We start from the raw sequence: 47,628 nt of genomic DNA, 5'->3' as shown, positions 1-47,628 counted from the left end.
TTGCGGCCGAGCTTGCCACAAGAATCGACATCGACAGGAGCAAGAAAGATTTTCGGAACGAAAATCATCATTACTAGGCGGAATAGTAGGCACGACTTGGAGCCGCAGGACGGCAATTAAACTACTGCTTTTGAACCAAGTCGTTTAATACTAGTTATTGAAGTAATTTTGATCCTTTCAACCTTTAGATAGGGTATTTAAAGATGTTGCTTTATGATTGGAACTCAATCATAGTGCAAAATCTTTTTTATAGACAAGCGTTTATTTATTGTAATGATTCGTTATATTTGTAAACGTTTTACATGTTATATGGTAAAGTGTAACTAGAGAAGTAGAAAAAGAAGTAGAAAAAATAAAAAGTGAGTGTTTAATAACGATGTACAAAACGGATTTGTTAGAGAAAAATCAACAAAATTTATTTAAAATCCTAGAAATTCTTTATTTAGACGGAAATCCAGTGACCAAGCAATCGTTGACCAAAAAATTAAAAATTTCACCTGCAACGTTGAAACGTTATTTAGAAGATTTAAATGAGGATGTTCAACCTTTAGTTGATGAAAACAAGGTAGAAATCAAAATCGAAGCCAATACGGCGAGTTTCAAAATACTCAAAAACTTTGCACTTGATGATTGGCTGTTTGATCGTTATTTAAAAAAATCACCCAAGTTTCAACTTGTGATGCTTTTTTATAATCATGGAAGTCTTACGACATATACCCTTCAAGAAAAATTAAATCTTAGTGAGGCTTCTTTGTAGCGCACTATTAAACAGCTTAATACCGTTTTGAGTGAATTCAATTTGAGTATTCACAATGGGAATATTATTGGGGATGAATTACAAATTCGCTTCTTTTTTTACAACCTTTTTCAAGTCATTAATTATTCGCCTAAAGTGCGAGATTTTAATTTGGATCAGTTTGTGAATGAAGTGCAGACCGAATTACATTTCTACTTTCACTCTGAAGCAATTCATAGGGTGCGTTTGTGGTTGACAATTTCTCAGCATCGGTTGGTTGTCCAGTCCAAGTTACAAACGAGAATACCAGAATCGGTTCGTGAATTATACGAAAACAATGAGCTTTATTTTCATATAAAAAAAGTATTTCAGCGCGTCTTTCATGTTCGTTCACAAACAAAATCGGAGTTTGAATCTGAGGCGTTTTGTGTCATGTTAATTAGTATGTCTGTATTTAATAGCAAGACAAATGTGGCTCAACGTTTTTACGATATTTATAATTCTCAACACACACGGTTGTCTCAGGTAGTGGATCAAACGAATCATTTGATCCAAAAAACGCTCGAAATTAAGGATAGCCAGTGGCCCTTTGAATTAATGAAGTTAGTTTTTGATATTTGTGCACGACCGTTTTGTTTTTCGGGTAATTTGGAATATATGGATGAAATTTATGCGGACTACTATGTCTCGCATTTTTTCTCACATCAGGCACGCCAGGTTGTTAAAGAAATAATGCGAGTGTTAACTCAATCCAAGTATGGAGAAGTGAGCAAATTAATTGAACAAAATTGGATCTATTTTCAGCGGCGGTTACTATTTGCGGTCCGTGATTTTAGATACCAACAGATTAAGGATATCAATATTGGCGTAGATACTACTTTTGATTATTATATTAGCCAGTTGATTATTGATCTTATCCGCCAGATGTTTAAAAGAGATTTGCGAGTTAATGTAAACTATTATCAGCCCGGGAATGCCTATGATTTGGTGCTAACGAATTATCACGACGAGCCTTACGATGACACGGATTATACATATTGGCTAACTAATCTAGGGACCACTCGTGATTTAGTAGCGATTAAAAAAATCGTTGAAACTCATTTTTATGAAAAGACTCCGGTGCATCAGTTAATGTTTAAAAAATAGTAGAGAAAAAGAATGGGAAAAATAGGCTTTAGCTGGGTCTCGTGCTATTTCCCAAATACTATTCCTAAAATGTAGAAAAGAGTCAGATTCTGAGTAGTCTAGATTATACTCAGAATTTAACTCTTTTTTTTTGCATTTTTTTGAATGGAAATATGATTAAACATTAGAAAATGAGAGCTCTAACGCACACAAAAATATGAATTCTTGCAATTTTTTTGAGTTAACTATAAAAAATGAAATCGCTATCAGTTAAAACTTGCTATGATTAACTTGTAAAAAGGAAGCGGTTAGTTTTGAGGAGAGGTGATGATTGTGAAAAGATTTCTAAAGTCGTTACTAGTGTTTGTCACTTTAGCCAGTATTTTCGGATTGTATAGTCATCAACAAACTTATGCAGATGATGCAGAACCGAATTTTAACCTTGTCATCTCGCAAAACTCTGTTCATGTGGGGGACGCGGTTGAAATTAAAGTAAATCAATTGAAAACGGTGGAAGAGAGTTCAATTGATTTTAGTATGATTATTCCAACCGGGGTGATAATTGATAAAACGGCACTTAGCCAAGCAGCTACTAATGATGGATTTAAGTATCAATTGGAGAGCGATAAGTTGAACTTAACTTTAACTCCAAAAACCTCGAAAAATTTTGTCATTAAGTTAATTGCACAATCTGCAGGTGAATTTTCAATAAGTATTTTGGATAGTAAGCAGGCACTGACTAGTAATGTAGTCCAGATAGGAGCCCAAGCTGAGGCTTCCTCAGCAGAAAGTACGAGTAGTTCATCGAGTTTGCCAAGTACAGCAGATGAAAGCAAAAACAGTGTATCGAGTTCATCAGTCGAAAAAGTGGAAAGTTCAAGTTCACAAGCAATCAGTTCAGCAGAAGACTCAAGCTCACAAGTAAGTAGTTCAGCAGAAAGCTCAAGTACAGAAGCAAGTTCAAATGCGAAAACTACTTCAGGTAAATCGGCGCGAACGATTGTTAATGCGAACATTAAACTTGATCAGGCTGTCAATAATATCAATATTTCATATATATATCGTTATGCAAGTGATACAGATCAAGCCCTTACAGGTTATATTCAAGATCCAGACAAAGAAAAGATTACCGTTACCTATACCCTAACAAAGTTATCCGGAAATGGTGCTACCCCACCTCAAAACGGTGTAGTGCAAACGTTAGGAACGTTTACAACTGATGGCGCAAATGCTAAAACGGCATTCAGTTATTCACTTCTGGCTAATAAGTTTGCGTCGTGGACGACAAACTCAGTGGGATCGGTGTATGTACTGAGAGTAATGTTTGCAGGTACAGGTGGGCAAAAGAGTTTTAATATTCGGATTGTCTAGACAGACGGGTTACTCAGTCTGACTGCTCCTTCAAATATTGATTTTGGAAGTGATTTGAATGCTGAATTCACTGGAAACCCAATCTATATGGGAAAGGTTGCTACTGGCAGTCAGGCACTTGAAGTTACTGATACCCGTAAAATTCCAACTGGATATCCTATAAACGGATGGAATTCGACGGTTGCTTTAAAAAAACAAATGACAGGAGTAACAACTAAAGGTGTTTTGACAAATAGTCTGCATTATATTTACAAAGGGACGGATAACACGCTAAGTTCTGCTTCAAGCCCAGTGATGAGCTTGACCACTGGAACACCAGGGAAAACAACGCCTGTTTCGGCTGTGTGGGATTCTAAAAATGGAATAGCGTTTGAGCCCACAGCCGGACAACCAGTTGCTGGTGAACAATATACAGGTGCGGTTACTTGGACGTTGCAGGATGCACCGGTTAATCAGTAGGGAGATGATGCCATGTGAAAAGAGGATTAATACTTGTGATACTGAGTGTTGCGTCGATGTGTTTGTTTAATTCACCGATCCGTGGTGATACCCACGTTTCCGAAAGTTATGTGGGATTTACGAAGGCAGCACCTGCAACGCCGCAACCTAATGTGCCGGACAAACCCATTTATTCAAAGGTAGAAACGGCATCACAAGGTAAACAACAATATTTGCCGCAAACAGATGAACAGTCAGAAATTTTATTGAGTGTCATTGGATTATCAGGAATGATTGTAGTTCTTGGATATGGGATTCAGAGAAGAAGGATGTTTATAGCAGCCAAATAAGTAAAAGGATAAACCAAAAAAACGAATAGGAGCCACTCCGACTTATTGCTATAGCAATTAGGGAGGATGGACATCCGTATGAGAATAAGATTTTACGAAAGTAAAATAAATCTAAAAAACGAATAGGAGCCACTCCGACTTATTGCTATAGCAATTAGAGAGGATGGACATCCGTATGAGAATAAGATTTTACGAAAGTAAAATAAACCTAAAAAACGAATAGGAGCGATTGTCATGAAAAAAACAACTTTAATCTCACTAATTAGTATGAGCGGTCTTGTTTTAGGAGCTATTGCACCAGTTACTGCAATGGCAGCAGAAAACCGTACTGAAGACACAACCGCATCCGTTACATTTAAAGAAAACACGACTCACCCAGTTGATCCGGTCGACCCCACAGATCCAGATGAACCAGGTGATGGAAGTGGAACTGGCGAAGTTGGACCTTTAAGTATTGATTATGTTTCTAATTTTAATTTTGGAATTCATAATGTGCCAACCGAAGATGCGGTTTATACAGCAGAAGATGATGAAGGGGCTAGCAAAACATTTCCAAACTATGTCCAAGTTTCAGATCAACGAGCTGGGGACCCTAAAGGCTGGAGCCTAACCGTTAGTCAAAAAGGCAACTTCAAAGATAGCAAGGCAAATACTTTAACAGGTGCGCAAATTCTTTTAGGCTCGGCAATTGTTAAAACAACCACGAATAGTTACCCTAGCTCAAATCATACAGTAACTTCTTCTACTAATGGTGCGGCATTACAACCTGGAGGTGCTACTGTGAATGTGATGGCTGCAAAAGCTGGTGGTGGTTCCGGAACATGGGTTGATGTTTTTGGACAAGCAAATAACTCAACAGTAAAATTAGAAGTTCCAGCTGCAGCACATCCAAATGCGGATAGCTATAGTACAACGCTCACTTGGAGTTTAGCAGACACACCAGTTAATTCTTAAAATAATTAGGTAAAGGAGGTTGTCACTGTGAAACGAAAAACTTTTATCTTGATACTAATGACTTTGGTACTAAGCATTCTCACAATCTTGCCGGTTTCGGCAAATCAGCTAACCTTTGGAGTTCAAGCAAACCTTCCTGAAAATCAAGTTGACAATAAGGTTACCTATTTTGATTTGAAACTAAACTCGGGTGCTAGCCAAACTGTAACGGTCACGGTAACAAACGGGACTAAAAAACAAGTCAAGATAAAACCGGAAGTAAATACAGCGACAACCAATCTAAATGGTGTAGTCGAATATCAGAAAGTATCAGCTAAGAACTTTGATTCATCCCTGAAGTATCCTTTGTCTAAATATGTAACGCCAGTCGAAAAAACGATTGTCTTAAATGCAAAACAGTCTAAGAAAATCCATTTCAAAATCAAAATGCCTAAAGGTAAGTTTAATGGTGTAATGGCTGGTGGCATTCGTCTTCAAGATGAAAATGCCGAGATTAGTAAAGATGCTAAGAAGAAAAAAGGAACAACTGTCCAAAATGAATATGCGTATTTAGTGGGAATAGTCTTACAACAAACTGCAAAAAAGGTTACACCTGATATGAAATTGGCAAGTGTCAAGCCAAGTCAAAACAACCTTCGAAATGTAATCAATTCCCGTTTACGAAATGTTAAGGCAACTTATTTAAATAAATTGTCAGTAAATGCAAAAGTTTCCAAAGCTGGTAGTTCAAAGATTTTGTATCACCAGAAGACTTCTAATATGCAAATGGCACCTAACTCAGTTTTCAATTATGCATTGAATTTAAATGGACAAAAATTGAAGGCTGGGACATATGTCATGGATATCACAGCTAAATCTAAAAAGCAGACTTGGCATTTTAAAAAGCAGTTTACGATTACTCGTAAAAAAGCGGCTGTGTTAAATGCAAAGGATGTCTCAATTAAAAAGAATTATAGCTGGATTTATATCTCGGTAGGAGTCCTCATCTTGTTAATCATGATCGCAATTGCATTCTGGCTGATCCGTAGAAAACTAAAAGCTAAAGAAGCTGAAAACGAAGCATTACGCGCCCAACTTGAAAAACACTCCTCAGACAACTAATTGTTTAATGACCCCCTTTGCAAATAAGACTGGAAATTTCCAGTCTTATTTGTTTATTGTTTCAATAAGTAATACTAAGCTGGTAAACTTAAAGAAAAGTCGAAAGAGGATTTAGCTATGTGGACTCAATTTAAAGAAACAAATTTTTTTAAATTTATCACAATCTTTTTGCGCCGATTTAAAAGTGGAAATGTGTCGAACAATGGAATTGTTTTTGCGTATTATACTTTGCTCTCATTCTTTCCGTTACTTCTGTTAATTGGAAACCTGTTACCATTACTGAATTTGCCGATAAAAACCGTTCTAGAATATGTGCAACAGGTCATGCCAGAAAATATTTATGAAATTTTGAGTCCTTTAATTCGTCAGTTATTGACAACTAATAGTGGCGGCATTTTTTCGATAGGAGTTGTGGTGGCAATTTGGTCGGCAAGTCGCGGCATTTCGGCATTTCAAAAATCGTTGGATGCGACCTATGAAATGGAGAATTCTGCAAATGCTATTCTGAGTCGGCTGTTGTCTTTTGTGATTGTCCTTATTTTTATGTTGGCCTTGGTTGTGGTCGTCCTGTTCTTCACATTAAGTTCGGCTGTTTTGACTTATTTGACCCCAATCCTTCATCTACCTCAAAACTTGGTGGGCATCGTGAGCACAGTTAAATGGCCGATTACCATTATTGCGGCTGTCATTATTTTGGCTGTTTTGTATGTCATTGTGCCAACCGCAAAGGTCTATTGGCGGTTTGTCTGGGTTGGTGCGGCGTTTTCGATGGTTGGTTTACTGTTGCTAACGCAGTTCTTTGCGCTATATTTACGTTACTTTGGCGGCGAAATTACCACCTATAGAACAATTGGGACTTTTATTGTGATCATGCTGTGGTTGGATCTTTTTGCGGAGATTCTCTTGATTGGCGGGGTCATCAATGCTTCCTTACAAGAAGGCTGGCAGAAAAAAGCGTTTATCCCCAAGAAACGCCGTTCAAAAAGGCAAAAATCTGATAAACTGGTATAATACAAACATAAATTAATGTACCGGGAATTTTGGTTCTCGGATGCAGCTAAAGGTGTGAAAATTACGAATTTTATTAAAACGCATAAAGCTTTAACGACTGATGTCATTTTGATTTTGGCTGGGATAATCGATTGGTTGATTACGCGCAATGTCATTGTGACTAGCAACCACTTTTTTATGATTGGATTGGCGCTATTACTAATTGGTGTGGCCTTTGTATTAGAACGAGGACATTTACTAACGGGGTGGTTTCGCCGGCCAGCTAAAGGTGAAGAAAAACTGAAGCGAAAAAAGATCGATGTTCACAAAGTCGGGCGGATTAAAAACAGTCCAATTGTGTTTACAAAGCCAGCACGCTATTTTTTACGCATTGGGATTTTTACTGTTGTTGTCAGTATTCTTGTTTCATTTATCTAAAAAACTCTTTACCAAATGATTTTTGAAGTCATTGGTAAAGAGTTTTTGTTTGGAACCTAAGTAGTTAACACAAATTTTTGAATAGCTTTGGCAACGCCGTCTTCTTCGTTTGTGGCAGTTACAAATTTGGCTAATTGTTTGACTTCTGGAATTGCATTACCCATTGCGACGGGAGTTCCAGCAACTTTTAACATAGAAAGATCATTTCCTTGGTCACCAATTGCCATCATATTTTCAGACGTCCATCCTAAACGTTTCGCCAAATCTTTCAGCGCGTTACCTTTGCTGGCCGATTTATTTAAAACTTCTAAAAAGAAAGGCTCACTTTGCACAAAGTAGTATTTCTCTAAAAAGCTTTGTGGAATCTTTTCACGCAGAGCGGTGATCTTTTCTGGTGGGTCAATGAACATCCCCTTTGGAATTCGTAAATTCATTGGCATTTCACCGACATCACGATACCGAATACCCATGCGCACGTAAAAACTTTCTGCAATTGTGTAAGGACTCAGATTCTTATTGGCAGTATAAATATGGTTTTCAGTTTCTACATGAAAATGACTGCGCAATTTCCGACTTAAGGCTTCAAGATCAGTATAGTCATTGTAGTTTAGAGTATGCCGAATAATGGTCCGCCCCTCGATTGTTTGAACCAGCGCGCCATTGTAAGTAATGACAAACTGGTTATCACCAGACAAGCCTAGTTTTTTTAAGTGTTCAGCGACCCCAGTAAGTGGTCGTCCGGAGCATAAAACAATTTTGACACCAACTTGACTGGCCTGCTTGATAACAGAAACGGTTTTGTCGGTAATTTGTTTATTGTCGGTTAAAAGCGTGCCATCAAGGTCAATGGCCACAATTTTGATCGCCATTAGCGTTGACCTCCCTTAGCATCTAGCAAAATTCCGTTTTTAATATACGATTGAAACTCTTTGTAAATTGGGTGGAAGAGTTCACTATCATCTTCAGATAGCATTTTTTTAGGAAAGAAGAAACGTTCATCACCAGAAACCCGTCCCGTGATCGCAGCCACTAAAGCACTCACGGTTGAAAGCTCAACTAAACTACCATCGTGTTGCATAAGCTCAATTTGGGTCCGTGGTTTAGTGGTGCTAGGATCGTAAGCATCATATGGTAAGTCATAGCTATTATTGATAGCTGTGTAGTAGGTACTGTTAAACCCAGCTTTTTCAATGAGGCTTCGCAGCTCAGGTAATAAATATTCTGTTTCGCGCGTAAAGCGTACTGATTTCAGTGGGATACGATTTAAAAATCGATTTGATAAATCATTTAAAACGGGATCTTTATCGTCCTCCCACTGTTGGAAGTAGGTGTTTAAAACGCCATCATCTAAACGTAAATAATCGGCAACTGTTGCATTGTGATTAAAAAACGGCATCAAAAAATAAGGAATAAAATCGCGTTGCTTACTATTATCATTGGTAGCATCGCCATAAATTTCGTTTGCTCGTTGCAAAAGATGACTTAAAATCATTTCCATTGAGCGAGAAACAGGATGAAAGTAAACTTGAAGGTACATTTGGAAACGACTGACGATAAAATCTTCCACGGCATGAATGCCGCTGATTGAAAAGGCAATGCCATCTTTATAAGGACGCATCACGCGCAAAATTCTGGTTAAATCAAAAGTGCCGTAGTTTGTGCCTGTATAATAGGAATCACGAAGCAGATAATCCATTCGATCAGCATCAATTTGGCTAGAGATCATTTGGACAACCTGTGGATTTGGATATTTATGAGAGATCACGCTGGCAACTTCGCTCGGAAACTTTGGTGAAACTCGGCGGAGCACTTGGTTAACCTCGGTTTCTGGGTCCGTAATAATGTGTTCGGTATAGCTTTCATGATCAGTATGAAAAATATGCTCAAATGTATGTGAGTATGCGCCATGACCAATGTCATGCAGTAAGGCAGCACATAAGGTGACGAGACGTTCTGAATTGTCCCATAAACCATCGCCAGGTGTCTTTGAGGGATAGTTACGCTCAAAACTGTCACAAATGCGCCGGGCAACTTCATAACATCCAAGGGAGTGTGAGAAGCGCGTATGTTCAGCACCATGGAACACAAGTGAAGTTGTACCAAGTTGATGAATGCGACGTAAACGTTGAAATTCTTTTGTATTAATTAAGTCTAAGATGACCTGGTTTTGAACATAAACATAGTTATGAACCGGGTCACGAAATACCTTTTCCATTGGCAATAATTTATTACGGTAATCCATGAAAATAGGCTTCCTTCCATCTAAAAGTTATTTGTTAAGCCTAGTATAACAAAGTTTTGTAATTCCGTTTGAATAAAGCCAAATCGCTATGATGAATGAATTTTTGGGTTTATACTAATAAGGAAGTTATTTTTGGGAAAGAAGGGTGCTGACTTTAATGGATGAACTTAATACTGGTGTACCGGTTGCCATTCATTTGGACACTTATATCACACAAGAAGGAGAAGAGTCCCATTTTGCATTTAATGAAGATGGTCAACTTTTTCAAATGGGTGATTCTTTTTATATTCGTTACCAAGAAACGGATGAAGATACCAAAGAACAAATTCCGGTCACTATGAAAATTGATAGTGAAGGAGACGTCTTATTGACGCGTTCCGGTGAAAACAAATTGCGATTACGCTTTAGTAATGGCAAACGAATTCAGGCCCGTTATCGTACACCATACGGAATTTTACCGGTCGATACAGTTACCCCGTTTTTGGAAGTTCGTGTGCGTGATCGACCATTTTCCGGAACTGTGAATGTGGATTACCAGTTATTTGCTGGTGAAAGTTTATTAGGAGACTACAAAATTAGATTGCAATTTACAGCCTAGGTAATGTATCATAGGGAGTAGACTGTTGAAAGGACGTGCACCAGTTTGGATTTGAAAATTTTTGATGGTCAAGACAAAACTGAACTTTCATTAATCGAGGTTGCTCATGCAATTCTTGCTCAGCATGGTGATCCCATGGCATTTGTGGATCTTGCTAATGAAGTTCAACAGTATCTTGGCAAAACCGATGAAGAATTCCGCGATCGTTTGTCACAATTTTATACTGATTTAAATACTGATGGTAGTTTCATTTCTTTGGGCGACAATAGTTGGGGGTTACGTACTTGGTACCCCTTTGAGTCAATTGATGAAGCCATTATTCATGCTGATGAGGATGAAGATGACGATCGTCCAAAACGTAAGAAACGTAAGAAGGTTAATGCTTTCTTAGCTGACGCCGCAGATGATGACGACGTAATTGATTATGATGCCGATGATCCAGAAGATGATGATGTTGTTGCTGATGACGACAATGACTTTGATTCCGATAATAATGATGATTATACTGATAGTTCAAAAGATGATGATAGTGATGATTTACCTGATGATGATTTGCCCGATGGTATCGAAGGACAGTTATCTGAGTTAGATGATGACGATTCGGATGATGATGAATAAGTCAGCTTTTCAAGCTTGACATTAGATTAGTTACCTTGTATTATCTTTATTGGGCGCTTTGCTATGTGCAAAGCCAAACAGTACGGATTTTAAATTGTGCTCCCTATTCCAAATGAATAGGGAGCATTTTTATTATTTCATAAATGTCCCTAAAAAACCTCAAAGGAGTTATAAAATGACTAAATACATTTTTGTCACTGGTGGCGTTGTTTCTTCGCTTGGAAAAGGAATCGTAGCGGCTTCTCTTGGTCGTTTACTCAAGAATCGTGGCCTAAAGGTTACCATTCAGAAGTTTGATCCCTATATTAATGTTGACCCAGGAACGATGAACCCGTATCAACATGGGGAAGTATTTGTTACAGATGATGGCACAGAAACTGATCTTGACTTAGGTCACTATGAGCGGTTTATCGACAATGATCTTAACAAGTATTCCAATGTGACAACTGGGAAAATCTATTCTGAGGTTTTGAAAAAGGAACGTCATGGTGACTACTTAGGTGCCACTGTGCAAGTAATTCCACATATTACGGATACCATCAAAGAAAAAATTATGCGCGCTGGGACAATCACAGATTCTGATATTGTGATTACTGAAATTGGTGGAACAGTTGGTGATATCGAATCTCTTCCATTCTTAGAGGCTTTGCGTCAAATGAAGAGTGAAGTGGGTTCGGAAAATGTGATTTATATTCACACCACTTTGATTCCTTATTTACGTGCAGCTGGAGAAATGAAAACAAAGCCAACTCAACACAGTGTTAAGGAATTGCGTGGGCTTGGAATTCAACCAAATATTTTGGTAGTTCGGACTGAAAAGCCCATTACACAATCCATGCGGAATAAAATTGCGTTGTTCTGTGATGTAGATCCAGAAGCTGTTATTGAATCACGTGATGTGGATAATTTGTATCAAATTCCGTTGAATCTTCAGGCTCAAGGGATGGATCAAATTATTGTGGATCACTTTGGTCTTAAGACACCAAAAGCTGATATGGAAGACTGGCGAAAGATGACAGAACATGTTCGTAATGATTTGGACCATGTCATTAAGATTGCCTTAGTTGGTAAATATGTGGCCTTACAGGATGCTTACATTTCTGTATCTGAAGCTTTGAAACATGCCGGATATCCAGTCAATGCTAAAATTGAAATTAAAAAAGTGGATTCTGAAAAAATCACAACCGATAATGTTTCTGAAATTTTTGGCAACGTAGATGGTTTAATCGTTCCTGGTGGGTTCGGTGATCGTGGAATTGAAGGCATGATTACGGCCATTCAGTATGCTCGTGAAAATGATTTACCATTCTTGGGAATTTGTTTAGGTATGCAAATGGCTTCCGTTGAGTTTGCGCGAAATGTCTTAGGTCTTAAAGATGCTAATTCAACAGAAATGAATGCTGATACACCGCATAACATTATTGACTTAATGGCCGACCAGGAAGACGTTCATGATTTGGGTGGAACACAACGATTAGGCTTGTACCCATGCAAACTTAAAGCAGGTTCTGTGGCTGCTGCAGCATATGACAATCAAGATGTTATTCAAGAGCGTCATCGTCATCGTTTTGAATTTAATAATAAATATCGGGATGCTATGCAAGAACATGGATTAGTATTTTCCGGCACTTCTCCTGATAACCATTTAGTTGAAGTTATTGAATTACCTGAAAAGAAATTCTTTGTGGCTTCTCAATATCATCCAGAATTCTTATCACGGCCACAACGTCCAGAAGGTTTGTTCAAAGCCTTTATTGCAGCTGCTAATAAATAACAGTAAACAAAGTAGTACACGATCGTCAATAAGACATAGTCGTGTACTATTTTTGTGAATAAATTTATAGAAAAATTAGGTCAAATTATAAGTTTTTCGTGAATAACCCTTAGGCGGGTTCGGTTTATTGATTTTTTTTAATTTATGGTTGTTTTTTTGATATAGGTTATTTATGATTAGAATTGACTGTACAATTATTAGCATGTTGATAAGTGAGGAAAGTACACATGAAAAAAATGGTAATCCGTGGCGGACAACAACTTTCCGGTGAAGTGACAATTGGCGGTGCTAAAAACAGCACAGTAGCTTTAATTCCAGCTGCTATATTAGCCGATACTCCTGTCCGCCTAGACTCTGTTCCAGACATCTTAGACGTTCATAATTTAATGATCATTCTTGAATCAATGAATGTTCATTCTACGTTTGAAAATGGTGTTATGGAAATTGATCCAACTAATATAATTGAAAGTGCCTTACCAAGTAAGGCAATTAAAAGTTTGCGTGCTTCCTACTATTTTATGGGGGCATTGCTAGGTAAATTCAAACGCGCAACGGTAAGTTTCCCAGGTGGCGACAATATTGGTCCTCGTCCAATTGACCAACATATCAAAGGATTCAAGGCCTTGGGTGCTACGGTTAACGAACAAAACGATTCGGTTTATATCACGACTGATAACCGTGAATTACACGGTGCCCATATTTTCTTAGATGTCGTTTCTGTTGGAGCAACCATTAATGTCATTTTGGCGGCTGTCAAAGCCAACGGGCAAACAACGATCGAAAATGCGGCTCGTGAACCTGAAATCATTGATCTGGTGACCTTCCTAAATAGTATGGGAGCTAGGATTCGTGGGGCAGGAACAGATGTCATTCGTATTGATGGTGTGGATAGTTTGAGTAGTAATGCTACTCACACAATTATTCCAGATCGCATTGAGGCGGGAACCTATTTGTCATTGGCTGCTTCAGTGGGCAACGGTATCCAAATTAATAACATCATTCCAGAACATTTGGAATCTTTTAACTCAAAGCTTCTGGAGCTTGGAGTTGATTTAGATGTTGGTGAGGATAGTATTTATGTTCCTGAATCGCGTAATTTACATGCCATTGAAATAAAAACAAATCCGTTTCCCGGCTTTGCAACGGACCTTCAACAGCCCATCACACCCGCTTTAATGAAGGCTCAGGGAAGTAGTGTCATTGTGGATACTATTTACCCCAAACGTGTTAAACACATCTCACAGCTGCAAAAAATGGGTGCTAACATTAGAGTTGAAAATGATATTATTATTGTGGCACATACAGAACAATTACATGGCGCCGAGGTTGAGGCTGGTGAAATTCGTGCCGGTGCGGCCTTGATGATTGCTGGCTTGATGGCTTCGGGAACAACGATTATAACTAAAGCTGAGAACATTTTGCGCGGGTATGATCGCATTGTTTATAAGCTGAAGCAACTGGGTGCCAACATTGAAATTGTGAGCGATGCAGAAGAAAAAGTTAAATAGAGGTAAAGAATGAGCGATTTTTTAACAATGGCGGAATTACAAAAAATGACGCTCAAACAGATCTATGGTTTTGCGCGTCAATTTAAGATTCCGTATTATGGTCAGATGAACAAACCAGAATTAGCTTTAGCTATCATTCGGGCTCAAGCTAAGGAACAAGACTTTGTCGAAATGGAAGGCGTTTTAGATATCGTCTCCCAGGAAGGCTTTGGTTTTTTACGGCCAATCAATTATGGGCCTTCTCAAGAAGATATTTATATTTCGGCTTCACAGATTACTCGGTTTGGATTGCGAAATGGTGATCTTGTCACAGGAAAAGCTCGACACCCCAAACCATCTGAGCGTTATTATGGCTTGATGCACGTTGATCGAGTAAACGGAAAAAATCCCGAAGAAGCTAAACAACGACCTCATTTTCCGGCATTAACACCTATTTATCCCAAACAACAAATTAAATTAGAAACAACCTCGGAAACCTTGTCTACCCGCTTAATTGATATTTTCACACCAATCGGTTTTGGTCAACGAGGGCTGATTGTGGCCCCACCCAAGGCTGGTAAAACCACTTTGCTAAAATCAATTGCCAATGGCATTGCTAAAAATTATCCCAAGGTTAAACTAATTGTGTTATTGATTGATGAACGTCCTGAAGAAGTGACGGACTTGGAGCGCTCGATTAAAGGTGAAGTGGTATCTTCGACTTTTGATAAAGAGCCGAAAAACCACATTCGAGTTTCGGAACTTGTTTTGGAGCGGGCACTGCGCTTAGTCGAAGACAAAGAAGATGTGGTCATTTTACTGGATTCAATTACGCGTTTAACGCGGGCATACAATTTGGTGATTCCACCCAGTGGTCGAACGTTATCCGGTGGAATTGATCCAGCTGCGTTTTATAAACCCAAGAAATTCTTCGGAGCGGCGCGGAATATTGAAGAAGGCGGCAGTTTAACAATTTTGGGAACCACGTTGGTTGATACGGGAAGTCGCATGGATGATGTTATCTATGAGGAGTTCAAAGGAACAGGGAATTCTGAGTTAACCTTATCACGAGAACTTGCGGAACGCCGTGTTTTTCCTGCGCTTGATATAAAACAATCAGGAACCAGAAAAGAAGAATTGTTATTACCACAGAATGTTTTGGATCAAGTTTGGCGGATTCGCCGTGCTATGGTGGGTGATTCGCTTGAAACAACGGAACAATTGTTACAATTCTTGAAAAATACTAAAGATGATCAAGAATTTTTAGGTGAGATTGAAAATGTGAAGTTTAAATCAGCCGTTCGGAAACGAAAACCACGGTAAAAGTGAGTTGCGTGTAATAGATATTCATGATATTATAGTGGTCGTTGATTAATTTAAGAAAATAACTATGTCTCAGTAAATGACTCATGGCAAAGGAGCGTATTTATAATGAAAAAAGGAATTCATCCAGATTATCACGAAGTCGTATTTCAAGATTCAACAACTGGTTATAAGTTTATTTCCGGTTCAACAAAGACTTCTGCTGAAACAATCACAATGGACAATGGCAAAGAATATCCATTAGTTCGTGTTGAAATTTCTTCTGATTCACACCCATTCTACACAGGTCGTCAGAAGTTCAACCAAGTCGATGGTACTGTCGATCGTTTCAACAAGAAATACGGACTTACAGACGACAACAAGTAATTCTGTACTTAAAAAAGCTCGAACCAACTGTGACGTTGATTCGAGCTTTTTGTTTTGGGTTAATGTTTGCGGTCGGCGTGCGTGTTGATTTGAACCAAAATAAAATTCAAAGCAACTAAGACTGATGTGGAAATAAAGACGGATCCGTAATCAAAGGTTCCAGAAACTGCAGATCCAATTAAGGGACCGGACATGTTTCCTAATGCTTGAAAAGATTGATTCCAACTAATACCCGACCTGTTACTTCGGCAGGCGAGCGTTTTGACAAGATTGCTTGAACGGCAGGCAACATGGCGCCATCCGAAATACCAACCATAAAGCGGAAGAAAGCCAATAGCCAAACTGAACTAACAAATGCCATTGGAATATACATACAAATGGCAAAAATAAAACCAATGGAAAGAATTTTTTCAGTCCGATATGATCTCCTAATTCACCAAGTCTTGGGGCAGAAAAAAGCGTTGCAATTCCAGGAACGGCAGCTACGATTCCAGCCACAAGAGTGATCGGGCCAATTCCTTTCATTAACTGCCGCACGTAAAGGCTTAAAATAGGCGTGATTGAATTATTGGAAGCTTGAATAATCATGGTTGTGATAAACATGCCAAACACAATTTTAGGATTATCTAATTTGCCGATGACTTCTTTAGCGGTTAAAGGTTTTGCGCGTTCTACAGGATGGAAATGTTCATGCACAAAGAAATAGCTCAAAAAGAAAACGAGTAATAAGACGGCCCCGGTAATGAAAAAGGTAATTCGATAAGAGAAAAATTCTGCTAAAATTCCACCAAGTAAGGGGCCAATCAAGTTACCACTGACATACCCGGTTGATAATGTTCCTAGAGCCAAACCACTTTTTCTTTAGGAGTTTCTGTAGCTAACAAAGCGTTAGCATTACTTATGTACCCGGAAAATACACCTTGAACCATCCGTAAAGCAATTAATTGCCAAATTGTTTGAACCAATCCCATTGCGCCAATTACAAATGCCATGCCAAGTGAAGCACGTAAGATCATTAGTTTTCGGCCTTTAGAATCGGCAAGTTTTCCCCAGATTGGTGAAACTAAAGCGGTAACTAAATAGGTTGCAGAATATGTAATCCCACTGTAGAATGTAAGTTGTTGCTTGGAAAAATTGCCAAGTGTGTCGACATATAAGGATAAAAAAGGGCATGACTTCACTAAAAGCCATCCCGGCCATAAAAGTGCCAAACCAAAGGACGACTAAGTTTTGTTCCCAGGGTGCTCGTTTTTTAAATATGGATCTTTTAATTTTAGAAAACAAAGCCATCCTCCTTTCTAAACGAAATTAGGTTAATAAAAACTATATTTATTAGAATACCACTATTTAGGTTACAGGGAGAAGAACATGAAAAAAAAGGGAACCAGGATTAGAAAATGGCTAACCACAATTTTAATTTTAATTTTGTTGCTTATAAGTTTGGCGTTAATTTTCAATGAACAGATCAAAGATTGGTTAGTTGATTCTTATAAACCACAAATTACGCAGCAAACGATTAAAAAGAATAAAAATAAAAAAGCTAGTTACAATTTCAAGAGTGTTAAGTCACTTGATTTTCAAACGGTTGCGAAGGCACGCGCTAATTCTGCTAAGTTGAATGTGGTTGGGGAAATTAGTATTCCAAAAATTAAGTTGAATTTACCAATTGCAGAGGGGGTCACCAATGAAAATTTGGCATTGGCGGCAGCAACTTTGAAGCCTAATATGAAAATGGGTAAAGGTAATTATGTTTTGGCTGGGCATCACATGGTGCGAAAAGACATTTTATTTAGTCCTTTGTATTGGAAGATGAGACCCGGAATGAAGATTTACATCACTGATCTAAAAAGAATATACACGTATAAAGCAACGAAAAGGCAATTTATTGCAGCGACGCGTGTGGATGTGATTAATGATGTGCCAAACAAAAAAATAATTACGTTGATTACTTGTGATGCAACTGGTGCCAAGCGTCTCATGATTCGCGGAAAATACGAGAGTTCAGTTGCATACAAGAAAGCACCAAAGAGTATTCAAAAGAGTTTTTCGAAAAATTTTAATAATAAATAGGCAGGTCATGTGACTAAGTAACCCTTATTCACATACTTGAGCGATTAGAATATATCATCTTAAAAACGACTGGGAAAACTTTCCCGGCCGTTTTTAGATTTAAAATGAAGAGAAATCTAATGTGACTTATTTTTCACTATCGCAGTTGGTTAAGTAGTCAAGCCAATTGTCAATACCAGCGGCGATTTGTTGGTAGGCGGCTTCAAATTTATGCGTGTACCAAGGATCTGGAACATCACTTGCCGGATTTTTAGATGAAACTGACATAAAAAGTCTGAGTTTTCCTCGTGAGTTTACGGGTTTTAATTTTTGCAAATCCTGCATATTTTTATGATCCATTCCGATAATCAGATCAAAGTTTTTAAAGTCAGTCTTTGTGACAGGACGAGAAATTAATTGTTTGGTAGATACCCCATGATTTTGTAAAGTTGCAATTGTTTGGGGATGCGGTGGGTTACCCTCTTCCCAGTCACTGGTACCGGCGGAATCCACACTAAATTGGTGCGTCAATCCAGCTTGAATTATTTTTTGGCGAAAAATCGCTTCGGCCATGGGAGAGCGACAAATATTTCCTAGACAAACAAATAAAATTTTTTGCATAAATACCACCTAATCTTAATTATTTTTGAATTCATTGCCTAACGCTTTATAAACAACCCGCCGTCTGGTATTATCAAGGTATTAAAACGAAGAGGAGAATTAGTATGACAGTAGGAATAATAATTGCAGTAATCGTCGTCATTCTAATCGGATTGTTTATTATATTATATAACAATTTGGTTAAGGCCAGAACTTATACACAGGAATCATGGAGCCAAATTAATGTTCAATTGAAGCGTCGAAACGATCTGATTCCAAATTTAGTTTCTACGGTTCAGGGGTATGCTTCGTATGAAAAAAGTACCTTATCCAAAGTTGTTGAGTTGCGAAACCAATTGGTGTCTGTTACTGACAACCCCCAGGCTAGTGCAACGGATCGTGCACAGACAATGGCTTTATCGGATCAATTAAGTTCTCAATTAAAAAGTGTGTTTGCTTTATCTGAGAGTTATCCTGATTTAAAGGCAAGTGCTGAGTTTACAAAACTTATGGAAGAGCTAACAAACACTGAAAATAAAATTGCTTATTCTCGTCAGCTATATAATTCAAGTGTGGCCAGTTACAACATGAAATTACAAACATTTCCAAGTGATTTGGTTGCTTCGATGACAAGTTTTAAAGAAGCAACTTATCTACAAGTTCCAGAAGAAGAAACTAAAACACCTGATGTTTCTTTTAAAAAGTACGAAGATTTATAAAAATCAGTAAGCAGAGAAGGAGTTGATAAACAGTGCTATTCCAACAAATTGCACGTAATAAACGACGGACTATTTACGTCATGATAGGCTTCAGCTTGCTCGTGCTTCTTATTGGTGGTGCGCTTGGATACTTCTTCTATGATAGTGCCATTTCAGGCATTATCATGGCGGCTGTTGTTGCTGGAATTTATATGATCATGATGATTTCACAGTCAACCTCAGTAGTAATGCGAATGAATCACGCGCATGAAGTTACAGAAGCACAGCAACCTGAGCTTTGGCATATTGTTGAAGATATGGCGTTAGTTGGGAAAGTCCCAATGCCCAAAGTGTTCATTATTGATGATCCAAGTCCAAATGCATTTGCGACGGGAAACGATCCAAAGCACGCAGCCGTTGCCGTCACGAGTGGTATCATGGAGCGACTGAATCGTGAGGAAATGGAAGGCGTTTTAGGCCATGAAATTTCGCATGTCCGTAATTATGATATTAGACTGCAAACGATCGCCCTTGCGCTGTCGGCAGCTATTTCAATGTTGGTTAACATTGGCATGAATTCGTTTTGGTGGGGTGGCGGTCGTCGCCGAAATAACAACGATTCTGAGGGTGGTAACATACAAATAATATTGTTGATATTATCTGTAGTGCTCATTATTTTGGGACCCCTTGCTGCTTCAATTGCACAAATGGCATTGTCGCGAAATCGAGAGTATTTGGCCGATGCATCAAGTGTAGAACTCACACGAAATCCCCAGGGTTTGATCACAGCTTTAGAGAAAATTTCGGATAGCAAACCTATGCAGGCAGCAGATCCGACAAGCACGGCGCTTTATATTTCAGATCCGTTAAAGAAAAAAGGTGGGTTATCTCATTTGTTTGATACCCATCCGCCAATTGAAGACCGAATTGCAAGACTTCAAAAGATGTAAGTTATTTAGCAAAATTTGGCGTACAATAATAAGTTGAACAGATAATTCATTGAAAGTGAGCTATTAAGATTATGCGGGATGATTTCGTATATATCCACTTGGAGCCCATTGCAAACTTGATTTACTCAAGAGGACTAAGTGTCGAAGATTTCCTACGTGGTATTCCCCGAATACCGACGCATATTTTGGTGTTGAATACACCGATTAATGATAATTTAAGTATTGATCCCCATACGCAGTTAAATACAGTGAGTGGGACTTTTAACATTCGAAAATATTTAACTAATCCAAAGGCCATTCATACGAGTTGGCTAGATTATTCGCGTGATGAGGGACTGGATGAACTTCTTCCGGAAGAAATTGCAGAATTGCTATATCTAGGCCATATGCATACCCATTATACGACGCCATTTTCTTATAAACTGCAAAACGATTTTGTTTTTCTTTCTTTGGGAAGTAAACATTTGAAAGTCTACTACCGCCAATTGAAAAATTTTTATCCAGTTTTGAATGGTGCACTTATTCGGCATACAAAGCAGGCTTTTAATGAGCGAAGAATGTTTCGGCGTTACGATGGGTTTCCCGAGATCCCACAGACTATGTTGCGACAGTTAACACCTATTCTAAGTAGTGGAATCATTTTTGCTTTTGATCAAGCATTCGAACAAGAAAAGCAGTACCGAATTCCAATTTTGATTGCTCAAGAAAATGGGCAGTCACCAATTTATCGTAGCCGAACGTCACTTTATAATAAGGCGCAGCAAGTAGCTGTTTTACGGTATAACATGGTGAGCAGTCATTGGCATTTAGTTATTACAAATTCGCGCGCTTTTGAAGATGATCAGTTTTATTAATTAATAACAATGTGAGAACTGACTGGTTCAGTTCTTTTTATTTTGTAAAACGAAGATAAATAGTTAGTGTGGTATAATTTAAGGGTTCTAAATTCGAGATTAGGAGAATGGATAAAATGAAAATGCAGTTGACAGAAATTGCCAATGCGGTTGGAATTGAAGAAGTACCTGAAAATTGGCAGGAAATTACAATTGCAAACGTTGAGTTTGATAGCCGTAAGGTGCAACCAAATTCGTTATTTATTCCATTAAAAGGTCAGCGTGATGGCCATGAATTCGTTGAAAATGCTATGAAAAATGGTGCTGTAGCCACGCTATGGGCAAAAGACCATGAAAATGTACCAACTGGGTATCCAGTCTTGGTAGTGGACGATCCACTTGAAACTTTGCAAAAATTAGCAGTTTACTATCTTGGCAAAATTAATCCAAAAGTGGTGGCAATTACAGGTAGTAACGGGAAAACAACCACTAAAGATATGACGGCTGCTTTACTGGAAACTGAATATAATGTTGTAAAAACAGAAGCTAATTTCAATAATGAAATTGGGGTACCAATCACTTTATTGAATATGAATGCTAACACAGAGGTTGTAGTGGTTGAAATGGGAATGGATCGTCCTGGTCAACTTGATTTTTTAAGTAAAATGGCCCAGCCAGACACAGTGGTAATCACCATGATTGGAGAAGCTCATATTGAGTTCTTTGGTACCCGTGATAAAATTGCGGATGCAAAATTGGAAATTACCCATGGGTTAAAAGAAGACGGTCTATTTATTTATAATGGTGATGAACCTCTCCTAAGAGAACGAAGTAAACAAGTTGAGCAACAACAATACACGTTTGGTAGTAGTGCTGCTGATGATTTGTTTGCTAGCAATGTGCAAAGTGCTCGTGATCATACAAGTTTTGAAATCAATTTAGTACCGGATCAAACTTATGAAATTCCAATGATTGGAAAATATAATGTTATGAATGCTTTAGCCGCTATTGCAGTGGCTAAGGCCTATCATATCGATCCGGCAAAGGTTGGGGATGCGCTAAAAAATTTTCAACTTACACATAATCGAACTGAATGGGTTCGGGGGAGTGCTGGTGAGTTGATCTTGAGTGACGTTTATAATTCAAATCCCACTGCTGCCAAAGAAGTTTTAGCTTCTTTTAGTCAAACAGAGATCAAAGGTAGTCGATTTGCTGTTTTAGGTGATATGTTGGAACTCGGTGAGCAATCTGATTTGATGCATGCTAGCTTGGCCAATTATTTAGATCCAAAACTAATTCAAGATGTTTATTTAGTTGGTACTCATATGAAAGCCTTAGAACAAGCTCTAAAAGCAAAATATGCTGATGATCACATTCATTGGTATACGGTGGAGCAAGAAAATCAATTAGTTGAAGATCTGAAAGAAAAATTAACTAACCAGGATGAAATTGTGATTAAGGGTAGTCATGGCATCCATTTGGAAAAAGTTTTATCAGGTCTACAAAACGCATAGCAAGACATTATTGAGCAAATCGGCCATATTGGTGCGGTTTGCTTATTTGTATGTGCGGGTGTATGATGTTAAGGTTATGTTTATAGCTGTGACTTCTCAGAATTGCAGGATAAAAGGACGGATTTTCTTTTGGATTCTGAAAGAAGCACGATTTCACTAGGAGGAAAATTATTTGAAGTTTACAGATTTCGATTTATCGGATGCGTTGCAAAAGACCATTCAAGAAAGTGGTTATGAAACGCCAACCCCGATCCAGGAACAAACAATTCCCCACGTTTTAGCTGGCAAGGATATCATTGGCCAAGCACAAACAGGAACAGGGAAAACGGCAGCTTTTGGTTTGCCAATCCTGGAACACGTTGATGTTGATAATCCCAACGTGCAAGCATTAGTAGTCTCACCTACACGAGAACTTGCCATTCAAACGCAAGAAGAATTGTATCGTTTAGGAAGAGCAAAGCACGTTAAAGTGCAAGTCGTTTACGGTGGAGCAGATATTCGCCGGCAAATTAAGAACTTAAAGAACCATCCCCAAATTATTGTGGGAACACCAGGACGTTTATTAGATCATATTCGTCGTCATACAATTAAATTAGAAAATGTCCAAACCTTAGTGCTTGATGAAGCAGATGACATGTTGGACATGGGATTTTTGCCTGATATTGAATCTATTATTTCTGAAACACCTGACAGCCGTCAGACATTGTTATTCTCTGCTACAATGCCTCCAGCAATGAGAAAAATTGGTGTGAAGTTTATGACTGATCCAGAACAAGTTATCGTTAAATCAAAAGAATTAACGGCTGACTTGGTTGATCAGTATTATATCAAGTCAAAAGAATTCGAAAAATTTGATATGTTAACCCGTGTTTTAGATGTTCAAAATCCTGCTTTGGCACTGGTATTTGGACGAACAAAGCGTCGTGTGGATGAAGTATCTCGTGGATTAGAAATGCGCGGATACAATGCTGCTGGAATTCATGGTGATTTAACCCAGCAACGTCGTTCTAGTATTTTACAAAAATTTCGAAATGGTGAAATTGACATTTTAGTTGCAACAGATGTTGCGGCTCGTGGATTGGATATTTCTGGAGTTACTCATGTTTATAACTATGATATTCCTCAAGATCCAGATAGTTATGTTCATCGAATTGGCCGTACAGGCCGTGCCGGAGCACATGGTGTTTCAGTTACGTTTGTGACACCTTGGGAAATGGATTACCTCCGTGAAGTTGAGAAATTAACTAAGAAACGGATGTTACCACTTAAACCACCAACAAACGACGAAGCCTTCCAAGGCAGAGTTGCAATTGCTGAAAAGGAAATTGAGGATCTTGTTTCTAAGACTCACGAAGACCAATTTAGTGATCAAACAAAAGAATTATTGGAAAAATACACGCCAGAACAATTGGTTGCTGCCTTATTAAGCAGTAAAACTAAGGCTGATTCTAGCCAAGTTAAGGTTCGTATTACACCAGAACGTCCTTTGCCTAAACATAAGGGCGGTAAAGGCGGAAATTATCATGGTAATGGTCATCGAGGTGGCGGTTATCGTGGTAACAACAAACGTCGTAGCAACAGTAGTAGCAGCTACCGTGGCAACCGTGATAACAATCATGGTAAGTCATCTGATCGTAGCCATGGCAACTACAAGAAAAACAGTGGTAGCAGCAATAACAGCGGAAACCGTCATTCTTCATCCAATAGTAAATTTACAATCAGAGAACATAACTAGTTAGTTCTTCTTGAAGGTGATTTGCGTGATCAAAATAACTCTTCTGAATTTCTGCAAATGTAGATTTTCTGCAGGGTTATTTTTTTGATCTCTAAGTGAATATTGCTCACCTTACTTTGAGAAAGATGAGTTTTACTTATTCAACGCCACGTTTTACACTTAAAAGGTGGATGTGATACTTATTGAAGTATGCTTCGTGAGATTTGTTGATTAAGGCGTATTTATAAAATAGGGATCTGTTAAAATAAAGGTAACTTAAATGTGGAGATGAGCCTATGATTTACGGAACGGGGATCGATTTAACTGATATTGACCGGGTTTTCAAAGTGCAATCAAACCTTCCCAAATTTGCGGAACGGGTTTTAACAGATAAGGAACAGAACCTATATCAAAAATATACGGGAAAACGAGCTAGTGAATTTTTGGCAGGTCGTTTCTCAGCAAAAGAAGCATATAGCAAGGCTTATGGGACAGGATTGGGTGCTGAAGTTGGGTTTCAAGATGTTGAAATTTTGGATAATCCTTCCGGTAAACCAACTGTGACGAAACAACCATTTACAGGAATTGCGCATATTTCCATTTCACATACTGAACATTATGTAATGACACAAGTGATTTTAGAAGAAAGAGGATAAATTGTCTTATGAACACAGGAACTCATCGACCAACGGTTATCAAAGTGGATGCACAAGCAATCCGACAAAATATTAAACAAGAATTGGGACGCTTGCAACCTGGAAATGAGTTATTTGCGGTGATTAAGGCTAATGGTTATGGTCACGGATTAACTCATGTGGCGCGTTTTGCCTCTGAAGCGGGGGCAACTGGTTTTTGCGTGGCAATTTTAGATGAGGCATTGGAGCTGCGGGAAGCTGGTTTTAACCAACCAATTTTGGTATTAGGTATTGTGGAACCAAAATATGCACAAATTTTGGCTGATCAAAAAATCTCCGTTGCCGTTGGTAGTCAGCAGTGGCTAGAGGAAGCAAACAAAGTGTTGTGCGGTGATTCGGTGGTTCGTGTCCATTTTGCATTAGATACTGGTATGGGACGAATTGGGTTTCAAGAACCTGTTGAACTAAAAGCGGCGGTTGCCTACTTAAAAATGCATAGTGATTGTTTTTTGTTTGAAGGTATTTTTACTCACTTCGCGACTGCAGATGAACTGGACGATCACTATTTCAATACACAGGTTGCACGTTTTAAAGCGTTTATGGCTATTTTGACCAAAAAACCGCGCTATGTTCATGTTGCGAATTCGGCTACTAGTTTGTGGCATAAAGCTTGTGAAGGAAATATGATTCGATTTGGAATTGCTTTATACGGTATGAATCCTTCAGGACGCATGATTAAAGAACCCTATGAATTACAGCCCGCATTGGCGCTAACTTCTGCGTTGGTTTTTGTGAAATTATTAAAAAAAGGACGTTCAGTTAGTTACGGTGCCACGTATACGGCGGAGGAAGATGAATGGATTGGGACGGTACCGATTGGTTATGCAGATGGCTATCCCCGCTGTTTGCAAGGATTTCATGTTTTAGTAAATGGTCATTTTTGTGAAATAGTAGGGCGAGTTTGCATGGATCAATTGATGATTCGATTGCCAAAACACTATGAAATCGGAACAGAAGTGGTTTTGATTGGTAAAAGTGGCGATAAGGAGATTTCGATGGTGGATGTTGCGGAAAAATCTGGAACGATTAATTATGAAATTGCTTGTAGATTTTCTTCACGGATTCCACGAAACTACTTAAATGATCATGAATCTTAATAAATTTATTACCATTTAGCACGGAAACGTGATATAGTAATGGTAATTCATGAATAACGACGGGAGTTTTGATCATGGAAAACATTCAACAGAACCAGGCTATAACTAATGACGGAAAAGCGACGATAAGCCGGTTACAGGCGTATTGTGATTTATTTGGCGTTAATCAAGAGACAGTTTCTGAGGATGTTGTAGAGACTTATTTTGCTGATCATCAATTTGACCGCGTTCAAGCCTTGATTGAGGGGTATGAGACAATGGCTAGTTTAAACGAGCAAATTGTCCATGAATTTCAGGCTTGTGATGATGAGTGTTATAACGAGTTTCTAAGAAATTAATAATTAGAGGTGACAATCGCAATGAGTGATGCCAATATTAAACGTGGCGACATTTTTTATGCGGACTTGTCTCCTGTAGTTGGGTCGGAACAGGGTGGTATGCGCCCTGTTTTAATTATCCAAAACAATATTGGTAATCACTACAGTCCTACTGTGATTGTCGCAGCAATTACTGCGAAGATTCAAAAACCAAAAATGCCAACCCACGTTGGAATTACAGCTGCAGAGACAGGGGTTGAACGTAATTCAGTTATTTTGCTCGAACAAATTCGAACGATTGATAAGCAACGACTTAAAGATCGTGTGGGAGAATTGAAATCTGGAAAAATGCTCGAAGTTGATAATGCCTTAAAGGTAAGTATTGGCTTAACTGAAAATATTCAACGTACATAAAGATGTTTGATCTATTACACATAGGACAGACTAAAAGGGCTAGTGCCAAGCAAGTTGGTCACTAGCCTTTTTATTTTGATTTTTTTGGAGGGAAACTATTGGAAATTAAATTAGAGCGTGTGTATACAAAACCAGTTGATGAATCTGGGTATCGAATTTTAGTGGATCGTTTATGGCCGCGAGGCATTTCAAAAGTTAACGCTAAGTTAGATTGGTGGGCAAAAGAAATAGGACCAAGCACCGAATTAAGAAAATGGTTCGGGCATGATCCTGAAAAATTTAGTGAGTTTGCCGAAAAATATCGCTTAGAACTAAAAAAAGCTGAGTTTACAGCAGAATTTATTGAAAAAGTACAGACAAAATTAAAAACACAAGATGTTATTTTTATTTTTGGTGCCAAAGATGAACGCCATAATCAAGCGGTTGTTCTTAAAAAATATGTGGAAACTCAATCAAAAAAATAGGCCATCTGATAGTCCGCAACAAAAATACCATTAAGGAAAAATTCATCTTTCAAAATTCCTTCAATTTTGAATCCGTGTTTTTTATAAAATTGAATGGCTCCGGGATTGGTTCCTAAGGCGCGCAGATGAATTTTGTGGACGCCAGATTCTTTTGCAAAGTGTTTGAAATGTTCCAACAATTGTCCGCCAATTCCCACAGATTGCTGTTGAGGGGAAATGCCAATTCCAAAAGTCCAAGTATATTTTGAAGCTGCCTTAGAGGTAGCCGGGTGAAAATCGATTGCACCCACTGGTAGATCATTGAGGACAGCGACAATGGTGTCCTGACTGGAATGGTCTTCAAGGTAAGCCTGAGCGTCTGGATAGGAGACGTTTGCAGGTGTGTTATTTGAATCCCAAATTTCATTTTCCATTTGGTAGAGTGTTTCGGCATCGGAATCACAAAATGGCCGAATCATTAGTGAATTTTTCATAGGAGCCTCCTGAATTACAGATGATTTTATGATATCATAAAAAGGTTCGTGGTTCGCAATTATCCCACACAAAAAAACTAAGGAGGTATTTCTTATGACCAATCATCGGACGAAATCCTGGATTATTAATGCAATGGTAGCCGCATTGTACATTGTTTTATCATTATTAGTTGGTATTTTAAATTTAGCTTCAGGAGCTATTCAATTTCGGATTTCTGAAGGGCTGAACCACTTGGTCGTCTTTAATAAAAAATATATTTGGGGAATTACGGCGGGCGTATTGTTGTTTAATGCGTTTGGGCCAGGTAATTCGATCCCTAATGTTATTTTTGGGACGGGACAAACATTGTTGGCTTTGCTGGTGGTAGGCTATGTCAGTCCCCGGCTGCCAAAAATGTGGCAGAAGATGGCGTTAAATACGGTTTTATTCACTGTTTCGATGTGTTTAGTGGCATTAGAGTTAAAGTTAACGCTGAATTTACCATTCTGGTGGACATACTTTACAACTGCTGTTTCAGAATTAATTATCATGACCATTACTGCACCAATTATGTATTACTTGGATAAAGTGGTGCACTTCAATCAACGTATTGAAGAAAAGTAAATTAACAGTTATTTTTATATGGTTTAACTGTTTAAATCCACAAACTAAAAACAAGCTGAGATGAAAGTTACTTTTTCTCAGCTTGTTTTTAAATTTTCAATTAAATTCGATCATATGATTGCAAATCTTCAATTTCAGGGACGCGGAATTCTTTACGTTCCAAGTTGTCTACAATTCGATCTAATTTTTTCTTGCCTACCTCTGATGGTAAAGTGAACAATGTACGATGAACCAGCTCACCACCCTGAGCGTCTAGTGACATCACACTAGCGATTGATGTGTATTTTGTAATGATCTTGGCCATAGAAGCTAAGTCGCCACGTTCGCCGCTTGAAACGACTGTTAAGACATAGCTACCAACGTTCACGTTCCAAGATTGTGACAACATGTCCAAAAGACGGGCGTGGGTCAAAATACCATAGAAGTGGTTGTTGTCATCTAAAACGGTGATATAAGGCAAATCCTTAATTGAAAAGAACACATTAAAAAATGCTGCGTTAACTGAAATGAACTTGGTGGCATTTTTTAATAAAGTTGTCACAGGAAGGCTCATATCGCCACCCCGAGACTTATGACGATAAATATGCATTTTGTAAATATTTCCGCGGAATAACTGACCAGTTTCATCTAAAATAGGTACACAACGAAAGCCAGAATCCTCAAGAATTTTTAGTGCTTCTTCCAAAGTAGCGTCTTCACGCACTGTGGTTAAACGTTCCTTTGGTTTAACAAGTGATTTTAAGAGCATATAGCATCCCTCCAACTGAATAAGTAGTCTTCACAAGCTTAATGATAGCATGTTTTCAAAAAGAGTGCGATAGAATAACGAGACTTCTCACTATTTTATCACACTCTTTTAATGTTTGGTTGAGAAGCAACTAGAAAACGATAACTGGTGTTCCCAATGCTACGAGTTTGTAAACCTTTGGCATCACAGATGGTGGCGTATTAATGCATCCATTTGAACCGTGCGTCTTGTACCAAGTACCACCAAACGTTGGTTGCCAGGAAGCATCATGAATTCCAATCCCAGTGTCATCGATTGGCATCCAGTAGCTAACCTTAGTAGCATATTTGGTTCCATCTAATTCTGATCCCTTTAAAGTTGCGTTACGTTTCTTTGCCCAAACGGACCAAACGCCGGTTGTTGTTGTTTGTTTGGGTGGTAAGCCAGTAACGACGTTTGTCTTAAGCTTTAATTTGCCGTTGACATAGATAAACATCTTTTGGTTCTTTTTATCGACTTCAACATACGTATTGCCAATAACTTGTTCCTTCGTATTGTAGCCCGTTCCTTGAACAATTGGTTGCCGTGTAAAATCTTTCCCCTTTAGGATTTCTGCAGTAAGGGCCGCCGTTTCATCATCGACTTTTAAGCTCCATCCATAAAATCCACCACTTACCGTAACAGTTCCACGTAATGTACTCTTGAATGTCTTCTTTTTGCCATAGGTCCGGTACTTGGTATTAATTTTCGAAACGTAAGCTTTAACTAAAGTTGAGTTTAAACTGAGCTGACCATTTTTGTAAGTGAGCCATTTTGCAATTTCACTTTTTGGAATTGCAAATTTATAACCACCGACATTATAGTTTGCTTTTTCATTTATAATGGCATTCGTTTTTTTTGCGATTTTAGCATCTGAACCAGTTGTGACTGACGCATAAACGGCTTTGGTAATCGGGAGAGTAGTTGCACCAGAGGCTAAAGCTTTTTTTAGTTTGGAGGCTAGTTTAGCGGCATAAATTTTGTTTCCTTGCGTTCCATTACTTAATTTGACTTGACCATTTGTAATGGTCAAAGTGCCGTTCTTACCCGCTGTTCGAGTCTTATTTAATTTAGTGACTTCTTGATTGACCAACTTTGTGAATTGTTTTGAATTCTGAGTTGTGGTTAATTTAGTGGTTGAGCTGGCCTGCACAACATGCGCTAAATGAAGTGGCCATGACCAAACTGACTGTTTGTTTAAAGTAGTTTTTAAGGCCGTGGTTGATTTCAACTTCAAACCGACTTGTTTTGTATTGAAGCTTGTTAGAGTTTTACCATTTTGGGTAATGGAGAATTTACGATTGGTCAGCTGATTTGTGATGGTAGTGGATGCTTGTTGCACCGTTTTATTACCCACATTTATTCCCGCCACCTTAGTGTTAGGCAAAAAGCGATTGTTGGTAGCAAAGTAATAACTGCCGATCCCATAAACAACGGCGATAAGCACGATGAAAATGCTAAGTACTCGCCAATTGCTTTTAGATTTGTGTCTCATTTTGTTCCTCCTAAATTGTGTTCATGTATTAATTGTATAATTCAAGATACTGCAAAAGGAAAGAAACTTCAATATAAGAATTATATGATAGGTAAAACTAAGCAAACAAAAAAAACAACAATTCACATCATGGAAATTCGCGAATTGTTGTTTTTCAATTACTCAGAAGTAATTATTACCTTTACTTCTCTAAGTTAGCTAAACCGTCTGTCAAAACTTGTTTTAAAGTTTTTGCAGAAGCAGCCATCTTTTGTTTTTCGTCAGCATTCAATGGTGATTCGATGACACGTACCAAACCTGAACCATTGATAACAGCTGGTGTACCGATGTAAATGTCTTTTAAACCGTCATATTGGCCGTCCATGTAAGCACCAACAGGGAGAACAGCATTTTCATCACGTAAGATTGCTTTAGAAATCCGAGTCAAGGCAGTTGCAACACCATAGAATGTTGCGCCCTTCTTGTTGATGATTTCGTAAGCTTTGTTACGAACGTCATCTTCAATCTTAGCAAGATCATCAGCTGAAACGCCTTCTTCTTTAGCAATTTCAAGTAATGGTTTTGTACCAATTGTAGCTGCTGAATAACCAGCAAATTCTGAATCACCATGTTCGCCCAAGATGTAAGCATCAACAGAAGCAGGTGAAACGTTGAATTTCTTACCAAGTGCCACACGTAAACGAGCAGTATCCAATGAAATTCCTGAACCGATAACCTTTTCCTTAGGGAAACCTGAGAATTTCCATGTTGCGTAAGTCAAAATGTCAACTGGGTTAGCAGCAACTAAGAAGATACCGTTGAAGCCTGAGTCAACAACTGGTTTAACGATTGTTGATAAGATCTTCAAGTTCTTGTTCACGAGGTCTAAACGAGTTTCACCAGGTTTTTGAGGAGCGCCGGCTGTAATAACAACTAAGTCAGCATCCTTGCAATCTGAATATTCACCAGAATAGATCTTCTTTGGTGAAGTAAATGGAGTTGCGTCTTCAAGGTCAAGTGCGTCTCCTTGAGTACGTTCCTTGATAACATCAACAACAACAAATTCCTCAGCAATTCCTTGTTGAGCCATTGCAAATGCAAAACTTGAACCTACAGCGCCATCGCCGACTAAAACAACTTTTTGATGATTTGGTGTATTAGACAAAATATAACATCCTTTCAATTTATGATTTCAGCTACAAGTATAACACGTTACCCATTGGTTTCGCATTCACTAATTAAACTTTTCACAAAATTAAATTTAGTCGGTTTCACTAATTATTTTTTCAGTGTGTTTGAGGTTACAAAACTGCAAGCCATAAGTGAATATGCTACAATTGATTAATCAATCAAACGGAGTGCTGAACGGATTATTTCTGTTCGGCTATTTTGTATTTTTGCCACAAATTGGAAAGAAATTAGGAGAGTTTAGATAAACATGAAAATGATCGTTGGATTAGGGAATATTGGTACACAGTATGACGAAACAAGACATAATACTGGTTTTATGGTTGTGGATCGACTAGCAGGTCTATATCACACAACATTTTCTAAACACCAAATGGAAGCAAGTTTGGCAACCACACAGATTAATGGTGAAAAGGTTTTGTTGGTAAAACCTTCCACCTATATGAATGAATCTGGCCGGGCGGTTCGTCCTTTGATGGATTATTACAAAATTGACATTAAAGATTTGATCGTGGTTTATGACGATATGGATTTACCAGTTGGTAAAATTCGTTTTCGTCAAAAGGGTGCTGCTGGTGGACACAACGGCATAAAAAGTTTAATTGCCCATTTAAAGACTCAAGACTTTGACCGCTTAAAAGTTGGAACAGATCATCCCCAAAAGACAACGGTGGTTAATTACGTATTGAGTAAATTCACGGCCACACAACAACCTTTGTTTGATGAAAGTGTTGACCAAGCTATCAAAGGTCTTGAAGACTGGGTTCACGGAATGACAATTGCAGATTTGATGAATAAGTATAATTAGAAAATCAGAAAGGAGATCCATAATGGAGATTCAGGATTTCTTTGCCCAAAGCGATGGGATTCAACAAGTTTTAAAAGAAGCTCAACCGAAAAAACGGCAATTGGTTACCGGCCTTGTTGGATCTGCAAGAACCCTTTTATTAAGTGAGTTGCTTAAAAAGAAGCAGGTTCCTATTTTAACAGTTTCAGATAATCTTTATCATGCCCAACAACTTAGTGATGATTTACAAAATGTTCTTGATGACACCCAGATCTATCTCTTTCCTGCTGAAGAGACACTTGCGGCTTCAGCTGCCACAAGTTCTCCAATTTATCGAGGTCAACGGACTGAGTTTTTACAAGCACTTTTGAGTAATAAACCAGGAGTGTATGTGACTTCCGTATCCGGGATTCGCCGTTTCTTACCACCAAAAAAAGTGATGAAACAGGCCGTGGTGGATGTGAAGGTTGGGGCGGAATTTGAGCTTACCCAATTGGAAGATCAATTAATTGATATGGGCTATGTGCGCGAAGAAATGGTGGCTCGCCCAGGAGACTTTGCTGTTCGGGGGTCAATTGTTGATATTTATCCGCTTGACACGGAATACCCAGTTCGAATTGACTTTTTTGATACTGAGGTTGACTCGTTAAGATATTTTGATGCTGAGAATCAACGCAGTGTAGAAAATATTGATGAAAGTCTTATTTTGCCGGCCACAGACTTTATTGTGACTAGAGACATGCTACAAAAGGGGATCCAGGTTTTTCAAAAGGCCGTTGAAAAAGAAAAAAAACATTTAAAAAGTGATAATGATTTACAATTATTGACAGAAAAATCCACTGATATTCTTGATCGTTGGCAACAACGGGATGTTCGGCCTGATGATATTGTGTTTACGGATTATTTATATGACAGGAAAAGTACGTTGTTAGATTATATGGCTAATTCTGGTGTACTGGTGATGGATGATTATTCACGGATTCTAGAAGCCGAAAATGATTTGCAAGATGATGAAGCCGAGTGGGTTGCTGATAAACTTAAAACTCATGAAGTAATTTCAACACAAAAGTTTGGTTTTGAGATTCGAACGTTAATTAAAGAAAATGACCAAGCACAAATTTTGTTATCTCTATTTCAAAAGGGACTTGGTCGTCTGAAACTAGATAAATTAACGGATCTTCGTACCCGTGCCATGCAAGAATTCTTTGGTCAAATGCCAGTGCTAAAAACGGAGATGGATCGATGGCACAAACAACAGCAAACCGTTGTTGTTCTGATTCAAAAAAAGGATCGGTTAGACAAAGTTAACGAAACACTGAGAGACTTTGAAATTGACGCAGTGGTTGCTCATGGAAAGACGATTCATGCCCAAACCGTGACCATCATGCAAGGTGAATTAGCAAGCGGTTTTGAATTCCCAGACGCCAGCTTGGTGATTGTAACTGAGCATGAATTGTTTGCAAAAATTCCCAAAAAACGACCTAAACGGCAAAAAATGGAAAATGCGCAACGTCTAAAGAGTTACACCGAACTAAAACCAGGAGATTATGTTGTTCACGTGAATCATGGAATTGGGCGCTATACAGGGATGACCACGCTATTGGTTGATGGGGTGCATCAGGATTACATTACCATCCAGTATTCGGGAAGTGGTAAACTTTTTATTCCTGTGACCCAGTTAAACTTAGTACAAAAGTACGTAGCGTCTGAGGGCAAAAAACCTCACTTAAATAAATTAGGTGGCAGTGACTGGGCGAAAACTAAACGTCGAGTTGCTGCAAAGATTGAAGACATTGCGGATGAGTTGGTAGAACTTTATGCGCAACGAGAGGCAGAAACTGGATATGCGTTTTTACCTGACGATGACTATCAACATCAGTTTGAAGACGATTTTGCCTATACAGAAACACCGGATCAATTGCGCAGTGTAACAGAAATTAAACGTGATATGGAACGCGCGAAACCAATGGATCGGTTGTTAGTAGGAGATGTGGGTTATGGTAAGACGGAAGTAGCCCTACGTGCAGCTTTTAAAGCAATCGAATCAGGAAAACAGGTGGCTTTTTTAGTGCCAACAACAATTTTGGCACAGCAACATTATGAAACAATGATTAACCGGTTTAGTGGTTATCCAATTTCTGCTGGTGTGCTTTCTCGGTTCCGAACCAAAGGCCAAATCAAGGAAACATTGACAGGTTTGAAAAATGGTACGGTTGATATTGTGGTTGGCACACATCGATTACTGTCAAAAGATGTGAAGTTTCAGGATTTAGGCTTGCTAATTATTGATGAAGAGCAACGATTTGGTGTGAAACATAAGGAACGAATTAAACATCTGAAATCAGACGTGGATGTTTTAACGTTGACTGCAACCCCGATTCCTCGGACCTTGAACATGTCTATGATTGGAGTACGTGATCTTTCTGTGATCGAAACACCGCCAACCAATCGGTATCCCATTCAAACCTATGTTATGGAGGAAAACGCCGGTGCGATTCGGGATGGCATTCATCGCGAAATGCAACGGGGTGGTCAAGTCTTTTATTTGCATAATCGGGTTGAAGATATCGAAGAAACGGTAAGTCAGATTGAAGCGCTGGTACCTGAAGCAAGTGTGACTTATATTCATGGCCAGATGTCTGAAAAACAAATGGAAGACGTTTTGTATGATTTTGTGCAGGGCGAATATGATGTATTGGTAACCACCACAATTATTGAAACTGGTGTCGATATCCCTAATGTAAATACGCTATTTGTGGAAAATGCGGATCACATGGGATTGTCGCAGCTATATCAATTACGTGGTCGAATTGGACGCAGTAGTCGAGTGGCCTATGCTTATTTCACTTACAAACCCAATAAAGTTTTGACTGAGGTTAGTGAAAAACGGTTGGAGGCCATTAAGGATTTCACGGAATTAGGTTCAGGATTTAAGATTGCTATGCGAGATTTGTCAATTCGTGGTGCCGGTAATTTATTAGGCAAGCAACAACATGGATTTATTGATTCTGTCGGTTATGATTTATATACGCAGATGTTATCTGATGCGGTCGCCAAAAAGCAGGGTAAATCAGCGAAGGTTAAGACGGACGCAGAGGTTGAGCTTGGCATTGAGGCTTATTTGCCAAGTGATTATATTGAAGATCAACGACAAAAAATTGAGCTTTATAAACGCATTCGCCAAATTGAAAGTCAAGATCAGTTTGTGGAAATTCAAGAGGACTTGATTGACCGGTTTGGAGAATATCCAATTGAAGTAACCAACTTATTGGCGGTTGGTCAGATTAAAATGTTGGCTGATGAAGCCTTGATCGAAAAAATCCAGCGCCAAAAAGACGATATATTTGTGACACTTTCCGCGCGAGCTACGCAAAAACTTCAGCAGGCAGATATCTTTGAGGCTTTGTCGGCCACCCAATTACGAGCTATGGTAAACATTGATAATGGTAAGATGCAGATTAAACTGGTTATTCAGCCTGCAATGAAAGAAAAAGATTGGTTAAAACAATTACAACAGTTTGTAGAAGCTTTAATAAAAAAAGTGGCGTAAATTTAGGAGGGAACTCCCGTGCAAAATAAAAAAATGAAGACTGTTATGCAAGGAGCGTTTATCCTAACGATTGCGTCATTAGTGGCGAAGGTTCTTAGCGCTATTTATCGAATTCCGCTGCAAAACTTAGTTGGCAATACTGGTTTTTATGTCTATCAACAAATTTATCCCATTTACGGAATTGGAATCACCTTTGCATTGAGCGGTTTTCCAGTTTTTATTTCAAAATTGATTGCAGAACAAGATTCAGAAGCTCAGAAAGTTAAAGTGGCTCGCCAATCTTTTTTAATTTTAGGTCTGATTTCCCTTGCCCTTGTGGTATTTTTGTTAATTGGAGCACCTGAGATTGCCCATGGAATGGGAGATTCCGGGTTAACGCCAATTATCAGATGTGTATCGTTCATGTTTGTTTTTATGCCTTTTTTAGCGGTTGGTCGGGGATACTACCAAGGTGTTTTTCAGATGGTACCTACTGCTCGTTCGCAAATTATGGAACAGGTTGTGCGGGTAGCTGTCATTATTGGTGTTGCCTATACAGCGGCACATCAAAATTGGGATGTCTACAAAATGGGCACTTGGGCAATGTCAGGTGCCGTGATTGCGGCAGTTGTTAGTACGCTATACTTTTTAAGACTTTTCCGTGTGAAAATTTTTGTGCCAATACAAGGCTTGTCAAGACAGCCACTTATTTCCGGAAGTTATGGAAAATTGACTAAACGTTTTTTCGTGGAAGGTGGCACGATTTGCCTGTTTGCGGCAATCATCATTTTATTACAGCTGATTGATTCATTTTCTGTAAAAAATGGATTGGTCGCGCAAGGTTTATCTAATGGTGCAGCTAAGTCGTTAAAAGGGGTGTATGATCGAGCTCAACCGCTTGTTCAGCTTGGCTTAGTCATTGCAACCTCGTTTTCAACGACCTTATTACCATCGCTAACCAAGGCGGTGCAAAACCGCAATCAATATGATTTTAAACGGACTGCTCAATCGATGTTTCATATTTGTTTAGCTATTTCTACTGCGGCAACTGTAGGAATGGTGACGTTATTGCCACAAATCAATCAGATTTTGTTCGGCAATACCGAAGGCACAATGGCTATTCAGATTTACGTTGTGGCTGTTATTTTGGCCTCACTAATTGCGACTTATAATAGTGTTTTGCAGAGCCTAAATATTTTTCGGCCTGCCATCTTTGCCTTTACAATTGGCTTGGTTGTCAAACTTGCCTTAAATCAAATTGCAGTCGTGAAGTATGGAATTGACGGTGCTAGTTGGGTTACCGTGTTGAGTTTAGCCGTCATATTGGGATGTATGCAAGTAAGAATTCCCGCCTATTTAAAAGGTAAATTGCATCTTGGATGGCAATTCTTTGGTAAACTGACAGTTGCAAGCCTAGTGATGGTTGTTAGTGTTACGTTAATGCGTTGGGGGTTGTTAAGCCTATTGCCAGATCTCAATCGAATTGGATTGAGTTTAGTGGTTATCGTGATTGTTTTGGTAGGAATTTTGGTGTTCGCGACGATGTCAATTGAATTACGATTGTTCACCATAAGGGAGTGGCTGACGATTCCGTATGGTAAGAAACTGTTAAAGAAATTAATTAAGTAGGTTTATAAATAAAAGAAATGAGGAAAAATAAATGCGATTGGACAAATTTTTAAAGGTGTCAAGAATTATTAAACGTCGCTCTGTTGCAAAGGAAATTGCGGATCAAGGAAGAATCTTGATTAATGATCGTACTGCTAAATCGTCAACTGATGTTTCAGTAAATGATCAAATCGTGATTAAATTTGGTAATAAAACATTAACGATTCGGGTAGACGCTTTGTTAGAAACAACCAAGAAGGATGATGCAGAGCGGATGTACACCATTTTATCTGAAGATTACGCACAAGATTTTCGAAAATAGATTTCTGGTTTTGTTATAACCAAAGGCAGATCAGTACTAGTTTATTTTGGGACTGGCTTTCCACTTTGTGGGAGTTTAGTCCCTTTTTTAGTAGTTAGGAAACCACTTACAAAATTTAATGAATTCTTTCCAACAAATCCATAGACACTGATATAAGAGCTTGTTATAATTGCCTTTAGAGATGTTTAAAATTTGGGGACGGGGGTTGTGTAAATGGCAAGTAACGTGAACGGGTCACAGCGTAATTTAACCAAAACAAACGAAAAAATCAGAAAAATTCGTACAACTCGACTGCACCGTTTTTATATCATTATGGGAATTTTCATTGTATTTGTTGGTATTTTTGGCTTTCAAATTATCCACACTCACTATCAACGAGCGGCTGTGGATCAACAAATTCAGACTAGTAAATCACATTATTCTGCGGCAAAAGCAGAAAATAAGACGCTAGGTTTGCAAGTGAAACAATTAAATGATTCCAATTACTTACAAAAATTGTTGAGAGAAAAATACTATTATAGTAAATCGGGTGAAATAATTTACAGTTTACCTTCGGATCATTCATCCGATGTCAGTCAAAATTAATTGAATTTTTTAGAAGTGGTTATCTTTTTCGAGTGCGTATTCTCACGGAAAAGATGATCACTTTTTGTTTAAAAATTCGTTTAGGATATACTCGCACTTGCATTCATGTGGTGCTATACTTATTACACATAGTCTAAGGAGGAAGTACTTTTTTATGGCAATTGAAGTTGGGTCAAAGGTATCTGGCAAGGTTTCGGGAATTACTAATTTTGGTGCGTTTATTGATTTAGGCGATCACAAAACCGGATTGGTTCACATTAGTGAAGTTTCCAATGGATTTGTGAAAGATATTCATGATGTTTTAAAGGTCGGCGATACAGTCACCGTTAAAGTACTAACAGTTGGCGATGATGGCAAGATTGGTTTGTCAATTCGTAAAGCTGAGGAACAACCAGCTCCAGCGCATCATAATCATAACCAAAGTAGTCATTCAAATCATTTCGAACATGAGGCTAGTTCACATCGTTCTTCAAAGCCAAGTTCTCATTATCAAGGCCATTCAAACAAGCAACATGACGATCCCAAAGATTTTGACTCTTTGTTATCAGGCTTTTTGAAAGATAGTGAAGTCCGGTTAACAACTTTGAAACGTAATACTGAAGGCAAACGCGGAGGTCGCGGAGGTCGTCGAAGTTAATTAAATAAAATAAAGTGAGAAGCCCGTTACAAAACAAACGTTTTGGTCGGGCTTTTCTTCAAATTAGAAGGTGAAATTTAATGGCCATCCAATTACAAAAAGCTTTTGATTTAATCATCAGGCAGTATCATGTAAAGCCAACGGATTCAGTTGTTGTGGGCGTTTCAACTGGGGTTGATTCTATGGTGTTATTAACATTGTTAGAAAAGTTACCGGTGAGCTGCCGACCAAAAATAATTGTGGCCCATGTGAATCATAAATTAAGGGAACAGAGTACAGAAGAACAGATCTTTATTGAAGCCTATGCACGTAAACACAACTTACAATTGAGAATTAAAGTTTGGCCATTAAGTCAACATCCGGACACGGGGATTGAAAACGCGGCTCGAAAGGTGCGTTATGATTTTTTTGCAGAAGTCGCGCAAAACCTGCAAGCTCGTTTTTTGTTCACTGCTCATCAAGCGGACGATCAAGCTGAAACCTTTCTAATGAAATTAGTTCGGGGTGGCGCACTACAGCAATTACAGGGGATTGGTTCGAGAGACTTAACTAAGACAACGAAAATCGTACGGCCACTATTATCTTTTTCAAAAGAAGAAATTCGTGATTTTGCAACGTCTAGACATTTGAAGTGGTATGAAGACCAAACCAATACAGATGAAAGCTTCACGAGAAATCGAATGCGCCATGAGATTGTTCCCCGGCTTAAGCAAGAAAATCCGCAATTTCTGAAACATGTTCAAAGCTATGAATCTCAGTTACAGACGTTAATATTGGCCACACGGCAGTATGAAGAAAAGATTGTCAAGAATCTACTAATTGATGAAGGGTACAAAGTTCCAGAGTTTTTATTATTAAGTGTGGAATGGCAGAGCTTAGCTTTAGAGTTCATTAGTAATAAAGAAGTGGGCAAAGGATTAGTTTCTAAAAAACAACAGACAGAAATTCTACAACTTCTTGGTAATTTGAAAAAACCATCGGGGAAAATTCAAATTAATTCACAGATGTGGTTTGTGAAAGCATACGACAAATTTAGTTTTCAATTGATTTCAAAAATCCATAAAAAGACGCTGATAACGCGGAATTCTATGTTAATATTGAATCAATGGCATTTGATTGAAAGCTTTGGTCAGGTTGCTGTATTTGAAGCTGACAAATACTCAGGTAAGGTGACTGATTTGCAACAAACAATGCAGCTTAGTCAAAACCAATTTAGCATGCCACTTTCTGTGCGCCCGGCTAATAGGCAAGATCAGTTAAGATTGAAAACTGGTGGTCATAAAAAGGTACAACGTGTTTTAATGGATGCCAAGGTTTCTAATTGGCAAAGAAAAGGGTGGCCATTGCTGGTAGACGGGAATGGGAAACCAATTTGGTTATTAGGCCTTCGTAAAAGTTGGCTTGAGAAAACGTTTAAGGTAGAAGAATCTAAGTATTTCATAATCTGGAAACCCAATAATCTGGAGGAATCAAATTGATGAACGATGATATTGAACGTGTTTTATATAGTCAAACCGACATTGCTGATGCCTGTGCACGGTTAGGCAAACAATTATCAGGTGACTACGAAGGTAAAGTTCCTGTAGTCTTGAGTGTGTTATCTGGAGCAGTATTTTTCACAACTGACGTCATGCGACAAATGAATACATACACTCAGTTAGATTTTATTGACGTTTCTAGTTATCATGGTGGTACAAAGTCTAGTGGTGAAGTTCAATTGGTGACGGATATTAGTCGAGACGTAAGTGGCCGTGATGTGCTTATTATTGAAGATATCGTGGATACAGGTCGAACTCTCAAATTTATTATTGATCTTTTGAAAGATCGCCATGCAAAAAGTGTGAAAGTCTGCACTTTATTGGATAAACCAACCGGTCGTGTGTTGGAAGCTAAGGCAGATTATGTGGGATTTGTAGTCCCTAATGAATTTGTGGTTGGGTATGGCTTGGATTATAAAGGTGAGTATCGTAACTTGCCATACGTCGGTGTTTTGAAGCCCAAAATTTATATGGATAAATAATTGGTCAAAATTGGTCAAGTGTGATATTATCTATCTATCGAAGGCTAAGCACACGTTTGCTCACCGTTCGTAAAACCATCAACAAGGAGGATTCCAATGAATAAAAAAGGGAATAACAACGGACTTGTTAAAAATAGTTTGTTTTACATCGTTGTTTTCTTAGCTTTGGTGGGCATTATTTATTTTGTCACCGGTCAAGGAAGCAGTACACAAACGGCATCTATTTCTTCAAGCCAATTTGTGTCCCAATTACAAAAAAACAAGGTTAAGAGTTTTGTCGTACAGCCAACTAATGGTGTTTACAAGATTACTGGTAAATACCGTACAGCGCAAAAAGGCAGTGCTCAATCTGGTTTATTCCCGGCGTCAACTTCAACTACTAAAGTTGAAAGCTTTACAACATCTGTTTTGCAGAATGATTCAACAACTGCACAGATCACGAAAGCTGCGCAAAAGGAAAATGTCAAAATGGACACAAAACCAGAAGCTTCTAACAGTTTCTGGGTACAATTATTAATTACTGGTTTACCACTGTTAATTTTCATCGTCTTCTTCTACATGATGATGAGCCAAGCAGGTCAAGGTGGCGGTGGTAGTAAGGGTGTAATGAACTTTGGTAAGTCGAAAGTCAAGCCGGCCGATAAAAAGGCTAATAAAGTTCGTTTCTCTGATGTTGCGGGTGAAGAGGAAGAAAAACAAGAGCTTGTTGAAGTTGTTGAATTTTTGAAAGATCCTCGAAAGTTCGTGTCATTGGGTGCTCGTATTCCATCTGGTGTGCTTTTAGAGGGGCCTCCTGGTACTGGTAAAACATTGTTGGCAAAAGCGGTAGCCGGTGAAGCAGGGGTTCCTTTCTACTCCATTTCTGGTTCCGATTTCGTTGAAATGTTTGTTGGTGTTGGGGCTAGTCGTGTGCGTGATTTGTTCGATCAAGCCAAGAAGAATTCACCTTCTATCATTTTCATTGATGAAATTGATGCTGTTGGTCGACGTCGTGGAAGCGGCGTTGGTGGCGGTCATGATGAACGTGAGCAAACTTTGAACCAGTTACTGGTTGAAATGGATGGATTTACAGGGAACGAAGGCGTCATTGTTATGGCGGCTACTAACCGTTCTGATGTTTTGGATCCAGCTCTCCTTCGGCCAGGTCGATTTGATCGTAAGATTTTGGTTGGTCGTCCTGATGTTCGTGGTCGTGAAGCTATTCTGAAAGTTCATGCTAAGAACAAACCACTTGATAAAAATGTTGATTTGAATGAGATTGCCAAACAAACTCCAGGGTTTGTGGGTGCTGATCTTGAAAACTTGTTAAATGAAGCTGCTTTACTTGCGGCAAGACGTAACAAAAAGATTATTGATGCTTCAGATTTGGACGAAGCTGAGGATCGAGTTATTGCGGGACCTGCTAAAAAGAATGCAGTTGTCAGTCCTGAGGAACGTAAGGTTGTGGCTTATCATGAGGCGGGCCATACAATTGTTGGCCTTGTTTTGAATGATGCCCGTGTGGTTCATAAGGTTACCATTGTACCTCGTGGTCGTGCTGGCGGTTATGCCATCATGCTTCCTCGTGAGGACCAAAACTTAATGTCTAAGAAAGATGCTATGGAACAGATTGCCGGTTTAATGGGTGGTCGTGCTGCTGAAGAAACAATCTTTGATTCTCAATCGTCAGGTGCTTCCAATGACTTTGAACAAGCCACTGGAATTGCTCGTGCTATGGTTACTCAGTACGGGATGAGCGATAAAATTGGTCAGGTTGAATTATCAGCTCCAGGTCAGTCATACTATGGTGAAAATGGGCCAGCATATTCTGAAAAGACGGCCGCAACCATTGATGATGAGATCCGTCGTTTGACTGAAGAAGGTCATCAAAAAGCACTGGATATTATTGCTGCTCACCGTGAACAACACAAGATTATTGCTGAAGCTTTGTTGAAATATGAGACATTGGATGAAAAGCAGATTTTGAGTTTGTATAAAACGGGAGAAATGCCTTCTAAGGATGGTGCTTCAGAATTTCCAAGCGAAAAAGCGGCAACGTTTGAAGAATCTAAACGTGAGTTGGAACGTAAGGAAGCTGAACGCCATGCTGATGATGATGATGGCGATACTAGTGATTCGGACTCTAAATTAGAAGCTCCTAGTGAACATGATGAAGATTCTACTAGCAATACTGGTAGCAATCATCGTTTACCAAGTTCACATGATGATTCGAGCGATTCACAAGATCATGATTCTAATGATCATACGAATTTGTAAAATTGAATCTGAAATAAAGGTTTATAAAAACAGCAAATTTAGTAAGGAACTTCCTTATTGGTTTGCTGTTTTTGAGTAGTTAGGGGTTGGTTTCGATTACAAGATGTGTGAAAATGTAAGACGGTAAAAGAAAACTTGAGGAGAAAACATGAAAGATTATTTAATTAAAAGTATTATTAATGATGGCATGTTTCGTGCTTATGTGGTGAACGGTACAAACTTGGTTAAAGAAGCGCAGAAACGCCACGATACATGGAGTGCAGCGACGGCAGCATTGGGACGTTCTTTAGTTGGTACGGTAATGCTTGCATCTTCGTTGTTGAAAGGTAAAGAAAAATTAACGGTTAAAATTAATGGTGGTGGCCCAGTCGGGGGGATTGTGGTTGACGGTAATGCGAATGGGACAGTTAAAGGTTATTTGAAGAACCCACATGTTTCATTGCCTTTGAATAGTAAACATCATATTGATGTTGGTAAGGCTGTTGGTAATCAGGGAACGTTTTCAGTTACTAAGGATATGGGATTAAAAGATCCGTTCACGGGAAATGTGGGATTGGCATCCGGAGAAATTGGGGACGACTTTACTTATTATTTAGCGCAATCCGAACAAATTCCTTCTTCAGTGGGTGTTTCAGTATTTGTCAACCCTGATGAAACGGTTGAAGTAGCCGGCGGTTTCATGATTCAAGTGATGCCTGGAGCGAGTGACGAAGCAATCGATCGTTTGCAAACTACTTTGAATGATCTACCATTAGTTTCTGATTTATTACGGCAAAAAAAGACACCAGAGGACATTTTGAAACTTCTGTTTAAAGATGATAAAGTGAAAATTTTAGATAAGATGCCAGTTTCATTTGAATGTGATTGTTCAAAGGATCGTTTTGCGGCGGCCATGTCGAGTTTACCATCTGACGAAATTAAAACGATGATTAAAGAAGATCATGGTGCTGAGGTCACTTGTCGGTTTTGTGGGAATAAGTATCATTACAGTGAAGTTGAACTAAAAGCTATTTTACTTAAGTCACAAAGCTAATTTTTATTTGGGTGACTATCAGTTATGTGCTATTATAAATTTCATGACTGACTTTTAGTAAGATAATTGGCAATGATCAAGATAAAAGCTAAAGTGGATTTATCAAATATGTAGATGAGGTGACAAAATGGAATGGCAAATTGGCGATGTTAAGATTCCTAACCAACTAGTCGTGGCCCCTATGGCTGGTGTTACAAATTCAGCTTTTCGGTTGATTTGTAAAAAGTTTGGTGCAGGCCTTGTTGTTTGCGAGATGATCTCTGATCGTGGAATCATGTACAAAAATAAAAAAACATTAAGTATGATGAATGTGGATCCTCACGAACATCCAATGAGTATTCAAATTTTTGGCGGTACTAAAGAGACCTTAGTGGAGGCCGCTAAATTTGTGGATCAGCATACAGCTGCAGATATAATTGATATCAACATGGGCTGTCCAGTTAACAAAGTTGTGAAAACTGAAGCAGGCGCACGTTGGTTGTTAGATCCAAATAAAGTTTATGAAATGGTTTCTTATGTGACAGATGCGGTTAAAAAACCGGTCACTGTGAAAATGCGGACAGGATGGGATTCTGATCATATTTATGCGGTTGAGAATGCTTTGGCTGCCGAACGAGCTGGCGCTTCAGCTTTGGCGATGCATGGTAGAACCCGGAAACAAATGTATACGGGTCATGCGGATTGGGATATTTTGAAACAAGTTTCTGATCAATTAACTATTCCATTTATGGGTAATGGTGATGTTAAAACAGCTGAGGATGCCAAACGAATGCTGGATGAAGTTGGGTCTACAGCTGTGATGATTGGTCGCGCAGTTTTGGGTAATCCTTGGATGTTGCACCGTGTTTCTGCTTATCTTGAAACTGGCGAGTTAATCGATGAGCCGCAACCAGCAGAAAAGATTCGAATTGCAAAGGAACATTTACATGGCTTGGTGGAACTAAAGGGTGACTATGTTGGTCCGAGAGAGTTCAGAACGCAAGCAGCGTATTATCTGAAGGGAATTTCTCATTCGGCGAGAACTAAGGTAGCACTTAACAATGCAGAGTCCGAAAAAGAGATGGATGACATATTTGATCGCTTTGCAGAGCAACAACAAGAGCGGGCAATTAAACGTCAACAAATGGCAAGGTAATCGGTACTTGCTTTTTTAGTGTAAAATAGGCATCATGGATACGTGAGACTAATGGTAGAGGAGGATTTTTTCAGTGGCACAAAAAGAGCAAGACATGAACGATCAATTGAAAGTTCGTCGTCAAAAAATGCAGGATTTAAGAGATAAAGGGATTGATCCGTTTGGACATGCGTTTAAACGCACACATCTAACTAATCAATTGCATGAACAATATGGTGAGCTTTCAAAAGAAGAATTAGAAGAAAAGGATGTTAAGGCAACCATTGCAGGCCGCATGATGTCTAAACGTGGAAAAGGTAAGGTTGGTTTTGCAGATCTTAAGGATCGTAAGGGGACCATGCAGATTTATGTTCGTAAAGATACTGTTGGCGAAGATGAATATGCCCTTTTTAAACAAGCTGATATTGGCGACTTTATTGGTATTACTGGTGAAGTAATGAAAACTGATATGGGTGAGTTGACAGTTAAAGCAACTGATTTAACTTTCTTAACTAAGGCGCTTCGTCCGCTTCCAGATAAGTATCATGGTTTACAAAACGTTGAACAAATTTATCGTCAACGTTATTTAGACTTAATTTCAAATGATGATAGTTTTGACCGCTTCATGAAGAGAACCAAGATTATCAGTGCAGTTCGTAAGTATTTAGATGGTTTGGACTATACAGAAGTTGAAACCCCAGTACTCCACTCTCAGGCTGGTGGTGCTAATGCGCGACCATTTATTACTCATCACAATGCGTTGGATATTGATTTGTATCTTCGGATTGCGTTGGAATTACATTTGAAACGTCTGATCGTTGGTGGCATGGAACGCGTTTATGAAATTGGTCGTGTTTTCCGAAATGAAGGAATGGACACGCGTCATAATCCTGAGTTTACAATGCTTGAAACTTATACTGCTTATTTTGATTTTCATGATGTGATGGATGAAACTGAAGGCATTTTTAAGGCAGCTGTTAAAGCAGTTTCACCAGATGGTAAGATCACATTTCAAGGAACTGATCTTGATTTAGGTCAGGATTTTGCTCGTATGCACATGGTAGATGCAATTAAGAAGTATACCGGTGTAGACTTTTGGCCAAAGATGAGTTTGGAAGATGCGCGGAAGTTAGCTGATGAACATAAAATTCATTATGAAGATTGGTGGCAAGTAGGCCATATTATCAATGAATTCTTTGAACAATTAGTTCAGGATAAGTTAACCCAACCTGTATTTATCTACGGTCATCCTGTGGAAATTTCACCATTGGCAAAGAAAAATCCTGATGATGAACGGTTTACAGACCGATTTGAGCTTTACATTAAAGGCAATGAGTTTGCTAATGCTTTTACTGAGCTAAATGATCCAATTGATCAACGTCAACGTTTTGAGGCACAAGTTAAAGAACGTGAACAGGGTAACGATGAAGCTGAAGGCATTGACGAAGACTTTATCGAAGCTTTGGAATACGGGATGCCACCAACAGGCGGTTTGGGTATTGGAATTGATCGATTAGTTATGCTATTAACTGATGCGCCATCAATTCGAGATGTGCTTTTATTCCCAACAATGCGTCCAGATAAATAGAATAGAGCCATTTAAACAAACTATTGCAATTTTTTTGCAAATAGTTTGTTTTTTTATTTTACTATTTATAATATTTGAAAGCTGATAATTTAATGACAGGTTTGCTTAAAATGGAAACAAGATGTTGTGGTGAATACAAATTGTTCGGATCTGTGTGAGTTTGTTTAATGAATTTTGGCTCTGAACTCGAGAAGGTCGAATTTTGGTGTTGACCAATCGGGTATTTTTTGGTTATACTAGTACACGTTGTTTAGAAAGACATCATGTCCAACAAAACTTGTAAAAAAAGTTTTTGTTGACGAACTTAATTCAAAATGCTATTATTATATAGCTGTCGAAAATTGAATTTATCTTTTGGAACAGCCTAGTAGACCTTTGAAAACTGAAC

The 47,628-nt window shown here is 38.6% G+C and carries 45 protein-coding genes, 3 pseudogenes and 1 riboswitch; of the genes and pseudogenes, 38 read left to right on the top strand and 10 right to left on the bottom strand.

Going from position 1 to position 47,628, the window contains the following annotated elements; all coding sequences use genetic code 11:
• Window positions 1-376: 376 nt before the first annotated feature.
• The 8 genes and pseudogenes from DD627_RS03960 to DD627_RS03925 all read left to right on the top strand — a co-directional run bounded on the left by DD627_RS03960 (window position 377) and on the right by DD627_RS03925 (window position 7,503).
• A pseudogene (locus DD627_RS03960) lies at window positions 377-1,882 on the top strand (AcpB/EbpR/MafR family transcriptional regulator).
• A gap of 312 nt (window positions 1,883-2,194) precedes the next feature.
• A complete protein-coding gene (locus DD627_RS03955; RefSeq protein WP_260266792.1) occupies window positions 2,195-3,232 on the top strand; it encodes a hypothetical protein in 1,038 nt (345 codons plus the stop codon).
• A 12-nt stretch (window positions 3,233-3,244) separates the two neighbouring features.
• A pseudogene (locus DD627_RS03950) lies at window positions 3,245-3,691 on the top strand (cell surface protein); the annotation flags it as partial.
• Between the two features lie 14 nt (window positions 3,692-3,705).
• Window positions 3,706-4,020: an LPXTG cell wall anchor domain-containing protein gene (locus DD627_RS03945; protein WP_260266790.1), complete on the top strand. Its 315-nt coding sequence runs from the start codon at window positions 3,706-3,708 to the stop codon at window positions 4,018-4,020.
• Window positions 4,021-4,254: 234 nt separating this feature from the next.
• Window positions 4,255-4,974, top strand: coding sequence for a WxL domain-containing protein (locus DD627_RS03940; RefSeq protein ID WP_068806856.1), 720 nt, complete (start codon window positions 4,255-4,257; stop codon window positions 4,972-4,974).
• Between the two features lie 27 nt (window positions 4,975-5,001).
• The gene (locus DD627_RS03935) at window positions 5,002-6,075 is read left to right on the top strand and encodes a WxLIP family cell surface protein (protein ID WP_260274582.1); all 1,074 of its coding nucleotides are present in this window, start codon (window positions 5,002-5,004) and stop codon (window positions 6,073-6,075) included.
• Between the two features lie 117 nt (window positions 6,076-6,192).
• A complete protein-coding gene (locus DD627_RS03930) occupies window positions 6,193-7,086 on the top strand; it encodes a YihY/virulence factor BrkB family protein (protein WP_057783609.1) in 894 nt (297 codons plus the stop codon).
• 54 nt (window positions 7,087-7,140) lie between these two features.
• On the top strand, window positions 7,141-7,503 hold the full coding sequence (locus tag DD627_RS03925) for a DUF3899 domain-containing protein (protein ID WP_057783607.1): 363 nt from the start codon (window positions 7,141-7,143) through the stop codon (window positions 7,501-7,503).
• Window positions 7,504-7,559: 56 nt separating this feature from the next.
• On the opposite strand, the gene yidA is transcribed toward DD627_RS03925, so the two are convergent.
• Both yidA and DD627_RS03915 read right to left on the bottom strand, forming a co-directional pair.
• A complete protein-coding gene (gene yidA / locus DD627_RS03920) occupies window positions 7,560-8,372 on the bottom strand; it encodes a sugar-phosphatase (RefSeq protein WP_057783606.1) in 813 nt (270 codons plus the stop codon).
• Window positions 8,372-9,745 carry an HD domain-containing protein gene (locus tag DD627_RS03915; RefSeq protein ID WP_057783603.1) on the bottom strand — a complete coding sequence of 458 codons (1,374 nt, stop codon included), beginning with the start codon at window positions 9,743-9,745 and terminating at the stop codon, window positions 8,372-8,374. Before DD627_RS03915 ends, yidA begins: the two co-directional genes overlap by 1 nt.
• Before the next feature lie 157 nt (window positions 9,746-9,902).
• Here DD627_RS03915 and DD627_RS03910 point away from each other — a divergent pair, with 157 nt between their 5' ends.
• The 6 genes from DD627_RS03910 to DD627_RS03885 all read left to right on the top strand — a co-directional run bounded on the left by DD627_RS03910 (window position 9,903) and on the right by DD627_RS03885 (window position 15,911).
• Complete coding sequence (locus tag DD627_RS03910) at window positions 9,903-10,343, top strand: YwiB family protein (RefSeq protein WP_260266787.1); 441 nt, start codon at window positions 9,903-9,905, stop codon at window positions 10,341-10,343.
• 45 nt (window positions 10,344-10,388) lie between these two features.
• The gene (gene rpoE, locus DD627_RS03905; protein WP_057783600.1) at window positions 10,389-10,961 is read left to right on the top strand and encodes a DNA-directed RNA polymerase subunit delta; all 573 of its coding nucleotides are present in this window, start codon (window positions 10,389-10,391) and stop codon (window positions 10,959-10,961) included.
• Window positions 10,962-11,136: 175 nt separating this feature from the next.
• Window positions 11,137-12,735, top strand: a complete 1,599-nt coding sequence (pyrG, locus tag DD627_RS03900) for a CTP synthase (protein ID WP_260266786.1) — start codon at window positions 11,137-11,139, stop codon at window positions 12,733-12,735.
• 227 nt (window positions 12,736-12,962) lie between these two features.
• On the top strand, window positions 12,963-14,243 hold the full coding sequence (murA, locus tag DD627_RS03895) for a UDP-N-acetylglucosamine 1-carboxyvinyltransferase (RefSeq protein ID WP_057783596.1): 1,281 nt from the start codon (window positions 12,963-12,965) through the stop codon (window positions 14,241-14,243).
• Between the two features lie 9 nt (window positions 14,244-14,252).
• Window positions 14,253-15,545: a transcription termination factor Rho gene (gene rho, locus DD627_RS03890; RefSeq protein ID WP_057783595.1), complete on the top strand. Its 1,293-nt coding sequence runs from the start codon at window positions 14,253-14,255 to the stop codon at window positions 15,543-15,545.
• A 108-nt stretch (window positions 15,546-15,653) separates the two neighbouring features.
• The gene (locus tag DD627_RS03885; RefSeq protein ID WP_260266785.1) at window positions 15,654-15,911 is read left to right on the top strand and encodes a type B 50S ribosomal protein L31; all 258 of its coding nucleotides are present in this window, start codon (window positions 15,654-15,656) and stop codon (window positions 15,909-15,911) included.
• A 59-nt stretch (window positions 15,912-15,970) separates the two neighbouring features.
• Here DD627_RS03885 and DD627_RS03880 read toward each other — a convergent pair whose 3' ends face one another.
• The 3 genes and pseudogenes from DD627_RS03880 to DD627_RS03870 all read right to left on the bottom strand — a co-directional run.
• A complete protein-coding gene (locus tag DD627_RS03880; protein WP_260274581.1) occupies window positions 15,971-16,105 on the bottom strand; it encodes a hypothetical protein in 135 nt (44 codons plus the stop codon).
• 5 nt (window positions 16,106-16,110) lie between these two features.
• Window positions 16,111-16,272, bottom strand: coding sequence for a hypothetical protein (locus DD627_RS03875; protein WP_260274580.1), 162 nt, complete (start codon window positions 16,270-16,272; stop codon window positions 16,111-16,113).
• Between the two features lie 11 nt (window positions 16,273-16,283).
• A pseudogene (locus DD627_RS03870) lies at window positions 16,284-17,092 on the bottom strand (MFS transporter); the annotation flags it as partial.
• 187 nt (window positions 17,093-17,279) lie between these two features.
• Between DD627_RS03870 and DD627_RS03865 the strand changes: the two are divergent.
• Window positions 17,280-17,981: a class A sortase gene (locus DD627_RS03865; protein ID WP_057783591.1), complete on the top strand. Its 702-nt coding sequence runs from the start codon at window positions 17,280-17,282 to the stop codon at window positions 17,979-17,981.
• Between the two features lie 126 nt (window positions 17,982-18,107).
• Here the strand turns inward: DD627_RS03865 and DD627_RS03860 are convergent, their stop codons facing one another.
• Window positions 18,108-18,581, bottom strand: coding sequence for a low molecular weight protein-tyrosine-phosphatase (locus DD627_RS03860; protein ID WP_057783589.1), 474 nt, complete (start codon window positions 18,579-18,581; stop codon window positions 18,108-18,110).
• Window positions 18,582-18,685: 104 nt separating this feature from the next.
• On the opposite strand from DD627_RS03860, the gene DD627_RS03855 reads away from it, so the two are divergent.
• The 10 genes from DD627_RS03855 to DD627_RS03810 all read left to right on the top strand — a co-directional run bounded on the left by DD627_RS03855 (window position 18,686) and on the right by DD627_RS03810 (window position 27,256).
• Complete coding sequence (locus tag DD627_RS03855) at window positions 18,686-19,279, top strand: LemA family protein (RefSeq protein WP_260266783.1); 594 nt, start codon at window positions 18,686-18,688, stop codon at window positions 19,277-19,279.
• 32 nt (window positions 19,280-19,311) lie between these two features.
• Entirely contained in the window at window positions 19,312-20,208 is an 897-nt protein-coding gene (htpX, locus tag DD627_RS03850; protein ID WP_260266782.1) for a zinc metalloprotease HtpX, read from the top strand.
• A gap of 116 nt (window positions 20,209-20,324) precedes the next feature.
• On the top strand, window positions 20,325-21,062 hold the full coding sequence (locus tag DD627_RS03845) for a hypothetical protein (protein WP_229923070.1): 738 nt from the start codon (window positions 20,325-20,327) through the stop codon (window positions 21,060-21,062).
• A 116-nt stretch (window positions 21,063-21,178) separates the two neighbouring features.
• Window positions 21,179-22,555, top strand: a complete 1,377-nt coding sequence (locus DD627_RS03840) for a UDP-N-acetylmuramoyl-tripeptide--D-alanyl-D-alanine ligase (RefSeq protein ID WP_057783582.1) — start codon at window positions 21,179-21,181, stop codon at window positions 22,553-22,555.
• 172 nt (window positions 22,556-22,727) lie between these two features.
• Window positions 22,728-24,290, top strand: a complete 1,563-nt coding sequence (gene cshA, locus DD627_RS03835; RefSeq protein WP_057783580.1) for a degradosome RNA helicase CshA — start codon at window positions 22,728-22,730, stop codon at window positions 24,288-24,290.
• A 275-nt stretch (window positions 24,291-24,565) separates the two neighbouring features.
• The gene (acpS, locus tag DD627_RS03830) at window positions 24,566-24,925 is read left to right on the top strand and encodes a holo-ACP synthase (RefSeq protein ID WP_260274579.1); all 360 of its coding nucleotides are present in this window, start codon (window positions 24,566-24,568) and stop codon (window positions 24,923-24,925) included.
• Between the two features lie 8 nt (window positions 24,926-24,933).
• Window positions 24,934-26,061: an alanine racemase gene (gene alr / locus DD627_RS03825; protein ID WP_068806884.1), complete on the top strand. Its 1,128-nt coding sequence runs from the start codon at window positions 24,934-24,936 to the stop codon at window positions 26,059-26,061.
• Between the two features lie 74 nt (window positions 26,062-26,135).
• Window positions 26,136-26,399: a hypothetical protein gene (locus DD627_RS03820; RefSeq protein WP_057783574.1), complete on the top strand. Its 264-nt coding sequence runs from the start codon at window positions 26,136-26,138 to the stop codon at window positions 26,397-26,399.
• Window positions 26,400-26,420: 21 nt separating this feature from the next.
• Window positions 26,421-26,792, top strand: a complete 372-nt coding sequence (locus DD627_RS03815) for a type II toxin-antitoxin system PemK/MazF family toxin (protein ID WP_057783572.1) — start codon at window positions 26,421-26,423, stop codon at window positions 26,790-26,792.
• A gap of 98 nt (window positions 26,793-26,890) precedes the next feature.
• The gene (locus DD627_RS03810) at window positions 26,891-27,256 is read left to right on the top strand and encodes a DUF488 domain-containing protein (protein ID WP_260266778.1); all 366 of its coding nucleotides are present in this window, start codon (window positions 26,891-26,893) and stop codon (window positions 27,254-27,256) included.
• Here the strand turns inward: DD627_RS03810 and DD627_RS03805 are convergent.
• Window positions 27,241-27,729: a GNAT family N-acetyltransferase gene (locus tag DD627_RS03805; protein WP_068806892.1), complete on the bottom strand. Its 489-nt coding sequence runs from the start codon at window positions 27,727-27,729 to the stop codon at window positions 27,241-27,243. The two genes, DD627_RS03810 and DD627_RS03805, sit on opposite strands and share 16 nt — an antisense overlap.
• Before the next feature lie 42 nt (window positions 27,730-27,771).
• Window positions 27,772-27,816: riboswitch (PreQ1 riboswitch) on the top strand.
• 7 nt (window positions 27,817-27,823) lie between these two features.
• Between DD627_RS03805 and DD627_RS03800 the strand changes: the two genes are divergently transcribed.
• Complete coding sequence (locus DD627_RS03800; protein ID WP_057783568.1) at window positions 27,824-28,333, top strand: QueT transporter family protein; 510 nt, start codon at window positions 27,824-27,826, stop codon at window positions 28,331-28,333.
• A 100-nt stretch (window positions 28,334-28,433) separates the two neighbouring features.
• On the opposite strand, the gene cbpA is transcribed toward DD627_RS03800, so the two are convergent.
• The 3 genes from cbpA to DD627_RS03785 all read right to left on the bottom strand — a co-directional run bounded on the left by cbpA (window position 28,434) and on the right by DD627_RS03785 (window position 31,738).
• Window positions 28,434-29,081 carry a cyclic di-AMP binding protein CbpA gene (gene cbpA / locus DD627_RS03795; RefSeq protein WP_057783566.1) on the bottom strand — a complete coding sequence of 216 codons (648 nt, stop codon included), beginning with the start codon at window positions 29,079-29,081 and terminating at the stop codon, window positions 28,434-28,436.
• A gap of 130 nt (window positions 29,082-29,211) precedes the next feature.
• On the bottom strand, window positions 29,212-30,594 hold the full coding sequence (locus DD627_RS03790) for a L,D-transpeptidase family protein (RefSeq protein WP_260274578.1): 1,383 nt from the start codon (window positions 30,592-30,594) through the stop codon (window positions 29,212-29,214).
• A gap of 181 nt (window positions 30,595-30,775) precedes the next feature.
• The gene (locus DD627_RS03785; protein WP_057783563.1) at window positions 30,776-31,738 is read right to left on the bottom strand and encodes an L-lactate dehydrogenase; all 963 of its coding nucleotides are present in this window, start codon (window positions 31,736-31,738) and stop codon (window positions 30,776-30,778) included.
• A 273-nt stretch (window positions 31,739-32,011) separates the two neighbouring features.
• Here DD627_RS03785 and pth point away from each other — a divergent pair, with 273 nt between their 5' ends.
• The 12 genes from pth (at window position 32,012) to lysS (ending at window position 47,240) form a co-directional block, all read left to right on the top strand.
• Window positions 32,012-32,569, top strand: coding sequence for an aminoacyl-tRNA hydrolase (gene pth, locus DD627_RS03780; RefSeq protein WP_057783561.1), 558 nt, complete (start codon window positions 32,012-32,014; stop codon window positions 32,567-32,569).
• A 22-nt stretch (window positions 32,570-32,591) separates the two neighbouring features.
• The gene (gene mfd / locus DD627_RS03775) at window positions 32,592-36,098 is read left to right on the top strand and encodes a transcription-repair coupling factor (protein ID WP_260274577.1); all 3,507 of its coding nucleotides are present in this window, start codon (window positions 32,592-32,594) and stop codon (window positions 36,096-36,098) included.
• A gap of 18 nt (window positions 36,099-36,116) precedes the next feature.
• The gene (locus DD627_RS03770; protein ID WP_375710186.1) at window positions 36,117-37,706 is read left to right on the top strand and encodes a polysaccharide biosynthesis protein; all 1,590 of its coding nucleotides are present in this window, start codon (window positions 36,117-36,119) and stop codon (window positions 37,704-37,706) included.
• Window positions 37,707-37,737: 31 nt separating this feature from the next.
• Window positions 37,738-38,007, top strand: a complete 270-nt coding sequence (locus tag DD627_RS03765; RefSeq protein ID WP_057783557.1) for an RNA-binding S4 domain-containing protein — start codon at window positions 37,738-37,740, stop codon at window positions 38,005-38,007.
• A 213-nt stretch (window positions 38,008-38,220) separates the two neighbouring features.
• A complete protein-coding gene (locus DD627_RS03760; protein WP_057783555.1) occupies window positions 38,221-38,592 on the top strand; it encodes an FtsB family cell division protein in 372 nt (123 codons plus the stop codon).
• A gap of 154 nt (window positions 38,593-38,746) precedes the next feature.
• The gene (locus DD627_RS03755; protein ID WP_057783553.1) at window positions 38,747-39,229 is read left to right on the top strand and encodes a S1 domain-containing RNA-binding protein; all 483 of its coding nucleotides are present in this window, start codon (window positions 38,747-38,749) and stop codon (window positions 39,227-39,229) included.
• An 80-nt stretch (window positions 39,230-39,309) separates the two neighbouring features.
• Window positions 39,310-40,707, top strand: a complete 1,398-nt coding sequence (gene tilS / locus DD627_RS03750) for a tRNA lysidine(34) synthetase TilS (protein ID WP_260266774.1) — start codon at window positions 39,310-39,312, stop codon at window positions 40,705-40,707.
• A complete protein-coding gene (gene hpt / locus DD627_RS03745; protein WP_057783549.1) occupies window positions 40,707-41,249 on the top strand; it encodes a hypoxanthine phosphoribosyltransferase in 543 nt (180 codons plus the stop codon). The genes tilS and hpt overlap by 1 nt, the downstream gene beginning before the upstream one ends.
• A gap of 96 nt (window positions 41,250-41,345) precedes the next feature.
• The gene (ftsH, locus tag DD627_RS03740) at window positions 41,346-43,505 is read left to right on the top strand and encodes an ATP-dependent zinc metalloprotease FtsH (protein WP_260274576.1); all 2,160 of its coding nucleotides are present in this window, start codon (window positions 41,346-41,348) and stop codon (window positions 43,503-43,505) included.
• Window positions 43,506-43,653: 148 nt separating this feature from the next.
• Complete coding sequence (gene hslO / locus DD627_RS03735) at window positions 43,654-44,538, top strand: Hsp33 family molecular chaperone HslO (RefSeq protein ID WP_057783545.1); 885 nt, start codon at window positions 43,654-43,656, stop codon at window positions 44,536-44,538.
• Window positions 44,539-44,665: 127 nt separating this feature from the next.
• The gene (dusB, locus tag DD627_RS03730; RefSeq protein ID WP_057783543.1) at window positions 44,666-45,673 is read left to right on the top strand and encodes a tRNA dihydrouridine synthase DusB; all 1,008 of its coding nucleotides are present in this window, start codon (window positions 44,666-44,668) and stop codon (window positions 45,671-45,673) included.
• Window positions 45,674-45,767: 94 nt separating this feature from the next.
• The gene (gene lysS, locus DD627_RS03725; RefSeq protein ID WP_147206719.1) at window positions 45,768-47,240 is read left to right on the top strand and encodes a lysine--tRNA ligase; all 1,473 of its coding nucleotides are present in this window, start codon (window positions 45,768-45,770) and stop codon (window positions 47,238-47,240) included.
• Window positions 47,241-47,628 lie beyond the last annotated feature (388 nt).

The sequence above is a fragment of the Pediococcus sp. genome, from assembly GCF_003533255.1.
GTDB classification, from domain to species: Bacteria; Bacillota; Bacilli; order Lactobacillales; family Lactobacillaceae; genus Pediococcus; species Pediococcus parvulus.
The sequence above is the reverse complement of the archived record's forward strand: the minus strand, read 5'-3'. Positions and strand labels throughout refer to the sequence as shown.

Excerpts from the sequence above, each read along its gene's own strand:
- DD627_RS03940 (WP_068806856.1), top strand. The coding sequence starts at position 4,255 with ATGAAAAAAACAACTTTAATCTCACTAATTAGTATGAGCGGTCTTGTT.
- DD627_RS03930 (WP_057783609.1), top strand. The coding sequence starts at position 6,193 with ATGTGGACTCAATTTAAAGAAACAAATTTTTTTAAATTTATCACAATC.
- yidA (WP_057783606.1), bottom strand. The coding sequence starts at position 8,372 with ATGGCGATCAAAATTGTGGCCATTGACCTTGATGGCACGCTTTTAACC.
- DD627_RS03915 (WP_057783603.1), bottom strand. The coding sequence starts at position 9,745 with ATGGATTACCGTAATAAATTATTGCCAATGGAAAAGGTATTTCGTGAC.
- DD627_RS03910 (WP_260266787.1), top strand. The coding sequence starts at position 9,903 with ATGGATGAACTTAATACTGGTGTACCGGTTGCCATTCATTTGGACACT.
- pyrG (WP_260266786.1), top strand. The coding sequence starts at position 11,137 with ATGACTAAATACATTTTTGTCACTGGTGGCGTTGTTTCTTCGCTTGGA.
- murA (WP_057783596.1), top strand. The coding sequence starts at position 12,963 with ATGAAAAAAATGGTAATCCGTGGCGGACAACAACTTTCCGGTGAAGTG.
- rho (WP_057783595.1), top strand. The coding sequence starts at position 14,253 with ATGAGCGATTTTTTAACAATGGCGGAATTACAAAAAATGACGCTCAAA.
- DD627_RS03885 (WP_260266785.1), top strand. The coding sequence starts at position 15,654 with ATGAAAAAAGGAATTCATCCAGATTATCACGAAGTCGTATTTCAAGAT.
- DD627_RS03880 (WP_260274581.1), bottom strand. The coding sequence starts at position 16,105 with ATGTCCGGTCCCTTAATTGGATCTGCAGTTTCTGGAACCTTTGATTAC.
- DD627_RS03875 (WP_260274580.1), bottom strand. The coding sequence starts at position 16,272 with ATGGCATTTGTTAGTTCAGTTTGGCTATTGGCTTTCTTCCGCTTTATG.
- DD627_RS03865 (WP_057783591.1), top strand. The coding sequence starts at position 17,280 with ATGAAAAAAAAGGGAACCAGGATTAGAAAATGGCTAACCACAATTTTA.
- DD627_RS03860 (WP_057783589.1), bottom strand. The coding sequence starts at position 18,581 with ATGCAAAAAATTTTATTTGTTTGTCTAGGAAATATTTGTCGCTCTCCC.
- DD627_RS03855 (WP_260266783.1), top strand. The coding sequence starts at position 18,686 with ATGACAGTAGGAATAATAATTGCAGTAATCGTCGTCATTCTAATCGGA.
- DD627_RS03840 (WP_057783582.1), top strand. The coding sequence starts at position 21,179 with ATGAAAATGCAGTTGACAGAAATTGCCAATGCGGTTGGAATTGAAGAA.
- acpS (WP_260274579.1), top strand. The coding sequence starts at position 24,566 with ATGATTTACGGAACGGGGATCGATTTAACTGATATTGACCGGGTTTTC.
- alr (WP_068806884.1), top strand. The coding sequence starts at position 24,934 with ATGAACACAGGAACTCATCGACCAACGGTTATCAAAGTGGATGCACAA.
- DD627_RS03820 (WP_057783574.1), top strand. The coding sequence starts at position 26,136 with ATGGAAAACATTCAACAGAACCAGGCTATAACTAATGACGGAAAAGCG.
- DD627_RS03815 (WP_057783572.1), top strand. The coding sequence starts at position 26,421 with ATGAGTGATGCCAATATTAAACGTGGCGACATTTTTTATGCGGACTTG.
- DD627_RS03805 (WP_068806892.1), bottom strand. The coding sequence starts at position 27,729 with ATGAAAAATTCACTAATGATTCGGCCATTTTGTGATTCCGATGCCGAA.
- DD627_RS03800 (WP_057783568.1), top strand. The coding sequence starts at position 27,824 with ATGACCAATCATCGGACGAAATCCTGGATTATTAATGCAATGGTAGCC.
- cbpA (WP_057783566.1), bottom strand. The coding sequence starts at position 29,081 with ATGCTCTTAAAATCACTTGTTAAACCAAAGGAACGTTTAACCACAGTG.
- DD627_RS03790 (WP_260274578.1), bottom strand. The coding sequence starts at position 30,594 with ATGAGACACAAATCTAAAAGCAATTGGCGAGTACTTAGCATTTTCATC.
- pth (WP_057783561.1), top strand. The coding sequence starts at position 32,012 with ATGAAAATGATCGTTGGATTAGGGAATATTGGTACACAGTATGACGAA.
- mfd (WP_260274577.1), top strand. The coding sequence starts at position 32,592 with ATGGAGATTCAGGATTTCTTTGCCCAAAGCGATGGGATTCAACAAGTT.
- DD627_RS03765 (WP_057783557.1), top strand. The coding sequence starts at position 37,738 with ATGCGATTGGACAAATTTTTAAAGGTGTCAAGAATTATTAAACGTCGC.
- DD627_RS03760 (WP_057783555.1), top strand. The coding sequence starts at position 38,221 with ATGGCAAGTAACGTGAACGGGTCACAGCGTAATTTAACCAAAACAAAC.
- DD627_RS03755 (WP_057783553.1), top strand. The coding sequence starts at position 38,747 with ATGGCAATTGAAGTTGGGTCAAAGGTATCTGGCAAGGTTTCGGGAATT.
- tilS (WP_260266774.1), top strand. The coding sequence starts at position 39,310 with ATGGCCATCCAATTACAAAAAGCTTTTGATTTAATCATCAGGCAGTAT.
- hpt (WP_057783549.1), top strand. The coding sequence starts at position 40,707 with ATGAACGATGATATTGAACGTGTTTTATATAGTCAAACCGACATTGCT.
- ftsH (WP_260274576.1), top strand. The coding sequence starts at position 41,346 with ATGAATAAAAAAGGGAATAACAACGGACTTGTTAAAAATAGTTTGTTT.
- hslO (WP_057783545.1), top strand. The coding sequence starts at position 43,654 with ATGAAAGATTATTTAATTAAAAGTATTATTAATGATGGCATGTTTCGT.
- dusB (WP_057783543.1), top strand. The coding sequence starts at position 44,666 with ATGGAATGGCAAATTGGCGATGTTAAGATTCCTAACCAACTAGTCGTG.
- lysS (WP_147206719.1), top strand. The coding sequence starts at position 45,768 with ATGAACGATCAATTGAAAGTTCGTCGTCAAAAAATGCAGGATTTAAGA.